The 54,730-nt window shown below is 55.3% G+C and carries 58 protein-coding genes and 3 tRNA genes (1 of these 61 only partly in view); 23 read left to right on the top strand and 38 right to left on the bottom strand.

The annotated features are described in order from the left end of the window. Together AGR13A_RS09860 and AGR13A_RS09855 are read left to right on the top strand one after the other, a co-directional pair. On the top strand, window positions 1-319 hold the end of the coding sequence (locus AGR13A_RS09860) for an ABC transporter ATP-binding protein (protein ID WP_035223975.1). 710 nt of this gene lie to the left of the window's left edge; 319 of the gene's 1,029 nt are visible here — the last part of the coding sequence; its start codon lies beyond the left edge, outside the window; it ends in the stop codon at window positions 317-319. 298 nt (window positions 320-617) lie between these two features. Then, the gene (locus tag AGR13A_RS09855; protein ID WP_035223977.1) at window positions 618-1,727 is read left to right on the top strand and encodes an endonuclease/exonuclease/phosphatase family protein; all 1,110 of its coding nucleotides are present in this window, start codon (window positions 618-620) and stop codon (window positions 1,725-1,727) included. 16 nt (window positions 1,728-1,743) lie between these two features. Here AGR13A_RS09855 and AGR13A_RS09850 read toward each other — a convergent pair whose 3' ends face one another. After that, window positions 1,744-3,483 carry a GGDEF domain-containing protein gene (locus tag AGR13A_RS09850; RefSeq protein WP_080835058.1) on the bottom strand — a complete coding sequence of 580 codons (1,740 nt, stop codon included), beginning with the start codon at window positions 3,481-3,483 and terminating at the stop codon, window positions 1,744-1,746. A gap of 212 nt (window positions 3,484-3,695) precedes the next feature. Between AGR13A_RS09850 and AGR13A_RS09845 the strand changes: the two genes are divergently transcribed. Then, a tRNA-Thr gene (locus AGR13A_RS09845) sits at window positions 3,696-3,771 on the top strand. A 58-nt stretch (window positions 3,772-3,829) separates the two neighbouring features. On the opposite strand, the gene AGR13A_RS09840 is transcribed toward AGR13A_RS09845, so the two are convergent. Further along, a complete protein-coding gene (locus AGR13A_RS09840) occupies window positions 3,830-4,183 on the bottom strand; it encodes a nuclear transport factor 2 family protein (protein ID WP_035223983.1) in 354 nt (117 codons plus the stop codon). 393 nt (window positions 4,184-4,576) lie between these two features. Here AGR13A_RS09840 and AGR13A_RS09835 point away from each other — a divergent pair, with 393 nt between their 5' ends. Continuing rightward, window positions 4,577-5,179, top strand: a complete 603-nt coding sequence (locus AGR13A_RS09835; protein ID WP_035223985.1) for a J domain-containing protein — start codon at window positions 4,577-4,579, stop codon at window positions 5,177-5,179. Window positions 5,180-5,209: 30 nt separating this feature from the next. Here the strand turns inward: AGR13A_RS09835 and AGR13A_RS09830 are convergent, their stop codons facing one another. Together AGR13A_RS09830 and AGR13A_RS09825 are read right to left on the bottom strand one after the other, a co-directional pair. Next, window positions 5,210-5,821, bottom strand: coding sequence for a DUF922 domain-containing Zn-dependent protease (locus AGR13A_RS09830; protein WP_035223987.1), 612 nt, complete (start codon window positions 5,819-5,821; stop codon window positions 5,210-5,212). A 160-nt stretch (window positions 5,822-5,981) separates the two neighbouring features. Further along, complete coding sequence (locus AGR13A_RS09825; RefSeq protein ID WP_035223988.1) at window positions 5,982-6,437, bottom strand: PRC-barrel domain-containing protein; 456 nt, start codon at window positions 6,435-6,437, stop codon at window positions 5,982-5,984. A 141-nt stretch (window positions 6,438-6,578) separates the two neighbouring features. Here AGR13A_RS09825 and AGR13A_RS09820 point away from each other — a divergent pair, with 141 nt between their 5' ends. Then, the gene (locus AGR13A_RS09820) at window positions 6,579-7,013 is read left to right on the top strand and encodes a DUF1801 domain-containing protein (RefSeq protein ID WP_035224302.1); all 435 of its coding nucleotides are present in this window, start codon (window positions 6,579-6,581) and stop codon (window positions 7,011-7,013) included. A gap of 14 nt (window positions 7,014-7,027) precedes the next feature. On the opposite strand, the gene AGR13A_RS09815 is transcribed toward AGR13A_RS09820, so the two are convergent. Together AGR13A_RS09815 and uvrB are read right to left on the bottom strand one after the other, a co-directional pair. Next, window positions 7,028-7,996: an alpha/beta hydrolase gene (locus AGR13A_RS09815; RefSeq protein ID WP_035223991.1), complete on the bottom strand. Its 969-nt coding sequence runs from the start codon at window positions 7,994-7,996 to the stop codon at window positions 7,028-7,030. 77 nt (window positions 7,997-8,073) lie between these two features. Further along, window positions 8,074-11,040: an excinuclease ABC subunit UvrB gene (gene uvrB, locus AGR13A_RS09810; RefSeq protein ID WP_080835055.1), complete on the bottom strand. Its 2,967-nt coding sequence runs from the start codon at window positions 11,038-11,040 to the stop codon at window positions 8,074-8,076. A 256-nt stretch (window positions 11,041-11,296) separates the two neighbouring features. Here uvrB and AGR13A_RS09805 point away from each other — a divergent pair, with 256 nt between their 5' ends. Both AGR13A_RS09805 and AGR13A_RS09800 read left to right on the top strand, forming a co-directional pair. Next, complete coding sequence (locus tag AGR13A_RS09805; protein WP_035223996.1) at window positions 11,297-11,650, top strand: DMT family protein; 354 nt, start codon at window positions 11,297-11,299, stop codon at window positions 11,648-11,650. 90 nt (window positions 11,651-11,740) lie between these two features. Beyond that, window positions 11,741-12,163 carry a GNAT family N-acetyltransferase gene (locus tag AGR13A_RS09800; protein ID WP_080835053.1) on the top strand — a complete coding sequence of 141 codons (423 nt, stop codon included), beginning with the start codon at window positions 11,741-11,743 and terminating at the stop codon, window positions 12,161-12,163. A 36-nt stretch (window positions 12,164-12,199) separates the two neighbouring features. Here AGR13A_RS09800 and AGR13A_RS09795 read toward each other — a convergent pair whose 3' ends face one another. Further along, window positions 12,200-12,583, bottom strand: a complete 384-nt coding sequence (locus AGR13A_RS09795) for a winged helix-turn-helix transcriptional regulator (protein WP_035224000.1) — start codon at window positions 12,581-12,583, stop codon at window positions 12,200-12,202. Between the two features lie 154 nt (window positions 12,584-12,737). Between AGR13A_RS09795 and AGR13A_RS09790 the strand changes: the two genes are divergently transcribed. Together AGR13A_RS09790 and AGR13A_RS09785 are read left to right on the top strand one after the other, a co-directional pair. Beyond that, the gene (locus AGR13A_RS09790) at window positions 12,738-13,349 is read left to right on the top strand and encodes an NAD(P)-dependent oxidoreductase (protein WP_080835048.1); all 612 of its coding nucleotides are present in this window, start codon (window positions 12,738-12,740) and stop codon (window positions 13,347-13,349) included. A 12-nt stretch (window positions 13,350-13,361) separates the two neighbouring features. After that, complete coding sequence (locus AGR13A_RS09785; RefSeq protein ID WP_003495107.1) at window positions 13,362-13,838, top strand: nuclear transport factor 2 family protein; 477 nt, start codon at window positions 13,362-13,364, stop codon at window positions 13,836-13,838. A gap of 66 nt (window positions 13,839-13,904) precedes the next feature. On the opposite strand, the gene AGR13A_RS09780 is transcribed toward AGR13A_RS09785, so the two are convergent. The 5 genes from AGR13A_RS09780 to rlmB form a co-directional block, all read right to left on the bottom strand. Beyond that, window positions 13,905-15,269, bottom strand: coding sequence for a PepSY-associated TM helix domain-containing protein (locus AGR13A_RS09780; protein ID WP_080835045.1), 1,365 nt, complete (start codon window positions 15,267-15,269; stop codon window positions 13,905-13,907). Window positions 15,270-15,315: 46 nt separating this feature from the next. After that, window positions 15,316-15,729, bottom strand: coding sequence for a DUF2946 family protein (locus AGR13A_RS09775; RefSeq protein WP_080835043.1), 414 nt, complete (start codon window positions 15,727-15,729; stop codon window positions 15,316-15,318). A gap of 69 nt (window positions 15,730-15,798) precedes the next feature. Beyond that, window positions 15,799-16,392 (bottom strand): hypothetical protein, encoded by a 594-nt coding sequence (locus AGR13A_RS09770; protein ID WP_035224010.1) that lies wholly within the window; start codon window positions 16,390-16,392, stop codon window positions 15,799-15,801. 6 nt (window positions 16,393-16,398) lie between these two features. After that, the gene (locus AGR13A_RS09765) at window positions 16,399-16,791 is read right to left on the bottom strand and encodes an acyl-CoA thioesterase (RefSeq protein ID WP_003495115.1); all 393 of its coding nucleotides are present in this window, start codon (window positions 16,789-16,791) and stop codon (window positions 16,399-16,401) included. A 76-nt stretch (window positions 16,792-16,867) separates the two neighbouring features. Beyond that, on the bottom strand, window positions 16,868-17,755 hold the full coding sequence (gene rlmB / locus AGR13A_RS09760) for a 23S rRNA (guanosine(2251)-2'-O)-methyltransferase RlmB (protein WP_080835040.1): 888 nt from the start codon (window positions 17,753-17,755) through the stop codon (window positions 16,868-16,870). A 209-nt stretch (window positions 17,756-17,964) separates the two neighbouring features. Here rlmB and AGR13A_RS09755 point away from each other — a divergent pair. The 3 genes from AGR13A_RS09755 (at window position 17,965) to AGR13A_RS09745 (ending at window position 19,520) form a co-directional block, all read left to right on the top strand. Then, window positions 17,965-18,049 (top strand) — tRNA-Tyr (locus AGR13A_RS09755). Window positions 18,050-18,074: 25 nt separating this feature from the next. Next, window positions 18,075-18,148, top strand: a tRNA-Gly gene (locus tag AGR13A_RS09750). 163 nt (window positions 18,149-18,311) lie between these two features. Continuing rightward, window positions 18,312-19,520 carry a tyrosine-type recombinase/integrase gene (locus AGR13A_RS09745; RefSeq protein ID WP_080835037.1) on the top strand — a complete coding sequence of 403 codons (1,209 nt, stop codon included), beginning with the start codon at window positions 18,312-18,314 and terminating at the stop codon, window positions 19,518-19,520. Here AGR13A_RS09745 and AGR13A_RS09740 read toward each other — a convergent pair. From AGR13A_RS09740 to AGR13A_RS09720, 5 genes are all read right to left on the bottom strand, one after another. Further along, window positions 19,507-20,481, bottom strand: a complete 975-nt coding sequence (locus AGR13A_RS09740; protein ID WP_080835034.1) for a hypothetical protein — start codon at window positions 20,479-20,481, stop codon at window positions 19,507-19,509. The genes AGR13A_RS09745 and AGR13A_RS09740 overlap by 14 nt on opposite strands. Beyond that, complete coding sequence (locus AGR13A_RS09735) at window positions 20,478-22,385, bottom strand: ORC-CDC6 family AAA ATPase (protein WP_080835031.1); 1,908 nt, start codon at window positions 22,383-22,385, stop codon at window positions 20,478-20,480. The genes AGR13A_RS09740 and AGR13A_RS09735 overlap by 4 nt, the downstream gene beginning before the upstream one ends. Continuing rightward, window positions 22,385-23,596: a metallophosphoesterase family protein gene (locus AGR13A_RS09730; RefSeq protein ID WP_167377459.1), complete on the bottom strand. Its 1,212-nt coding sequence runs from the start codon at window positions 23,594-23,596 to the stop codon at window positions 22,385-22,387. Before AGR13A_RS09730 ends, AGR13A_RS09735 begins: the two co-directional genes overlap by 1 nt. After that, on the bottom strand, window positions 23,596-24,429 hold the full coding sequence (locus tag AGR13A_RS09725; protein WP_167377458.1) for a DNA adenine methylase: 834 nt from the start codon (window positions 24,427-24,429) through the stop codon (window positions 23,596-23,598). Before AGR13A_RS09725 ends, AGR13A_RS09730 begins: the two co-directional genes overlap by 1 nt. Window positions 24,430-24,546: 117 nt before the next feature. Beyond that, entirely contained in the window at window positions 24,547-25,098 is a 552-nt protein-coding gene (locus AGR13A_RS09720; RefSeq protein WP_080835025.1) for a recombinase family protein, read from the bottom strand. Window positions 25,099-25,799: 701 nt separating this feature from the next. On the opposite strand from AGR13A_RS09720, the gene AGR13A_RS24920 reads away from it, so the two are divergent. Beyond that, window positions 25,800-25,976, top strand: coding sequence for a hypothetical protein (locus tag AGR13A_RS24920; protein ID WP_167377457.1), 177 nt, complete (start codon window positions 25,800-25,802; stop codon window positions 25,974-25,976). 742 nt (window positions 25,977-26,718) lie between these two features. Here the strand turns inward: AGR13A_RS24920 and AGR13A_RS09715 are convergent. The 4 genes from AGR13A_RS09715 to AGR13A_RS09700 all read right to left on the bottom strand — a co-directional run bounded on the left by AGR13A_RS09715 (window position 26,719) and on the right by AGR13A_RS09700 (window position 31,010). Then, the gene (locus AGR13A_RS09715; protein ID WP_139786045.1) at window positions 26,719-28,254 is read right to left on the bottom strand and encodes a P-loop ATPase, Sll1717 family; all 1,536 of its coding nucleotides are present in this window, start codon (window positions 28,252-28,254) and stop codon (window positions 26,719-26,721) included. Between the two features lie 380 nt (window positions 28,255-28,634). Further along, window positions 28,635-30,068, bottom strand: coding sequence for a hypothetical protein (locus tag AGR13A_RS09710; protein ID WP_080835019.1), 1,434 nt, complete (start codon window positions 30,066-30,068; stop codon window positions 28,635-28,637). Continuing rightward, entirely contained in the window at window positions 30,065-30,610 is a 546-nt protein-coding gene (locus AGR13A_RS09705) for a DUF805 domain-containing protein (protein ID WP_080835016.1), read from the bottom strand. The genes AGR13A_RS09710 and AGR13A_RS09705 overlap by 4 nt, the downstream gene beginning before the upstream one ends. Before the next feature lie 49 nt (window positions 30,611-30,659). Further along, window positions 30,660-31,010 carry a hypothetical protein gene (locus AGR13A_RS09700; RefSeq protein ID WP_080835013.1) on the bottom strand — a complete coding sequence of 117 codons (351 nt, stop codon included), beginning with the start codon at window positions 31,008-31,010 and terminating at the stop codon, window positions 30,660-30,662. Between the two features lie 105 nt (window positions 31,011-31,115). Between AGR13A_RS09700 and AGR13A_RS09695 the strand changes: the two genes are divergently transcribed. Then, complete coding sequence (locus AGR13A_RS09695; protein ID WP_080835010.1) at window positions 31,116-31,376, top strand: helix-turn-helix domain-containing protein; 261 nt, start codon at window positions 31,116-31,118, stop codon at window positions 31,374-31,376. A gap of 56 nt (window positions 31,377-31,432) precedes the next feature. Here AGR13A_RS09695 and AGR13A_RS09690 read toward each other — a convergent pair whose 3' ends face one another. Both AGR13A_RS09690 and AGR13A_RS09685 read right to left on the bottom strand, forming a co-directional pair. Then, entirely contained in the window at window positions 31,433-31,798 is a 366-nt protein-coding gene (locus AGR13A_RS09690) for a DUF3768 domain-containing protein (protein WP_080835007.1), read from the bottom strand. Between the two features lie 5 nt (window positions 31,799-31,803). Next, window positions 31,804-32,400, bottom strand: coding sequence for a hypothetical protein (locus AGR13A_RS09685; protein ID WP_080835005.1), 597 nt, complete (start codon window positions 32,398-32,400; stop codon window positions 31,804-31,806). 341 nt (window positions 32,401-32,741) lie between these two features. On the opposite strand from AGR13A_RS09685, the gene AGR13A_RS09680 reads away from it, so the two are divergent. Further along, window positions 32,742-35,585 (top strand): UvrD-helicase domain-containing protein, encoded by a 2,844-nt coding sequence (locus AGR13A_RS09680; RefSeq protein WP_167377456.1) that lies wholly within the window; start codon window positions 32,742-32,744, stop codon window positions 35,583-35,585. 37 nt (window positions 35,586-35,622) lie between these two features. Here the strand turns inward: AGR13A_RS09680 and AGR13A_RS09675 are convergent, their stop codons facing one another. From AGR13A_RS09675 to AGR13A_RS09645, 6 genes are all read right to left on the bottom strand, one after another. Next, window positions 35,623-36,522 carry a hypothetical protein gene (locus AGR13A_RS09675; RefSeq protein WP_139786044.1) on the bottom strand — a complete coding sequence of 300 codons (900 nt, stop codon included), beginning with the start codon at window positions 36,520-36,522 and terminating at the stop codon, window positions 35,623-35,625. A 148-nt stretch (window positions 36,523-36,670) separates the two neighbouring features. After that, on the bottom strand, window positions 36,671-37,315 hold the full coding sequence (locus AGR13A_RS09670) for a hypothetical protein (protein ID WP_080834999.1): 645 nt from the start codon (window positions 37,313-37,315) through the stop codon (window positions 36,671-36,673). After that, a complete protein-coding gene (locus AGR13A_RS09665) occupies window positions 37,308-37,529 on the bottom strand; it encodes a helix-turn-helix transcriptional regulator (RefSeq protein ID WP_080836726.1) in 222 nt (73 codons plus the stop codon). The genes AGR13A_RS09670 and AGR13A_RS09665 overlap by 8 nt, the downstream gene beginning before the upstream one ends. Window positions 37,530-37,609: 80 nt before the next feature. Continuing rightward, the gene (locus AGR13A_RS24600; RefSeq protein ID WP_139786043.1) at window positions 37,610-38,461 is read right to left on the bottom strand and encodes a hypothetical protein; all 852 of its coding nucleotides are present in this window, start codon (window positions 38,459-38,461) and stop codon (window positions 37,610-37,612) included. Window positions 38,462-38,746: 285 nt separating this feature from the next. Then, on the bottom strand, window positions 38,747-39,277 hold the full coding sequence (locus AGR13A_RS09655; RefSeq protein WP_139786042.1) for a hypothetical protein: 531 nt from the start codon (window positions 39,275-39,277) through the stop codon (window positions 38,747-38,749). Window positions 39,278-40,137: 860 nt separating this feature from the next. Further along, the gene (locus AGR13A_RS09645) at window positions 40,138-40,506 is read right to left on the bottom strand and encodes a hypothetical protein (RefSeq protein ID WP_080834989.1); all 369 of its coding nucleotides are present in this window, start codon (window positions 40,504-40,506) and stop codon (window positions 40,138-40,140) included. A 930-nt stretch (window positions 40,507-41,436) separates the two neighbouring features. Here AGR13A_RS09645 and AGR13A_RS09635 point away from each other — a divergent pair. From AGR13A_RS09635 to AGR13A_RS09625, 4 genes are all read left to right on the top strand, one after another. Next, a complete protein-coding gene (locus tag AGR13A_RS09635; protein ID WP_080834983.1) occupies window positions 41,437-42,432 on the top strand; it encodes a dihydrodipicolinate synthase family protein in 996 nt (331 codons plus the stop codon). Window positions 42,433-42,476: 44 nt separating this feature from the next. Continuing rightward, window positions 42,477-42,671, top strand: coding sequence for a hypothetical protein (locus AGR13A_RS24595; RefSeq protein WP_139786041.1), 195 nt, complete (start codon window positions 42,477-42,479; stop codon window positions 42,669-42,671). Between the two features lie 59 nt (window positions 42,672-42,730). Beyond that, window positions 42,731-42,985 carry a hypothetical protein gene (locus AGR13A_RS09630; RefSeq protein ID WP_080834980.1) on the top strand — a complete coding sequence of 85 codons (255 nt, stop codon included), beginning with the start codon at window positions 42,731-42,733 and terminating at the stop codon, window positions 42,983-42,985. A 198-nt stretch (window positions 42,986-43,183) separates the two neighbouring features. Then, window positions 43,184-43,549 (top strand): hypothetical protein, encoded by a 366-nt coding sequence (locus AGR13A_RS09625; RefSeq protein WP_080834977.1) that lies wholly within the window; start codon window positions 43,184-43,186, stop codon window positions 43,547-43,549. A 103-nt stretch (window positions 43,550-43,652) separates the two neighbouring features. Here the strand turns inward: AGR13A_RS09625 and AGR13A_RS09620 are convergent, their stop codons facing one another. The 7 genes from AGR13A_RS09620 to AGR13A_RS09590 all read right to left on the bottom strand — a co-directional run bounded on the left by AGR13A_RS09620 (window position 43,653) and on the right by AGR13A_RS09590 (window position 49,292). Then, window positions 43,653-44,363, bottom strand: a complete 711-nt coding sequence (locus AGR13A_RS09620; protein ID WP_035224025.1) for an anti-sigma factor — start codon at window positions 44,361-44,363, stop codon at window positions 43,653-43,655. Beyond that, window positions 44,360-44,902, bottom strand: coding sequence for a sigma-70 family RNA polymerase sigma factor (locus AGR13A_RS09615; protein WP_035224306.1), 543 nt, complete (start codon window positions 44,900-44,902; stop codon window positions 44,360-44,362). Before AGR13A_RS09615 ends, AGR13A_RS09620 begins: the two co-directional genes overlap by 4 nt. A gap of 131 nt (window positions 44,903-45,033) precedes the next feature. Continuing rightward, window positions 45,034-45,465, bottom strand: a complete 432-nt coding sequence (locus AGR13A_RS09610; RefSeq protein WP_080834975.1) for a DUF2177 family protein — start codon at window positions 45,463-45,465, stop codon at window positions 45,034-45,036. A 12-nt stretch (window positions 45,466-45,477) separates the two neighbouring features. Continuing rightward, window positions 45,478-45,855 carry a DUF2147 domain-containing protein gene (locus AGR13A_RS09605; RefSeq protein WP_035224029.1) on the bottom strand — a complete coding sequence of 126 codons (378 nt, stop codon included), beginning with the start codon at window positions 45,853-45,855 and terminating at the stop codon, window positions 45,478-45,480. 29 nt (window positions 45,856-45,884) lie between these two features. Further along, entirely contained in the window at window positions 45,885-47,117 is a 1,233-nt protein-coding gene (locus AGR13A_RS09600) for a class I SAM-dependent methyltransferase (RefSeq protein WP_080834972.1), read from the bottom strand. Continuing rightward, window positions 47,104-47,922: a DUF1365 domain-containing protein gene (locus tag AGR13A_RS09595; protein WP_080834968.1), complete on the bottom strand. Its 819-nt coding sequence runs from the start codon at window positions 47,920-47,922 to the stop codon at window positions 47,104-47,106. Before AGR13A_RS09595 ends, AGR13A_RS09600 begins: the two co-directional genes overlap by 14 nt. Continuing rightward, on the bottom strand, window positions 47,919-49,292 hold the full coding sequence (locus AGR13A_RS09590; protein ID WP_080834965.1) for an NAD(P)/FAD-dependent oxidoreductase: 1,374 nt from the start codon (window positions 49,290-49,292) through the stop codon (window positions 47,919-47,921). Before AGR13A_RS09590 ends, AGR13A_RS09595 begins: the two co-directional genes overlap by 4 nt. A gap of 193 nt (window positions 49,293-49,485) precedes the next feature. Between AGR13A_RS09590 and AGR13A_RS09585 the strand changes: the two genes are divergently transcribed. Both AGR13A_RS09585 and AGR13A_RS09580 read left to right on the top strand, forming a co-directional pair. Beyond that, a complete protein-coding gene (locus AGR13A_RS09585; protein WP_080836723.1) occupies window positions 49,486-50,274 on the top strand; it encodes a DUF1295 domain-containing protein in 789 nt (262 codons plus the stop codon). Beyond that, window positions 50,271-51,296 (top strand): SAM-dependent methyltransferase, encoded by a 1,026-nt coding sequence (locus AGR13A_RS09580; protein ID WP_080834962.1) that lies wholly within the window; start codon window positions 50,271-50,273, stop codon window positions 51,294-51,296. Before AGR13A_RS09585 ends, AGR13A_RS09580 begins: the two co-directional genes overlap by 4 nt. 66 nt (window positions 51,297-51,362) lie before the next feature. Here the strand turns inward: AGR13A_RS09580 and AGR13A_RS09575 are convergent, their stop codons facing one another. Further along, on the bottom strand, window positions 51,363-51,677 hold the full coding sequence (locus tag AGR13A_RS09575; RefSeq protein WP_080834959.1) for a BA14K family protein: 315 nt from the start codon (window positions 51,675-51,677) through the stop codon (window positions 51,363-51,365). Window positions 51,678-51,952: 275 nt separating this feature from the next. Here AGR13A_RS09575 and AGR13A_RS09570 point away from each other — a divergent pair, with 275 nt between their 5' ends. Beyond that, on the top strand, window positions 51,953-52,402 hold the full coding sequence (locus AGR13A_RS09570) for a hypothetical protein (protein ID WP_035224042.1): 450 nt from the start codon (window positions 51,953-51,955) through the stop codon (window positions 52,400-52,402). Between the two features lie 476 nt (window positions 52,403-52,878). Beyond that, the gene (locus tag AGR13A_RS09565; RefSeq protein WP_080834956.1) at window positions 52,879-53,247 is read left to right on the top strand and encodes an MliC family protein; all 369 of its coding nucleotides are present in this window, start codon (window positions 52,879-52,881) and stop codon (window positions 53,245-53,247) included. A gap of 448 nt (window positions 53,248-53,695) precedes the next feature. Here the strand turns inward: AGR13A_RS09565 and AGR13A_RS09555 are convergent, their stop codons facing one another. Further along, window positions 53,696-54,328 carry a TerC family protein gene (locus AGR13A_RS09555; RefSeq protein ID WP_035224045.1) on the bottom strand — a complete coding sequence of 211 codons (633 nt, stop codon included), beginning with the start codon at window positions 54,326-54,328 and terminating at the stop codon, window positions 53,696-53,698. Window positions 54,329-54,730 lie beyond the last annotated feature (402 nt).

Raw genomic sequence — 54,730 nt, 5'->3', positions numbered from 1 at the left:
CTCGCTGGTGGGGCAGGGGGCGATCTTGACCTTGCCGGTGCCGGAAGTGGCCGCGCGCGACCTTGATTGGGAGGGACTTCGGGCGGCTATGGAGAGCGGAACCGGATCACCACAGGCGGATATTCTTGTGCGGCCGCAGGATGTGGTTCCGGATGCGGACGGCATTCCCTGCACTGTGACGTCGGTTCTTTATGAGGGCGAGCGTTATGCCCTGCGTCTCGACCTGCCGGATGGGCAGGCGCTGAGGGCCTATTCGCGCGAAGCGGTTGACGTCGGAGACCGTCTGCCGGTGGCCATTCGCGCGGCGTGGCGGCTTTAGAGGTGGTGTCACGGGCGACCTGTCGATGCAATAATACGGCAGATCGCGCTTCTCCCATTTTATGGGGTTCCCCGTCATTCCGGCCTTGAGCCGGAATCCAGCCGACGCGCGTCTGCGCGGCGAGAGAGTCCTTTCAGCCCAAGGACTTGGGCTGGCTGGATACCGGCTCAGGGCCGGTATGACGGAGAGAAATTCAGCAATGGGAAAGAGGTAGGCAGCGCCGCACTCGTGCGAGAACACTCCACTGGCGAAACGGGTCTGGAATCGCTAATCTCGGTATTCAAAACAGGGATCATTCATGTCGCTTCGGCTTGCCACCTTCAATATCGAAAATCTCCTCACCCGTTTCGATTTCACCGGCTTTCGCAACCAGACGCGGCGCGACAGGGCGATCCAGCTTTTCGATATCAGAGACGAGGCGACCTATCAGGCGCTGGAAAGCGCGCGGATGGTGTCTTCCACCGACGATACGCGCCAGCTTTCGGCGCTCGCCATCGCCGATGCGGATGCCGATATTCTCTGCCTGCAGGAGGTCGACAACATGGCCGCGCTGCAGGCCTTCGAATATGGCTATCTCTATCGCATGGTCGGCAATGGCTACCTGCAGAAATATCTGGTCGAGGGCAATGACAGCCGCGGCATCGATGTCGCCGTTGTCATGCGCGAGGAGACGCGGGACGGCGACAGGATCGAGGTGGTCGACATCAAGAGCCATGCGGCGCTGACCTATCGCAATCTCGATCTCTTCAATCCTGCGCTTGCGGCCACAAACCAGATCGACGACAAGATCTTCAAACGGGATTGCCTGGAAATCGATCTGAGGATCGGTGGCAAGCCGCTGACGCTTTACGTCACGCATTTCAAATCCATGACCAATTCCCGCGATCCGGTCGATGCCCGGCTCGCCACCATGCCGATCCGTGAGGCGGAAGCCATGGCGGTTCGTCGCATCATTGAAAACCGCTGGGGCGCCGGCAATACCCGCAACAAGAATTTCGCCATCTGCGGCGACATGAACGATTATCAGGAGCGCGTCGTGATTTCCGGCGACAGGCGCAATGGCTACAGCTTCAACCCCGTCGAAGAGGCGAGGAGCGCGCTCGATATCTTCACGGCTGACGGGTTTGTCACCAATCCGATGTCGCGCCGCGACGTGATGGATCGCTGGACGCTTTATCATTCTCGCGGGCCGCAGGAACAACACCTGTGCCAGCTCGATTATATCTGGCTTTCCCCGCATCTTGCACAGATCAACGCCACAAGGGTTCCCGAAATCATCCGCGCCGGCCAGCCTTATCGCACCGCGTTTCCGCCGGGGCAGGAGGTGGAGCGTTATCCGCGCACCGGCTGGGACCGCCCCAAGGCCTCGGACCATTGCCCGGTGGTGATGACACTGGATTTGATCTAGCCTGAGGCTCGGCCGGCTAGCCGTTGGCGACCTTCGGAAAATACGTGGCCCAGACCCTGTTTCGGCCGGCGCGCTTGGCTTCGTAAAGCCGGTCGTCGGCAATGGCGATCAGCTCGTCCCAGCTGTTGATCGTGCGTGCTTCCTGCCAGACAACGCCGAAACTTGCCGTGAGCGACAATCCGCTTTGTTCATCGACAATCTGGGCTTCGATCAGCCGGCGAAGCCGGTCGGCGGTGGCTGTCGCCGTGGCATGGCTGACATCCTGCAGGACGACAACAAACTCCTCGCCACCATACCTCGCCAGAATATCGTGCTTGCGCAACGCGCCCCTTAGCAACCCCGCCGTCTTTTGCAGCGCGAGGTCGCCCATGGCATGGCCATATCTGTCGTTGATGGATTTGAAATGATCGATGTCAACAATCATCACGCCAAGAGCCTGAAACTGGTCCTCGCCGGTCAGCATCGCGCGAACGGCTTTTTCCAATGCGCGGCGGTTGAATACGCCGGTCAGGGCATCGGTTTCGGAAAGCGTGCGCAACTGTTCGGCCAGCGCCCGCTGCTGGTTCTCCATTTCCCCCTTCTGGCGTAGCTGCTCGCGCAGGAAATCGAGTTCCTGGAACATCTTCTTCACTTCCGGGGCAACCCTGTCCTGATAGCTCGCTTCGGAGAGATCGCCATCGGCAATCGCGGCAATCTGCGCCCGGACGGATTGCATTGGCTGGAACAGCGCTGTCCTGTAGACCGATGCGAGCCGTAGCAGGACCAAAACCGCGATGCAGGCGATGAACAGCGACACCCCGCCATAGATCAGCGCCTCCTGCTTCTTCTTTTCGATTCTGGCCCGGGTTTCAGCGAGAATAAGGTCACGCAGCGTATCCGATGACCGCATGCCGAGAATGTAATTTTCCGAGAATCCGCGAACGCTTGGACGGGCGGATGGCATGACGATCGCGATCGTGTTCTGCGCGTAGCGAAGGGCCTGGCCGAAGTAGTATGTTTCAAAATCGCGAAATGCCTTGTCTAGGCGCGGTGTCGACAGATAAGCGGCTGTATAGTTCCACAGCGATGATTTCAGCAGCATGAGGCTCTGCATCTCGGTGTCGAATTTTGCGCGATAGCTTAATTTGTCCTGCGAGTTTGCCTGCAGGCTCATGACCACGTAAGAGCCAAGGCGGCCGATCCTGTCCCGCATCACGCCGGCCGTGCCGGTCATTGCGATGTCGATCGCTACATCAGGCGTCTTCATGATGATGGCGCGCGCGGCCCTGCCGCGAAGCAGGTTGACGCTATCCGCCGCCTTGAACATCAATTGAATGGCATTGGACATGGCGCTGTAGCTGCGTGCATCGGGTGCAAGTGCGGCTACCTGATCCACCGCTTCTCGCGATTGCGCCAATTTTCTGCGGGTTTCGGCAAGCGCTTTCGCCAGTTCGGGCTGAGCCCTCATTTCCTCGGCGAAGGCAGCTTCGAGCTGAGACAGCCTGTCGTCCGTCGCTTTGCGCGCAGCAGCAAGCCCTTGCACCAGCTTTGCATCCGCAGAAGATGCTCCCATCAGATTGTTGGCAGGTCCGCGTTCGGCCGATACCAGCCAGGCGGAATGGAGAGCGGTTTCGAAGCGGCTCAGTTGCTCGGCATTGTTGCGATAACGCAGATAGTTGGAGACGCTCGGCAGCGCGGCAAGTGTGGCCAGCAGGATGGAACTCACGGCGATGATGATCGTGCCTGTCAGCTGTATTTTCTGTATGCTAGCGCGCATCGGATGCGTTATTCCCGCTGGGATGGTTATGGGTTATCGCTATTCTAGTCGCAGCACGTAAATACTTCGCTTATTTCGCAGGCCTTTCGCTGCGATTGCGGTCATGCCAGCCGTCCCGCGGGCCTTGTGTGGAAAACATGTCCACCGATGGCATGCGGACAATTTTCGCTTTACACGAAGTCAGAATCTGATAGTTGGCAAGGCACTGGATTGCCCTTGTAGCTCAGTTGGTAGAGCACCTGATTTGTAATCAGGGGGTCGCGGGTTCGAACCCTGCCGGGGGCACCAGTATTTTCAACGGCTTGGCCTTCCCCCATCAGTATTCTGTAACCGTCTGCCTCAACGCCTAGGGCTTGATGTGGTAAAGTTTGTGCACGATCGACCAGTTGCCGTCGCGTTCCAGCAAAGACAGATATTCGTAGAAATCCATGCCGTCGAAACGCGTCTCCAGCTTCACCGAGGCGCTGTCGCCTTCCTTGTCGATGCCGAGGATTTCGAAGGTGGGGTCGTGGTCCGGCAGGCCGCGGTCGCTTTTTCGCATCTGGTCGACGAAATCCTCGAGCGACAGCCATTCGGTCTCGCCCTCGAAAGTGCCGACGATATTGGCGCGCGGATCGAAAACATCACGCATCAGGCCTTCATCCGCATAGGCCATGGCATGCACATAGTCCGTGACGGTCTGGGTAATGGTTTGCGGCATCGGATCATTCCTCCCTTCAGATCCAAAAGTTAAGCTTACACCCGTTGGTGACGTTCCACCATAACCCCCTGAAAACACGCCGGTTACGCCCCGTGCGATGCATGTCGCGATGAGTTGCGACATGCAGCACGCGATGCGGATCATGTTTCGTCGTCGCTTTCCACAATTTTGTCTCGCCCGTGATTATAGTCGCCTTGGGTCCGACAAATTTCGGTATCAAGGGCTTTTCCGCCGGTCGTGACGGCGCATGCCGCAAGGCTTTTGTGTGGCTGTTGTGGGTTTAAGCGCCGGGGCGGGGTGCCGTGAGGGTGGATTTGGCTTATGATCCGCCCGTGCGCCGTACGGGGATGGTGTAAGGCACGCGGGTAACAGTTTGCGTTTGAAGGTGTTTTTGTGATCGATCCTTATGTTTTGCTTGGCGTGGAACGCGATGCCGACGAGGCGGCGATCAAGTCGGCCTATCGGAAGGTTGCCAAGGCCGCCCATCCCGACAGCGGCGGCGATGGCGAGCAGTTCGCCCGCCTGCAGACGGCTTACGAGCTTTTGAAGGATCCGGTGCGGCGCAAGGTGTTCGACGATACCGGTTATGATCCTCAGCTGGCCGATGCCAAGGATCTCAAGGGTCTGCTGATGCTCGAAACGCTGGTCAATGAATTCATTCTGGACGAGCGCGAGCCCGGCAGCTTCGACCCCGTGGCCGCCATGCGTCGCAAGCTGACCGACGATATTCTGAAAAGCCGCTTCCATATTCTTGAGCTGGAACGCCACCGTACCCGGGTCCGCAAACATATGGACCGGCTGGGCAGGAAGCCGGAGACCGATGTGCTCAGCTCCATGCTGCGCGCCCGCAGCCAGTCCATCGCCGAAGCCATCCGCAATGCGGAAGCACAGATCGAGGCGATCGAGCAGGCCTACACGATGCTGGAAGGCTATTCCTACGAGCTGGAGAGTATAACACTCGCCGAACCATTGCTGAAAGGCGAGGCGGCGGAGTAGCTTTCGCGCTGCAATCGCTTCGCTGCTCTGTCAGGGACCGTTGACCAGCGCGAGAATGAGCTGGTGCACCCGGCCACCCGGGGAAAGCTCGTCCCGGTCGAAATCGCGTCCACGCTGGCGCTGTTCGTTGGAAAGCTCGCCCAGCCGCTGCTGCAGGACAACGCGGACCTTCTGGCAGTTCGGATCGTTTTCCGCCCTGAGGCCAGTGCTGAAGGCCTCGATCTTCCTCACCATGTCGAGAATGTGTTCGCCATGCACACGTTCATGGGTTTCCACGCCGGAAATGAAGGTTTTCCAGCTGGCGGCCACAGCTTGCGGTAACTTGGCCGGCGCTTTCGGCCAGGTATAGATGATGGTGAGATTGGGCCGGGCCGTCGCCAGCACGCAGGCGCCATCCGGCTGCGGGCGATAATCCCGACGCCATGTCAGCTTGAAGGTGGTGTGGGCAATGGCCTGCACGCCTGCGGTCGGGCCGCGCTCGCCGATGGACTGGTAAAGTGCTCCGCCGGTATCGCCGCTGATCGCATAGGTTTTTATCTGCTCGGCGGGTTTCCAGTCGGCCGCCTGTGCCGACAACGGAAGGGCGCTCAGCAATATCGTGGTCGTGAGGATGGCGAAGGAAGAGAGATTTTTGGCGGGCACGCATCGATCCTTGGTGTCTTTCGCGCCGAAGATAGGCGAGAGGCGGGCGGCAAGGCAAGCGCCGTGCGCGCAGGATTGACGGTTGCGCCGCTGAAACTCCACTCAAGAAAAACCCCCGCGATGACGGATCGCGGGGGTCAAGCTTGCGACTGCAGGGGAATCAGTCGTCCAGCTTGTCGTAGTCGAGCTTGGGCGCGTTTTGCAGCGCTTCCTTTGTGGTGTCGACATAGGCCTTCCAGGTGCCGTTGTCGTTATGAACCGCGACCGAAGCCGGATCGAGCACCACATAGCTCTTGTCGATGCCGAGGAAACCGCCAACGCTGGCGACTAGGCCGATCACAGACTTGCCATCGCCGATGACGACGTCTTCGATTTCACCGATATTTTCGTTCTGGGCGTTATAGATATCCAGGCCGTCGAGCTGGGAGGCGGTGAGGTCGGTCTTCTGGACATTGACGAACTTCAGCGGGCCGGTGGCCTTGGTGCCCATGGTGATGCCGGGACCGGACAAGGTTGCGTCAGCGCCGACAGCAGGAGCCGTGGTGGCCGTCTGGGCAAAAGCCACGGAAGAGGAGAGCGCTGCTGCGGCAGCGAGAGCGATGACCTTGATTTTCATGATGTTTCTTCCCTTTGTATGCTGAACCTTGCGTTCGGTGAAGAAACGGCGAAGCGCGAATTTGGTTCCGCATGGGATGAAATGAAAATTTGGTCTATGCTGGCGCCGGGAGCGCAGGTGCGGCGAAATCTGGAGGACGTCATGGTCAAAAACACGGTGGAAAAAGATGCGGAGGAGACCGCGCCGTCGGTTCTCATCGACCGGAAAATCGCGGAGCTCGGGGACTGGCGGGGCGCGACGCTTGCACGCATCCGCGCACTGATTTTGAAGGCCGATCCGGATGTGACGGAAGAGGTGAAATGGCGCGGTGTGCCGGTCTGGGAGCATGCGGGCATCATTTCCACCGGCGAGACCTACAAGAACGCCGTGAAGATGACATTCGCGAAGGGGGCCTCGCTGGCGGATCCTGCCGGCCTGTTCAATTCGAGCCTTGAGGGCAATACACGGCGGGCGATCGACTTTCACGAGGGAGATGAGATTGACGAGGATGCACTGATTGGGCTGATCCGGGCAGCCGTGGCATTGAACCTGGCGGGGAAAGCCGGGAAGAAACGGGCCGGTAGTCGCGCTGGATAGCGCCATCGGGCGGGTCAATCCTTCGCGACGTCGGTTGTCTTGTCCCACTCGCTATCGATGAACTTCAGTGCATCAATGATCGAGACCTTCCAGACGGACCAGACATGATCGCCATCGGTGATCCGCAATTCGGATTTGCGCTTGTCGGCCTGAAGCGTTTCGTGCAGGGCGATGGCGCCGCGCCACAGGAAGAAGCCGTCATCGTCGCCGACCGTCAGATAGGTGGCAGGCAAATCCTGGCTTTCGGCGACGTGTTGTGCGACGAGCGTGAAGACGTTTTTTTCATTAAACAGTCTTGCGTCGAAAGGGGTGCCGAAGGCGCCTGAGAAATGATCGCCGGTGGATGGCAGCACGATGCCGCTGGTGACGGTGGTGCGGTCGACCCGGTGGAAAAAGGCGCTGTCCTGAATGAGCTTTAATTCGGCAGGCGTCTTGTCGAGATCGGAGGCGGGAACGTTCTGCCAGATTGCGCCGGACAGGCTGGCGACCGCGCCATACAGGTCCTCGTGGCCATAGGCCAGATGCAGGGCGCCAAAACCGCCCATGGAGAGGCCGGCAATGGCGCGGCCCTCGCGATCCTTCCGCACCGGCAGCGTTTTCTCGATCTGGTGGCGCAGATCGCCGGTCAGGGCGGTCTCGTAGTCGCCGGGGCCGCCAACAGCGGCGGAATCCACATACCAGCTGTTTTTAACGCCCGGCATGACGACCACCAGCGGGCGAATGGTGCCGGCGGCGATCAGCGTGTCCAGCGTCTTTCCGATATTGCCGAGATCCCGCCAGCTGTTCTGGTCGCCATCATGGCCGTGCAGGAGATAAAGGACTGGCCAGCCGTTTTCGGGCGGCGCGCTATCCGGTCGATAAATGTTAACGGGCAAGGGAGCGTTGAGGGCGGCACTGTGGAACGTGGCGTCCTCGATCTCTCCGGCAAAGGCGGTGCTGCAGGAAAGGAAGAGGCATAGGGTCGCCAGATTTTTTCGATCCATGCCATGTCTCCCTGCTGGTCATTTTATAAATGCCAAGGACGGTCGCAGCGATGGTGAGCTGCGGCGGCACCCAGCCTTCACCGCCCCGGCCGGCCCGTCTTGCCCTTGGTCCGGCTCTTGCGCTTCTGTTCGCCGGCATCCTCATACGAACCCGCGCCGATCTTGCCACGCACCAGCGGCCGCGGGTCATCCGTGGCCCGTTCGGGCTGACCTTCGAGAAGCGGTGAGAACCGTTTGCCGGGTTCGGTTTCGGGCTTGTCGGGCACCGCGCCGCGCACGGGTTTTTCGGTCCTGCCCACCGTCATCTCGTCCAGTGTGTTCCTGCGGAACAGCGGTTTCCCCCCGTCAGAGCCGGGGCCCATTTCATCCAGCGAGGGTTTGGCGAAGAGGGATTTGCCGCTTTCGTTCTCTGCGGCACCCGCCTCTGTCCTGCCGGACGTTTCACCCTCAGGTGGGGAGATCGACAAGTGGCTGCGTCTGTTGTTTTTTCCGCCGCCTTCAACGGCGCGGGCCTCCTCCTTGGCCATGGGATCGTCCATGGTCGCCAGTTCGGCGGCCTTGAGGCGCTTGATTTCGTCGCGCAGGCGCGCGGCCTTTTCGAAGTCGAGATCGGCTGCGGCATCGCGCATGGATTTTTCCAGCGCGTTGAGATGGGCCTGCAGATTGTTGCCGACCAGATGGCCGCCATCGGCGAAGCCCTTGCCGGAAGTGCCAGAAATATCGGCCCTTACGTGATCGCGCTCATAAACAGAATCAAGAATATCCGAGATTTTCGCCTTGACCGATTCCGGCGTGATGCCGTGTTCGGCATTATAGGCCATCTGCTTTTCGCGGCGGCGGGAGGTTTCCTCCATCGCCCGTTTCATCGAGCCGGTGATATTGTCGGCATAAAGGATGACCTTGCCGTCGACGTTACGCGCGGCGCGGCCGATGGTCTGAATCAGCGAGGTTTCCGAGCGCAGGAAGCCTTCCTTGTCGGCATCGAGGATGGCGACGAAACCACATTCGGGGATATCGAGGCCTTCGCGCAGCAGGTTGATGCCGACGAGGACGTCGAAAGCGCCGAGGCGCAGGTCGCGGATGATCTCGATGCGCTCCAGCGTGTCGATATCCGAGTGCATGTAACGGACGCGAATGCCCTGTTCATGCAGATATTCGGTGAGGTCCTCGGCCATGCGTTTGGTCAGCACGGTGCAGAGCGTGCGGTAACCCTTGGCGGCGGTCTCGCGGATTTCACCGAGTACGTCGTCGACCTGGCTGCGGGCGGAACGCACTTCCACCGGCGGATCGATGAGGCCGGTCGGGCGGATGACCTGTTCGGCGAAGACGCCGCCCGATTGCTCCATTTCCCATGAGCCGGGGGTGGCGGAAACCGCGACGGTGAGCGGGCGCATCGCATCCCATTCCTCGAAGCGCAGCGGCCGGTTGTCCATGCAGGAAGGCAGGCGGAAGCCATATTCGGCCAGCGTCGCCTTGCGCCTGAAGTCGCCGCGATACATGCCGCCGATCTGGCTGACGGAGACGTGGCTTTCGTCGATGAACAGCAGGGCGTTGTCGGGGATATATTCGAACAAAGTCGGCGGCGGCTCGCCCGGATTACGGCCGGTGAGGTAACGCGAATAGTTCTCGATGCCGGCGCAGGAGCCGGTCGCTTCCAGCATCTCGATATCGTAGCGGGTACGCTGCTCCAGCCGCTGGGCTTCCAGCAGGCGTCCTGCTTTTTCAAGTTCGGCGAGGCGGACCTTCAACTCTTCCTTGATCGACTTGATCGCGCCGTTCAGCGTCGGGCGCGGGGTGACATAGTGTGAATTGGCGTAAATCTTGACCGATTGCAGGTCGCCGGTCTTCTGGCCCGTCAGCGGGTCGAATTCGGTGATGGAATCGATCTCGTCGCCGAACATCGAGATGCGCCAGGCCGCATCCTCAAGGTGGGCGGGGAAGATTTCGATGGTATCGCCGCGCACCCGGAACGAACCGCGCTGGAAATCCATGTCGCGGCGTTTGTATTGCTGGGCCACGAGGTCGGCCAGAAGCTGGCGCTGGTCCAGCCGGTCGCCCACCTGCATCTGAAAGGTCATGGCCGTATAGGTTTCCACCGAGCCGATACCGTAGATGCACGACACCGAGGCGACGATGATGCAGTCGTCGCGCTCCAGCAGCGAGCGGGTGGCGGAGTGGCGCATCCGGTCGATCTGTTCGTTGATCGAGGATTCCTTCTCGATGAAGGTGTCGGAGCGCGGCACATAGGCTTCCGGCTGGTAATAATCGTAATAGGAGACGAAATATTCCACCGCATTGTCGGGGAAGAAGTTCTTGAACTCCGAATAGAGCTGCGCGGCCAGCGTCTTGTTGGGGGCGAGGATGACGGCCGGGCGCTGTGTGGCCTCGATCACCTTGGCCATGGTGAAGGTCTTGCCCGAGCCGGTGACACCGAGCAGGACCTGACTGCGCTCGCCGGAATTGATGCCTTCCACGAGGTCGTTGATGGCCGTCGGCTGGTCGCCGGCCGGCTTGTAGTCCGAGGCCATGCGGATAGCGACCCCGCCTTCCGATTTCGGCGGCCGGGCCGGGCGGTGCGGCGTCCAGAGCTTGCCGTCCTTGAACAGCGGATTGCCGCTCTCGATCAGTTTCGACAGCGCATCCACCGTGGCGGTGACGGCGCCAGGCGCGAGATTGGCGGCTTCCTCCAGCGATACGTCCATGCCGGCAACCGGATTGAGACCGGCGGCGGCGCGGGTTTTCGGATCGCTCGACGCGCCGATGGAAACACCGCGCGCGGTTTTTGATGCGGTGGTGTTCTTCGCTGTCCTGGAGGCTGCCTTTTCCGCTTCCTTGCGGGCCTCGATCTCGATCTTCTTGCGGTGCTTGCCCGCTTTCGAGGCGATTTCGCGCTGGGTTTCCACCGAACCCGCCTCTGCCTCCGCCTCAAGCTGCTTCACCCAGTCGGCGACGCTGCCGCTGAGCGGCGCGCCTTCAAACGACGATTGCGGGGCTTCCTCGAAGCCGGAGTTCGAGGGCGAGGGATTTTTCGGTGATCTGGCCATGGGCGAAATATGGAGGGAGTCACGCGCAAAGGGAAGGGGAGGCCGTGAAAAAATGAGTACAAAAAGGAAACGAAGCCTGCGGAACAAAATCAGGGCGGATGCGTTGCGTAGCGGCTGAATACAGCTTTACCGAAACGTATCGAAAATCGATTCCGGTTTTCGCGCCGATGCGCTAGAGCAAATCCATATGGGCAGAATGATGGTTGCGTTTTCAAACTGCCTTTCATGACCTCCCTCCCTATTTTCAGGAACCATCATGCCGTTCTCGATCAGCCCCGCCCACATCTGGCCTGTCCTGATGCTCATCGCCTCCAATGTTTTCATGACTTTCGCCTGGTATGGGCATCTCAAGCACAAGGGCAGCGCGCTCTTCCTGGCGATTGTCGCCAGCTGGGGTATCGCCTTCTTTGAATATATGCTCGCCGTGCCCGCCAACCGCATCGGCTCTGAGGTCTATTCGACCGCGCAGCTCAAGACCATTCAGGAGGTCATCACGCTTGCGGTCTTCGCGCTGTTCTCGATCTTCTGGCTGAAGGAAAGCATCACCATCAACCATGTGATCGGTTTCGCACTGATCGCCTTCGGCGCTTCTTTCATCTTCCGGTCTTGAATGGGCAACTGCCACCCGTCTGCCAGCCGCAACAACCGAGGTTATGTGTCGATGAAAATACGATCTGCAAAACTTGATGACGCGGCTGGAATGGCGGCGGTTCAGAACGAGATATTCGCCGCCGGTCTCCGAAAAGCGCCAACGGATATTGATACGGTGCTGGCAAATTACATTCAGCACACGGACCGCATCGAATGTTCGATCGCCGAGGATGAAAACGGTCGCATTCTCGGGTTTCAGTCGCTGCGTTACGCGCAGGCCGACAACCCTTACGACGTTGCGGAAGGCTGGGGCATTATCGGCACCCATGTCAGCCCGCATGCGGCGCGAAGAGGCGTGGGATCCGCTCTTTTTGCGGCGACGCGAGAGGCGGCGGAGGCTTGCGGCCTGAAAAATATCGACGCCAGCATCGGCGCGGACAATCTGCTCGGGCAGAATTATTATGACGCGATGGGTTTCACCACCTATCGCCAGCCGGAAGGGCTGGTCTGCAAGGTTTACCGGCTCGCTTAGTCATCGTTTGCGAGCCGACGTCCTGCCAGCCGGCGCTCAGCTGCGATTGTCGTTTTCGGAATATTGCTGACGCGCCCTGCAGATGCGGACGTGGTTTTCATCGGCCCATTGCACCAGCAACTGCATCGGCACCAGGAATGAACGGCCGAGATTGGTAAGTTCATATTCCACGCGCGGCGGCACTTCGGCATAAAGCGTGCGGCGGATGAAGCCGTCTTCTTCCAGCCGCTTCAGGGTGCGCGACAACATCTGCTTGGAAATATCGTCGATCCTGCGGTTCAGCTCGTTGAAGCGCAGCACGCCGCCCTGCAGCGCTTCCAGAACCAAAAGGCTCCATTGATCGCCGATCCGGTCCAGCACGTCGCGGATGGGGCAGGGCTGATCGAAGGCAAAAACTTCTTTCGTCTGCGTATCCGCCATGTCCTTGCCCCTTGCCCTTTTTACCCTTGCAGGTCATCGCCATGTGACCAGATCAGCCGCCGCTGACTTCTTGCGGCTATGGCTGCGATACCATAGCTCTTGTTCGCGGTCTATAATCTAGACCGGTAACGATAGTGACAAGAGGAAAGAAGCCATGGCTAAAATCGCGCTCATCGGCGCTTCCGGCAATGCCGGGTCCCGTATTCTGAAGGAACTTTCCGACCGGGGACATCAGGTGACGGCAATCGCCCGCAATCCCGAAAAGATCGCCAGCCTGCCGAATGTGGTGGCAAAGAAGGGCGATGTTTTCGATCAGGCAGGGCTTTCGGAACTGCTGAAGGGTCACGATGCCGTGATCAGCTCGGTGCATTTCACCGCCAGCGATCCGGCAACACTGATCGAGGCCGTGCGCGCTTCCGGCGTTCAGCGCTATCTCGTCGTCGGCGGGGCTGGCAGTCTCGAAATCGTACCGGGTCAGCGTGTGGTCGACCTGCCGGATTTCCCGGCCGCCTACAAGGCCGAGGCCACCAAGGGTGCGGAGTTTCTGGATATTCTGAAGCAGGAAAAGCAGCTCGACTGGACCTTCCTGTCGCCGTCAGCCGAATTCGTGCCGGGTGAGAGAACCGGCAAATTCCGTCTCGGCAAGGATAGCCTCCTCAGCAATGACGAAGGCAGCCGTATTTCCTTCGAAGACTATGCCATCGCGCTCGTCGATGAAATCGAGAAGCCGCAGCATTCCCGCCAGCGTTTCACCATCGGTTATTGAGAGGTATCACCCATGAATTTCGTAACACGCCGTCTTGCCATCGCCGCTTTCGCCCTCGTGCCCGCCTTGATGGCTGCGCCCGTTCTGGCGCAAACCGCAACGCGGGATTTCGCGCAGGAAGAAGCCAATCGCAAACTGGTGATCGAGTTCTACGATACGGTCTTCAACAAGCATGAGGTAGACAAGGGTGCCGCTGTCCTCGTCGACAGCTACAAGCAGCACAACCCGATGGTGCCGGACGGCAAGGCGCCGTTCGTCAATTATTTTACCGGCTTCTTCAAGGAGAATCCGCAGTCGAAAGCGCGGATCGTTCGCAGCGCAACGGATGGCGATCTGGTCTATCTGCACATCCATTCGACGGAAAATGAAAGTGATCGCGGCAGGGCCATCGTCGATATTTTCCGGGTCACCGACGGCAAGATCACCGAGCACTGGGACGTGATCCAGGAGGTTCCGGAAAAGGCGGCGAACAACAATACCATGTTCTGAGGCGGCTTCCGCCCTCTGGCCAAAAGCATGGAACCGGCCGGGATTGCTCCCGGCCGGTTTGTCTTTTCAGAGCGCGCGCCGCCTCTGGCGGGCCTGAAAGGCCATATCCAGCGCCAGCATTGCCAGCAGGCTCGCGCCCACCAGCGGGAACAGGATGCCGCCGATGGCGAGCAGAGCGATCAGGCCACGCAGGACGCGTTTTTCCTGGGGCAAAGGCGGCACGCCGAGTGAACCTTTCGGGCGACGCTTCCACCACATGATGCCAGCGGATACGGCAAGCAGGACGATGCCGATACAGGCCATCACGAGTACGATCTGATTGGCGAGGCCATATTGCTGGCCCAGATGCACATTGATGCCCCATTCCAGCGCCTTGCCGAGCGGGCCGTAATCGGCATAACTCATGTCGATCAGGGGTTCGCCGCTATATTGATCGAGATGGACGACGCGCTGTTGCGCCAGATCGTCCGGATAAATCGAGCTGCTATAGACCCCTGTCGGTTTTCCCGGAAGCGCCACCGCATAACCGGGGGCAAGGCCAAGTCCGTCGAAACGGGCGATTGCCTCATCTATTCCGATCGGTCGACTTTCGGCAGCGGCCGTCGATTCCGGAATTTTTGCCTGTTCCAGCGACCAGCTCGTTTTTGCCACGTGATCGAGATGGTCGCCCGACATGGGAACATCGGTGCGCACCCCCGCCGGATAGCCGAAATTGCTGCCATTTGCCCATTCATTCACCTTCGCACCCCACACGCCCGACCAGGGCATGCCGGTAACGGCGAGGAAGACGATGAAAAAGCCGACGAAGATACCGGTGACGGCATGGGTATCGCGCCAGAACACCCGTTTTTTCGGTGTGCCGCGCACCGTGACGACACCGCCCGTCTGCTTGCGCGGCCACCAGAGATAGATGCCGGTAGCGACGAGGAGGATGGACCAGCCGGCGGCGATCTCGATGAGATAACGGGTGTAGGTGCCGAAATATTTCAGGCTGTGCAGGTAACGGATCGTCCACATGACGGTGCCGCGATCCGGCAGGGAGCCAGTTACCTGCACCGTATAGGGGTTGACGTAAACGGCGCGTTTCCCATCCGCCGTATTGACGGTGACTTCCGTTGAAGCGCCCGGATCGGCAGGTGTCGTATATTTGACCGCCGTACCGGGAACGGCTGCGAGGGCTGCCGCCACGATCTCGGAAGGCAGTGCTTTGGGGGCGTCCTGCACCACCTCTATGCGCTTCAGATCCGAATGAATGAGATTGTCGATTTCGTCGCGAAACAGATAGAGCGCGCCGGTGACGGCGAGCGATATCATGAAAGGCAGGACGAAGAGGCCGGCATAGAAGTGCCAGCGCCATACGGCGCGATAAAGATTGACGGACGAGGAATGCGCAGGCGCGCGCTCGCCCTCGAAAGAGGTCGTAACGGACATGAATGTCTCCGCAAGAAGATTGATTTTCCGGCGAGCCGGGAAGGTCTTAGTTTTGCGGAGCGGAAGGCGGCGCGCGCGGGCGCGATTCCCGATTGGGTGGTGATGGCGGCAAGGCCGCGTCGAAGTTCACAAAAGCGACTTCGTCCGTCGGCGTGATTCTGTCCGCACGTTCGACAGGCGTGACTGGAAGAGTGGCGATCGTGGCCGATGCCAGACGGCAGAGCGTGCCGCAGCAGTCCGCGGCAATCTTGCTCGCAGGATTTGGGGCCGGGTCCTGCTTGCCGCCGCCCTCAGGCATATGGCTGGAACAGATGATCTCATCCGCGGCAAGCGCGGCCATCGCCATATTGCCGCTGGTCAGGCCATTGGCGAGACCCTGCAAAAGGAAAAGCAAAACCGCCAGCATGGCGATGGCGCCAGCCGAACTCCTGTCCTGCATGATCCTGCGAATGAATCCCATGGAATCGAAATGTCATATTTGCGGCGAATTGTCACCGCGACACAATGACGGGCGTGGGGAAGTCTTTCTTCAGGCCAGCAGGTCGTAGGTGCGGAAAATCCAGGCGATCTGATAGATCAGCGCGAAAACCACAAGAAACCGGTGAAAGCGGCGATTGTCGATGAAGACCGCCAGCGTGAACAGAATGACGTAAATGGCTGTGCGGATGAGATATTCCGCGCCGAGGGAGGAGAGGTAATCCTGTCCCTTCAGCAGCGTGTCGCCGACATCGGTAATAAAAAGTGCTGCCAGAAAGGCGAAGAACCAGCTTTTGCGCGAAAAGAAATAATCCTCATATCCCTTATATTCCTTCATCTCCGTCGGAAACAGCAGCACGCAGAGGAAATAGAACAGCGAGCAGAACAGGATGAGGAAGAGGAAAGCGCCGAAGCCCAGCACGTGGCCGGTAGCGGAAAGCCGATGTTCCCACCACCAGAAATGCACCAGCATCAGGAATAGAAACGCCACCCAGCCGATATGCAATGGGTAGATGCGCTCCTTCTTGGGATGCTGGACGAAACCGGCGAGACCGGTCAGCAGGCGGGCGAGGCTGAGGCCGACCACCATGCCCATGACGGCACGGATGTGCGAATAGGCTTCCGCGGCGTTGACGGCGGCCTCCATGGTGCCTTACTCTGCCGCAGGAATGGGCGTCGGCTGCCCGTGTTCGTCCATCGCCACCATGATGAAGGTGCCGGCGGTGACCTTTTCCAGCTTGTCATAACGCGACCGCTGGGCCCAGGCTTCCACGGTCAACGTGATGGAGGTGCGGCCGACACGGGCGATATCGGTATAGATGGAGAGCGTGTCGCCAATCTTCACCGGCAGTTCGAAGGCCATTTCCTTGACCGCCGCCGTAACGACGCGACAGCGCGAACGCTCCGCCGCGCGGATGCCGCTCGCCAAGTCCATCTGGGACATGACCCAGCCACCGAAAATATCACCGGCCGGATTGGCGTCTGCCGGCATGGCGAGCGTTCTGAGCGTCAGCTCGCCGGTCGGTTTGATGGGCAGGTCGGTCATGTCTCAATTTGCTCCTTGCGAATGTCAGAGGCGCAGCATGCGTTGCGCTTTGCGATTTCGCAAGGAAGGGAAAGCCTCAGGACGAGGCTTTGCCCAGAAATTGCTGCGTTGCGTAAAGGGCGATGGCCGCCGCATTCGATACGTTGAGCGATTTGATCTCGCCGGGCATATCGAGACGGGCGAGCGCGGAGACGGTTTCGCGTGTTTTCTGGCGCAGTCCCTTGCCTTCGGCTCCCAGCACCAGCGCGATCTTTTTGCCGCTGAAGGTCTGCTCGATGGGGGCGGGGCCCTCCGAATCCAGGCCGACGGAGAAGAAACCGAGCTTGTGCAATTCGCCCAGCGCATCGGCGAGATTGGTGACCTGGATATAGGGGATGAGTTCCAGCGCGCCGGAGGCGGATTTCGCCAGCACGCCTGACTCGGTCGGGCTGTGGCGCATGGTGGTGATGACGGCGCCGGCATTAAAAGCGACTGCCGAGCGCATGATGGCGCCGACATTATGCGGATCGGTCACCTGATCGAGCACGAGGATGAGCGGGCTGTCCTGCAAGGCGTTGAGCTTCTTGACCGGCAGCGGCTTGGTTTCCAGCATCACGCCCTGATGAATCGCTTCGGGGCCGAGTACCTTGTCGATATCCTGCGGCGAAACTATCTCGACCGGGAAGGGCTGGGCATCCGCTTCGCCGATATCCAGGCGCGCAAGGGCGTTCTGGGTGACGGACAGCTTGATCAGCTGCCGCTCGGGATTGGCAAGCGCTGCGCGCACGGTATGCAGGCCGTAAAGATGGACCTGATCGGGTGCCAGCTGCGGCGGCTTCCAGTCATCCGCACCGCGGTTCCTGCGCTTCGGCTGCTGCGGGGTTGGAATTTCGCCCCGCTCGCGTTTGGCATCGCGTACGGCACGGCGCAAGGTGGCGTAATGCGTGTCGCGGGTGGATTTGTTGTTGGGATCGTCTTTGCTCATGGCGCCTTATATCTCCGGGAAGAGGCGTATACCAGCCCCCGCGATAATCCACAGGGCGGTAAAGATGTTTGAATTTTTCCCGAAAATTCGTGAAAGGGCGTGTTGACAGAAACGAACGAGGCCGTCATATACGCGCCACAGACGACGCAACGGCGCTTCGCCGCAGCGAAATCTGAAAGAGCTTGGTCGCTCGATCCTAGCAGAAAGCTGGAGGGATGCCCGAGTGGTTAAAGGGGACGGACTGTAAATCCGTTGGCTACGCCTACGTTGGTTCAAATCCAACTCCCTCCACCATTCTGCACGGATCGAAATCACCACCGCGGGTATAGCTCAATGGTAGAGCAGCAGCCTTCCAAGCTGAATACGCGGGTTCGATTCCCGCTACCCGCTCCAGTGACCTTTCCAACAAGATTATTCACGTCCAACAAGCGCTGATTTTTCAGCGTTTTTGCCTCGCGCGCGCGTAAGGTTGTGCAACGGTATGCAGTGACATCCAGCAATTTTGTCGGTAAAAATCACGGTATTCATCAACGTGGCGGGAAGCCGATACCGTAAAATGGCACTGACAGACATTCAGGTTAAGAACGCTAAAGCCGACAGCAAACCGCGCAAGCTGTCTGATGAGAAGGGGCTTTACCTCTACATATCGGTTGCTGGCGGCAAGTCTTGGCGGTTCGACTATGACTTTTTCGGGAAGCGAAAAACGCTGACGATTGGGACGTACCCGATGGTGGGGTTGGCGGACGCCCGACGACTGCGTGATGAGGCCAAGAAAAAACTCTCTGAGGGCTTGGACCCGTCACTGGCGAAGAAACGCGAACATCTTGCTGCCAAAGCCACCGCCGGAAACACGTTCGGCGTCGTTGCGGACGAATTTATCGAAAAGCTGAAACGCGATAAGCGCGCAGAGCCCACCATCACGAAGAACAAGTGGATGTTGAAGGACCTCGCCGAGAAGCTTGGACCTTATCCGGTCACCCAAATCACGGCGCGTGATGTCCTTGCGGTGTTGACCAGCATTGAAAAGAGCGGCCGTGTGGAGAGCGCACTGGCTACTCGCGCTGCCATCGGTCGCGTGTTTCGCTACGCCATCGCGACAGCGAGGGCCGAGAATGACCCGACGTCGGCACTACGTGGGGCTCTCCAACGCCATGTGCCGGTCAACCACGCTGCGTTGACGACTAGGGCTGAGATGGGTGGCCTCATGCGGGCGATTTACGGTTACGAGGGCTGGCCTTCTTTGGTTGCCGCATTGAAAATCCAAGCCTTGTGTTTTGCCCGTCCCGGTGAGACGCGATCGATGGAATGGACCGAGCTCGATTTTGATAAGTTAGTTTGGACCATACCCGCACAGAAAACCAAAATGCGCAGAGAGCATCATGTGCCGCTTTCGACACAAGCAGTAGAAGTTCTCACGGAGATGAAGGAGCTGTTTGGCGATAAGCCCTATGTCTTCCCGTCAATGATGTCCGGCAAGAAGATTCTTTCCGAAAATTCCATGAATTCAGCTCTACGGCGCATGGGGGTAACAGAGACTGAGCATACCGCACACGGGTTTCGCTCGTCAGCAAGTAGCCTCCTGAACGAGTCTGGCGAGTTTAAGTCCGATGCCATTGAAGCCCAGCTAGCGCATCTTGACGGATCCAAGGTTCGCAGGGTTTACAACCGCGCTGTCTATTGGGATGAGCGCGTGCGGATAATGCAATGGTGGGCTGATGTGCTAGACACAGAACGCTCAAAATCGACGGCGTCTACCCATTTGTAAGCGCTCTTGTCCATCGGCTTCGTTCAATACCGGAAAGCGTCACGCCGTAAGTTGTTCCAGAAGCCTTCAATGTACTTGATTGCCGGTCGTTGTTAACTGAGTACCGCAAAAAGGATACGTCCCCTGCGTTTTCCATCGCGACAAGCAGACATATAAAGCTGAATAATTTCGGACCAAATGGAACCAAAGCAATTGCCATTGAGTGTTTCAAGGCGAGAACGATCGAGGAGATATCTCGATACGCCTCATCCGCATTCGCGAGATAAAAATCGTTGAAATGTAAGTTCCGGATACCAAAATCAAAATCAAAATTTGCTTGTTTGACGGAAGGTAAAAAGCGATCATCATGGCCCGCTGGGAGATAAAGATATGAAACTGCGGGCTCAAGGCGTTCCAAAACATTCAAAGAAGCCCCGTACTCGTAGCCCAATCCCATGATAAGGCAGCACTCTCGGGAAAAGTCTCCAACTCTACCGTTCAATTCCGGCACGGCTGGGCCGAAATAATTAAGTGTAGGAAATGTAAAGTCGGGTTCGGAAAATTCGTTCGGTGTATAAAGAACATGCAAAATATCGTCGACATTCATCATCTCGAAGATGGTTAGGAACAGACTTGCCAAAAGAGATCTGTCCATACAGGAAATATCAACAACTATTGTCCTAGGTAGTGCCCTATTCTCAAAAGCGATCAGAAGAGATTTTCTCATCGCTTCGATGTTTGTTCCGATAGAGGTGTGACCGTTATTTTTAAATTTCTGGAGGTTATCTTTGAATTCCCCGAGATCTGTGCTGTCCTCATAAATAAACGCTCCGCAAAAAGCGGATTCGTTACATAAAATATCAGAAAAATACGATGAGCGCTGCTCATAGCCAACTGTGTAAATAAAGATGGAGCACCGGCTTAGAACTGCCGCTGCGCTTTCTGATAGTGATGTTAGGCTAAACCGCGATTGATAACTCATGGCTGGAATAGATCTCCCATCTTCACCGGACCATGCTGCAAGAGTTCTGTGTCTTTTAGAATATTCCTCAGTGATAAAGCGCCCCCAAATACAAGAGCAAGTTGGTATCTTGGTGCTAAAAGGTAAGACAGTCTTAGTCTGGATCCGTAAATCGCACCGAAGTCGTACAATTTAGTAGCGTCACTGACCATCACAAACGCCCCTTGGTTCATTGCAGCGCCGATTGCAGCGGCTATGTCGTCATTTATAACTCTCGGAACCGTGATCGTGCTCGCGTACTCGGTCGGATAATCCGGGCCTAAAGCCCTCCTAGCAAAGTAATTTCCAATTTCGTCAATGATTTTGACGACTGAAAGTGCGCCGTATGCACTCTTGCGACGTCCGACCGGAATTGCTGAAAGTAATGACAGGTATTTGGCAATTGTCTGCGACACGATTTCCGCTTGTGCAGGGAAAGAGGCTTGCTTCTGACCATTGTCAGCGTATGCCTTAATTAGAGGTCTCAATATACCAATCGCGTTTCTTGGGTTTCCTTCACAAAGCGTAAATATTGACTCAGCGCCGAGATACAGGTCGGATATCCGTTTGGGAGAAGTTCTTCTGAAAACGGTGTCGCCACTATTTCCACGAGCGTACTCTTGGTGACTCCCTCGCTCGAGGCGCAACGCTGCTGGCCAAATATGTTTGCGAATAATTGCACGGCGGTTTTCGGGGAGGTCTGAATAGGCATCCAGATTGATGTTTCGCTCGCGTAAGAATTCCGCAAATTTTGGATCGATTTCCTTTAATCTGCTGAAGCGCTTATAGTGCACGCCCGTTGGTGACATGTAGCGTTCAGAACCAGATTCTGCCGCTTGAAGTTCATCGCTGAAAGACAGTGGAGATGAGCCGAGTACATCTTCAAAGGTCGCTGTAGCCACGTTTAATTCAGCAGTAATCGCAGAAAATATCTGTTTAGAAAATTCGATTGCAGACGGCTTGTCTGGGAAACCAAGGTTTACGACGCGATAGTCGTTATCGGGCATTGGCCCTTTAGTGTCGCTGGCAGCGCCAACAGTTGCTGAAAACGGGCTCGTCGCAAGTTTCAATATGAGGCGATGATCGGTAGATCTCAAAAAGCTGAAAAAATAAGTCTGAAGAAAATCTGGTAAAATTTCCATTTCATCGACGCAGAGGCACCACTTCGCCGTCGACCGAGTCACGTCCTCAACGGCGTCGATGAATGCATATATCGAGGTAATAGGATCCTTACTAAATTCGGACGCAGACAGTAATAATTGCTTATATTCAAGCGATGTGCTGAAATCTGATATTGTTCTTTTGTTTTGGATAAATCTGTCGATCAACTGATTTATCTTAATCACTGCTAGATGTATGGCCGCGCGGAGTTCAGAGAAAGTAAGAGCCTCTTTTTCCAAACCCCATGCGGTGGATAGAAATTTGCTGATGGCATACTCTTGATCAGACGTCAGCTCGATGTGGAGCTTGCTAATTCTTGAATTCTCCGCGACGTCCGCGTCACGTGCTTGACGGACGGTATCTATTAACGCGGCTTTGATGCGTAAGCTCACTAAGGTCTTAGACAACGACTCGAGAAAAGCATCGAGGCGACCACCGCCCAAGCTTCTAACGAAAAGATCGAATTGCTTGTCTGCCCCCAGAAACACGGTTCGGTAGTCAACTCTGTCCACAAGCTCTTTCGCGGCGGAGGCACTCCAGGCGCTGAGACCTCTTATTGTCAGCATTTTGAGGAGAGTTGTTTTGCCGCTACCTCTGGGGCCTACCATCAAAGTGTTTGTTGGTAGGCTAAGAATATCAAACTCATCTTTTCGTAGAATAAAGGTCTTCGCAACTTGGTCTGCGCTAAGCCAACGCGCATTATTGCTGTCAAATAAAGCGCTCATTATGAACTCTTTCTCAGAGTGGATTTCTCTATATCCGCGTCGTCCGTCAGGGCGACCACAATGCCGCTTTTTTCGACGCGCTCAAGCACTCGCCGTCGTGCTGACGGGAGAACAAACTTAAGCTGTGGAACTCTGTCCAAAACCTGCTTAAGCGTGAGAAATTTCTCACTAGAGCCGTTGATCTCCGTGACGACTTTGGTCGCGAGGGTTTGGTTGTTTTCCCTACAGCCAAAACCCGATCCATAAGGAATATTGTAATTTGCGGGTGACCTGCTCCAGCCCTCGTGAGGTACCCAGTGCCAAGCTTTGATTGTGCCACAGGGTGACCAGTCACCAGTTTCAGTTGCGTCGTCGCATATTTCAATAAAGTAAAATTGGTTTGGCGCCCGTGCGGCGAAGGTTGCTTCTATCCTTGCGGCAAACGAACCCGCGGAAAATACGATGGCCGCCTCCGAGCCGCCAGAGGCATACTCAACCTCAGGATAGTGCTGATGCCCATGAATGACGAGCCATGGGGTGTCCGAATTGTCTTCCAGTTGCCTAAGGAGATGTGCAGCACCAATCATGTCGCTATCGTCGCGCTCATAAATGTCATTCTTACGAACATGATGATGTGTGAGCAGTACATTATGTTTAAAACTTTTATTTTTTATAGAGTTCACGATAGAGGAAACTGTTGACTTGCTTACCCGGCCACGTTTGTATTCGGAAATGTGGGTAGAGGTGTCCCTCTCATCAGACGCTATCCCATGAAAAGCGGCACTATTTAGATTGACTATACGCAGGTCGCCAAACTCGTAAATCACAAAATTTCTTGCCCAATAACGGTCAACTTCTATTTCGGTCCCACCAGGAAATGCAGGTTGGAGACTTTGTAGCACGCCTTTGGGGTCAAACTCCGTAAAAACAAGCCTGGAATCTACATCATGATTTCCGGCAGTGCCGATCAATTGTGATGCACCGAGTACTGTTTTCAGTTCCTCCATCTGTGCCCAAGCGTTACTTTGTGCAACCGGGTCCGCTTTATCTGCCAGATCTCCGGGGCAAATGATGAGATCTGGCGTTATTCCTTCTTTTTGAAGGGTTCCTACTATGCCACTAAACATGCTCGCAAGTGCGTGACTCGAGTCTACTTTCAGATGTGATGGAGGCGATCCACTTGGTGTCCCACGGTACGCATGAAGGTCGCTCAATATGAGAAGCTTACGCATTAGGTGTTGCTCACGAGGATTTCGTCGACGGTTTTCCGGGCGGAGGCAAAGCCACTGACGTTTCTGCGGACTGTAAGTAGCTCCCGCCTCCATGATGTTTCAAGGTGGACTAAGGCGGGGAGAGATGAGTCGTATGTCAAAACGAATTTGCCGCCTCTGCGATCAAGTTTCCGCAGTTGCTTCATCAGGCGCTCTAAGTCTGTCAAGCCGAACAGCGTAGAGCCGTATTCTGTAAAAATAGTGCCATCTCGGTTCGCGTATGGAGGATCAACGAAGAGGAAGGTTTTCTCGCTGATATAGTCATCAATGATAGCTTCAAAATCGCCTGTGCGTAACGTTGCCCCTTGAAGTTTGAGGCTGTGTTGTAATATCCGATCTTTGCTGATGTGTTTTGCGTTCTTTACACCAGAAAATGGGACGTTGAATTCCCCTTTAAGATTGGTTCTATATAGACCATTGAAGCAATATTGATTGAGAAACAAAAAATAAGCGCCTTGATCAATTTTTTCTGAGCATTTGTTGTATAAATTTCTTACTTCGTAGTAGTTTTCTTTAGAAAATTGTATTTTTGAATATCTATCGTGTAGTTCTGAAGGGTTTTGTTTTATTTGCTCGTAAAAGTTTATAAGTCTAGGATTTGCATCGGATAGTATAGAGCGCGTAGGATTTACTGCTGTGAAAAGGGCAGCAGATCCACAAAATGGTTCGACGTATTCGTAGTGATTGCCAGGATAAAATGCAGCAATAGAAGTTATAGAGGCCCGTTTGCTTCCAGCCCATCTTATTAGGGGTGATATGGGCGGAGATAGTGAATGCAATACGAGAGCTTTCAATCTGTGGTCGTGACTGACTGTCTTATAATTCGCTATAATTCGCAATCGACATAAATCACTATGCACATTTAGATTTCACTTAACTGGCCGCCACCTGCCAACATACGATTAGCGGGCTTATGGATCTTGTATTTTTAAAATTCGATATACCTGCATACGCGAGCAGCGCATTGATCTCGCGATCTCTGTGGGTGACGCGCCTCGCGCTCTCAAGAGGCGGACTTGATTACTATCAATGCGTTTTTTCCCGCCCTGATAAAGACCCTTAACTTTCGCTTTTTCAATGCCCTCCCGCTGACGCTCCTTGATGAATCGTCGTTCCATCTGCGCGACCATGCCAAGTACGGTGAGAATGATATGTCCCATCTCCCCGCGAGTTGACACATGCGGATCGAGGACGGTCACGAACGCAGCGCGCTGCTGGCACTCGTGGACGATATTTAACACGTCTCGTGTATCTCGCCCCAATCGATCAAGCCGGGTGACGACCAACTCGTCACCTTGGCGAAGAAACTCGATCACGGTCGCTAATTCTGTGCGCCCCTCGCGACTTGCGCCAGATACTTTCTCGCACCTTACGATTTGACAACCTTCGACTCTAAGCCGCTCCCGCTGGATTTCAAGATCCTGATCAAGAGTACTAACGCGTGCGTAACCAATTCGGGCCATGTGTCACCTCAAGCTTTAGGCTTGAAGCTACCCTGTCACAAATAGCCGCTGTCAACCCAGATGTTACGCACCGGGCCGTAACCTTTTATATTCACGTCAAGGTATACCCTGATGTGACCCGTTTCCCGATATCTTGCGAGCTTTTGGCTCGTTCAACATACGGTATTTCGCGTTCCGATTCCCGTTATTGCGACAGCGTGAGCGATTGTCCAAAAAGGTGTTGGTAGGCTTATGCTTGCTGGAGGTCTGGCTTTGGAAGAGAACCTGACTATAGGTTCGGAGCGGCTACGCCGGCCAAGCTTGAGACTGAGTTACTTTGTTTAAACCAGGCCTGCCGACCTCAAGATTGTCGACCTAATGGAGAGGGACGCAAATAGTCAGGCCAAAAGATCCGAATCGTGTATCGCACGACAAACAATATGCAGTATTAACAATAGCTTGCCGTAGGTGATTGCCAAAGTATGTTTCCGAGCTGGCTTACTTGCTATGGGGGAAGGATGCAGGGTTATCGGCGTTCGGTTGCATGTGTTGTAAAATAATCATAATAAACAATATCTTAGGTTGTTTATATTGGTTAAGTGGCCACTGAAACATTAGTAGAACAAATCAAATCGATCCTGCTGGACTTGCGTCCAACTCCAGTTTTGGCAATATGCGCAGCAGCAGCAGCACCATTTGTTTTTTTAAGCAGAGGTGCGCGCATGGCAGACGACAATAACTCCCTAAAAATCGAGTTTCGCGGATTTAAGGCTCATGCAGTGGGCCGCTTCACTGTCTCCCTCGTGGTCGCGGCAATATCGTTGGGGCTTTCAATGGCGATCGTCTGGGGCATTGACCAGTTTGAGGGCGCCCCGCAAATGGAGACGACATCGAAATAAGCCCCGCAAAGTGGAATCTTATGGCGGGCAGTACGATTGAAGAATCGTGGAGCCCTGCTACGCACCTTGTTCCTTGAATAGGTAAGAGAAGCCCTTGCAGCACTAGGTCGTATCCGTTCAATTGCGAGGCTTACGGCCTTGCGCCTTCCTTCCTGCCGTTCATATTCATTGTAAATTGCCATACGTCTCGGACAACCTAATGCATCGGAAATGGCGAGGCATTTGCTGGCGTAATGAACAATTGGCGCCCAAGAGGGTGCCGTCCTTTCGCTTGAGTGTCCGGTGCTGAAAGACGTCGAGATTTGCGGACGCGAAATTGCCAAAACAAACAATGGTGGCAAAGATATACCCCTGCGGACATCCGCCTAGTCCGTGATTATGTTCGGGGAGAAGTTTGAAGCGGGAATGAAAGCTAGTTCTCCTTGCCAGTTTATGGCTTAGATGCGCACTAACGGACGCCCCATTCTGAAATAGCTTGAGCCGGGGTGTTAAATCCCCTCGCGAAAATTTTTTGTTTCGATCAGCGTTGTGGCGATGGTGCAATCACTCCTAAATCGCAGGGGAAGCCACTCGCTCGAGAGCCACATTCAGGCGCCAATTGAAGTCAAGGAGACGCGCGCGACTAAACGCGTTCCTTGATTCTATTGCCCCTGCGCTGCAACCACTAGACTGCCTCGAAGCGGCCCGTGTATTTTGAAAGAGGATGTATAAAAGCTCGTCGCCTTTGCAGCCCCCAAAAAAATTATCCCCCTCCAACTAGGCTGAGATGCTTCCAGAGGGACTTGTGGAACGACATCCGTTCGGAATCGTTGAGCGTAGTATTTCCACGGAAAATCCAACGGTGCCTGATACGACGCCTACCTTTGCTGTCAGTTGCAAGAAAATCATTTCCCACAACTCCAATACGATAAAGATCCGAGAGAATTTTTCCAACATCGTGCTTGGCGATCAACTCATTGATTGACCTGTCATCCCTATGCCTTGAATAAATTCTATCCTCGAGGTCACGCTTGAAAAAATGCGTACGAAAACCCAGGAATAGCTTCTGAAGGGCTGCTATATCATCGGTGGAATAGACCGCCAGAAGCTCCTCGGTCACCTCTAACCAAGTTTGCTTAGAGTATTCCGTCGCTGTTCTATCAAAGTGTTCAGTGGTAAATGATTGATCAGTGTCGCGAAAATCTCTTGCTACCCTAAGAAGTCTTACGATATCTCTTGGTCTATAATACGAAGAGTTAAGTATAAATTTATAAAAAATCTGATTGTTTATTTTACTAGGAAATACGGCCTTCCAGACATCTTCTTCATCTAACTTTGCTGATACAGAGATTTTTTTTCTAATCATGTTCATTAATGGGTTATCAATCGCATCTTTGCTTTCTGACCAATCTAATTTTAAGCCATAATCGTCGATATCCCGCCCTATCTCGTGGCCGAGCTCTAGGACGGAATGCAAAACCTCTGATCTAAGTGTGGACAATAAATATATTTGACGTCTCTTTTCCGCAGAATCTGAATTTATGCTCGAAATTGCAAATATCAGATCACGGATAATTCGTCTGTCACGATCGAACTGATCAGGCGTTTCGTGAAATAGCTCAAGCTCATCAAAGAAAATGTAAACAGGTTGTAAAATTTCGATCTGGCTTAGTAATGCAGAACAAGTGCGGTTAAGGTCCGCTAAGGACGCTCGCGCACCATTTCCTTCAGCTTGGACATCAAGGCCAACTTCGGCTCCTATGCCGAATACCTCGCCTGACAGCTTTACGTTGCCTCCCTTTATTGATGAAAACAAAGACGCAATTGATGAAAAAACGGCTCCCTTGCCTACGCCTGTTACAGTGTAGAGATGCTTCGCGGCTTTTGAGTTGTTTTCAGTATTCTTCAAAAGCATAGCAATGCGTTGATATATCAACCATTTCCAAGCCTCTTTGAAATCTTGAACAATTAGGCTCTGGCTTTCACTGGCAATAATTTGATATCCAGCACCGCGAGATAAATTCTGACGGTCCTCTTCAGAAATATGAGATTTGAATAGAACAATTTCGGAAGGCCATGTGTTTTTCTTAGCGCGGTCGTGCAGATATCGAAGCAATGCCGTTTTCCCCGTGCCTTTCAGACCGAAGATAAAGTATTTGGCTCCGCGAAAAAAATCCATCACGTCTACATGTCGAGGAATCGAGTAAGATTCGAAGAAAAGCCCCTCATCAAATCTCATCTGCTTTAAAATTTCATTTTTGGCATCTACATCACCAAAATTAATATCCTTTAGTCTCAAGCTGTAGCCCCCCAATCCCGGAATTAAATATCGCGTCTAAAACATGTTCAACTGAACAATGTGCAACATCTTTTCTGTCGTGCGGGATATCCCACAGTCCTCACGTTCGACGCTCACATTCTGCCAGCAAAGCAGCATCCGGTTGTAATTAAATAAGTGAGATTACTATTGGATGAATATCTGGATGGCCGAAGTGTCGCTCAATCCCGATTTATCCCGTAGTCGGCGGCACTCGAGTGGTGGCCACCGAAAAGAATAGCTCCTTATTAACTTTTTTCCTGGAAAATTTGCGGCAGCCGGCTTCCAACCGTCTTCAAAGCAAAAGTCGATATTACGCTCGTGGCCGCAAGCAGTCGTCGCCAGGGAAGCTCAATGTGCGCTCATTTTGTACCGGTACAAACGCGGACGCTTTTGCTTTTCCAGCACTTTCCATCACGCTTCATTTCCCCCAGTCGCGTGTGAGCGTGCATTGATCCCGGCGTGTCATTCCACCAGCCGTCGGCGACGTTGTCGTCGATCTCGATGATGGCAAAGTAGCCGTTTGCCTCCATTACGAAGCTGCCAGTCTCGCTGCTGTACGGCCCCCAGTAACAGGCACCATCTATCGCTTTGATCCCACCGACCTCCAGAACGCAGCCTTTCCCGTTCGGAGGTGTTTGCGTCGCCGCAGGATGGTTGCTCGCCTTTTCCGTCTTTGGAGCCGCTTTGTTGAAGCACATTTGAAACTGTGAGAAGGGCGTTGCAGCGCTGGCGAGGCTGATGGTTATCGTCTTACCGTCGAGATCGGCAATCGTCAGTTCCCTGCCGTTTTTACCTTCATCAAGAATTTCCGGCGAAAGCTCGTAGAAGCTGTGCCAGCCGAAATAATTATCGAGATGGCCGTTGGACATGTGAGGTGCCTTATCATCGATTTTCCAAGATGCGCTGACAGAACGGTGAAAGTTTCCGTTGTCCACGAACGCCACGAAATCCTTGCCCGGTGCACCCATGAAGCCAACCGTTACGTCGCCCTGCTTCGCTTCCACAAAACACGTATCGCCCCAATCCTCCTCGCGTTGTTCAAAGGTCCACGGTGATGTTGAGGCGGCGTTGGCTGCGGCTGACTTCGGTGGCGGGTTTTGAAGCATTACACTGCGGTTTGCAGGCGCTTGCGCGGCTGTTCCGGCACCTTCGCCTGACGGTTGGGCAAATGGCGACGTGGACGAAGCCTGAGGGGCCTTGAACAATGATGGGCCAAGCCCGGTTAAAGTGGATATGCAAGTATCGAAGCCAGTCCCCAGCGCTATTGCCTCTGTATAGCTCATCACCGGCACGAGCCATGGCGGCTCATTTCCTTGGAAGGTGACTGCTAATGGCGCTGGCTTGTTTGTCGAGATTGCGGTGCCCAGAATGGTCGTAACCTTGAAGCCACCGCCATCTTCAGCAAAGTCCTCAGGGATTTCCCCGTAGAGTTCATCGCCGTTGACCACCTTCGAAACGAACTGAATGTTACCCGCCCATTCGGTTCCGATGCTCACATTGGTTGTCTGGCCGGCCGGAAGGCTCCAATTTTGCTTGGTGACGCGCAGTCTAGGAACGATTTTGTCGATGCCGATGAGTGTGTATTCGATGGCGACCGACTTTCCCGACCATGCCGTGCTGCGGAAACCGCAAAATGCTTCATCACCGAAAGGGTCTGGTGTCTTCAACACGACCTGCCAGCTGTTGCCCTTGTGGTAGGAGTGTTCTCCGGAGATGGCAGGTGTTGAGATTGAACCCGCAACAGCAGCGCTGAGGCTAAGCACGGCAAGAAGTATTCTAGCATTCTTGGTCATGATGGTCTTTCCACGGGGTAGGCGGCGGTTCGGCGTTCTTCAGAAAACTGGTCGCTGCCGATGACCCCTGCTTTCATCGTTTGAAATTCTTCCTCGGTGATCGCGCCTGAAGACCGCAGCGCCGCAAGCTTTTCGATGCGTTGAATCTGCTGGTCTGAGCCAGAAGGGGGTAAAAGTGGGGCAGGGCGCTGCTCGCTGCTCTCGGGAAAGTCAGTCGCGGCATGCTTTGATGGGGTGCTGCCGATCGCGATGAATGCAACGATCCCGATCAGCGGGATAAGGCAGGACAGCACAAGCCAGCCGCTTTTCCCAAGGTCGTGCAGGCGCCTGACGATGACAGCAAGCGACGGGACATAATGGCTCATGATGATCAATGCGGAAACGACAGGCTGCGGCTCGCGTGGCCCGGCAATGGCCACGTCGATGATCAGCCCGCCGATGGCTAAGCCCAGCAACACAAGGTGGTAGTACCAAAATTCCTTTCGTGTGGATCGGCCTGAAAACGTGGCGTAGCGGCGCATGGCGTCGAGGTAGGCGCTCATGAATACTCCCCAGTGTATGGCTGTTGTCGTGATTTAGGCCGTAACGCTTTCACGCCGCTGGCTGGCTTTTCTTTCGCTTGGCCGAGCGCCACGTGAAGAATCCCATGACAGCAAGCACGAGAGCAATCACTCCCCAAACCGACATATCGCCGAAGGTACCTTGCGAAGACGCGATAAAGGCCATCAGCGCTGACACGAAGAAGATGATGGCACCCACCAGCGGCAGGCCGAAGGAGAACGCGCCACCGATCACCAGCAGCACGCCTGTCAGCATACCGACTGCCCCGGCGCTGCCGGTTGCTTGATCGTTCAGCAGACCGCTTCCCGCCGTGACCGCGCAGGATTGCAGCAGCACCAATAAGCCGAGAAAGAGTCCGATAATTCCAACTGCGATTTTCATAGTACCCCCAATTTGATGCCCAGTAGGCAACCGTAAGTCGTTAACAGGAAATATGTCGTATATATTCGATGGATTAATGCCCGGCAAGATGGTCGCCATGCCGGCATGGAACATCGTGAACGCATTGGTTGGAATCTCAGGAAGGTCAGGACCGCTAAGCGCGTTACGCAAGAGAATCTTGCTGTTGACGCTGGGGTGGACCGAACCACCATCAGCGGTATCGAAAGAGGCGATTTTAATGCCTCGGTCGATTTGCTCGCACGGCTTTCCGACGCGCTCGCCATCGATATTTCGCTGTTCTTCGAAATTCCTGCTGAGGCCACACCGCCCGAGCCGTTGAAGGCGGGTCGCAAGCGGGGACGCTGATCGCCAGCATCCGAGCCGAAAACGGTGCGTGCCGATGAAAAGATTGCTCACACGCCTCAATACTCATCTGCCCGCATCACAGTAAGCACCCGGCAGGTCACGTCATCATCCGTTGGATCGGATGAACCGAATTGCAGGTCGAGGTCGTAGTAGTCGATCTTCCAGAAGAACACCGCGTCTTCTACCGTGACCGCGCCAAAATCATGCTCGCCGTACGGGTCGTTATCCGTCGAGAAATCATCGAAAGCTTTCACCCCCGAAATGACCGCTCGCTGATGATCGTCAGTGAGGTTTGTGATCCCCGGCGTCAGCAGCACCCGCCCGCCGGAGAGGCTTTTTCGAAAGGCATCGTTTTTGTCGCGGATGGATGCGGCCCGTCCGGCCGCATCCTCGCTGATGTTCTGTTGCAGAGCGCAGCTCATAGCGATCACTTCTCGACATAGGCAGGGTGAATAAGGGCGACCTGATCGACACGACGGCTAAAGGGCAGCATGTCGAGATAATCACGCCATTTGAGGCGAACCCCTGTATCGCCCTCGATCTTGATGACTGTGGCCTCAAACCAGCCTTCTAGCGGACCTTCGGTCGCCAGTACGAGGCTGCCCACGGTCAACTGGTCCCAGCTCTCCGGCATGTTCTTCGGCGGAACAGGGTATTCGGCCTCGGCAGCGGGCTTTTCGGGCACTACGCGCGGCTTCTCCAGCCGTTCGCGCGCTTCGTTGGACAGGTGCGCGGCAATCGCCTGATAGAGGTCTTGCTTCACGAACGGCACGAAAGCCTTGCCGCTGTCGAACAGCTTGCCCTGCGGCAACCGGCCCAGGAAAGCCCTGAGTTCGTCGCCCTCCACTTTGAGCGCTGCCATGCTCATCAGTTCAGCAGCCTTTTCGGCAGCGCGTGTATCGGTCGCAGGAAAGAACGAAGCGTGTGGCCTGCCATTGTCGTCGCGGCCAAGGATGATGACAGGGCACGGCAGGGTAATGCTGGGGGTAGGGGTGGTCGCAGGTGTGGCGATTGAAAGGTTCATGGTTGCAGCTCTCCAAAACAACAAGAGGGGCCAAATGGCCCCTCACACCGGCACAGCACCGGCTGTGTAATGGTATATCATTACAACTAAAGATTGTCAAATTTTCCGAATGATGCGCTTTTTGAGAGTGGCAACCTAAAATTTACAACAGCTGATATACGAGTCCTTTCAGCGGAATTCATTTTCTAACTATTGCCGCGTTCAGAGCGAGAAGTAAGGCTCCACCATTGGCCCGATTGCAGCAACGTCCCTTACTCGGGATCTTTACAAATCCCTTTGGCAAAAACATCGGGGGCTTGGAGCTGAACAAGCAGGATCTATCGCTCTTCAGGCGCGGTCAAATGTCGTCAGTGTCCCTGCAAACAATCACATCACCACCAGTCGTTCACAAGAATTGGCTCGGAGCTAGTTTAAGCATCTCTATATCTGGCTCAGAAGATGCTGTTCTCAAGGGTGCTAGGCATTTCGAAGCTCTGGCCTTTGCGGAAGAGGTTAGAAAGACTTGGGTTGCGATCAATCTTGATCTACTCAAGGCGGAAGAAGCGCGCATTGCCCGAATTCATGACGCCATTGTCGGCTTGTCCCAGCCAACTTATTATCCCGCTGCATGCATTCTCTCTCCCCTTCTGGATGAAGCAAAGGCGCTTGATGCGAACATTTTGTCGAAGCTCCAGCCCGAGGCAATAGGCCCGGTAGCGGCTGCTCGGGTCGAGCTTGTAAGACGGTTTGCCGCAAACCCCGCGGCGTTACGGAAGGCCGCAGCCGAAACCTTTGTCGCGTCCAGTCTTGAGCACTGGAAAGAATTTTTCGACTCTATCGAGAGCAAACCGTTGACGCCTGAGCAGCGCCTGTCTGTTATCGTTGATGAAGATGCGACTTTGGTCCTTGCAGGGGCCGGCTCCGGCAAAACCAGCGTCATCACCGCCAAGGCGGCATATCTCGTGAAAGCAGATATACGACGGTCGGACGAAATCCTGCTCCTGGCATTTGCCAAGGATGCGGCGGCGGAAATGTCGAAACGCGTAAGCGAGAGGTCCGGCGTGCCAATCAAGGCACAGACGTTTCACGCTCTTGCGTATGGAATTATCGGCAAGGTGGAGGGATCAAAACCCGCCCTAGCCCCTCAAGCCAGCGACGATTTACTTTTCGTCAATGTCATCAAGCAGATCCTCATGGAACTGTTTTTCAAGCTGACAGAGGTCGCAAAGGCCGTCATTCAATGGTTCTCCCATTTCTTGGTCGAGCCCAAGACGGAATGGGATTTCAAGACGAAGCATGACTTCTACAAGCACATCGAGCAGCAGGACCTTCGAACACTCCAAGGCGAAACTGTCAAAAGTTATGAGGAATTGCAGATCGCCAATTGGCTCTACGAAAATGGGGTAGAGTACGAATATGAGCCCAATTACGAGCACAAGGTTCCCACTGGAGGTCGCCGAGATTATTGTCCGGATTTTCGATTGACGGAAAGCGGCGTTTACATCGAGCATTTCGGTGTTAGACGCCAGAGAATGCCTGATGGCAACGACCGGCTTTTCACCGCTCCCTTTATCGATTGCGACGAATATCTCCGTGGAATGATGTGGAAACGGCAGGTCCATGCCGAAAATCAAACGACGCTCATAGAAACCTACAGTTATGAACGGCAGGAAGGCACGCTGTTAACCGGGCTTGCAGCAAAGCTATTGCCGCACGTAACCCTGCAACCCAGACCACCTGAAACGATATTTGATCGCGTCGTCCAGTTGAGGCAAGTCGATAGCTTTTCCCAGCTTCTCACCACCTTTCTGCGAAAGTTCAAGGGCGGAGGGTATAGTGTAACGGATTGCGAAGCCAAGTCCGTTCGGATGAAGTTTGCCCCTCGAGCAAAAGCTTTTCTTGCGGTCTTTGAACCGGTTTTTCAGGAGTACCAGAGGCGACTTGATGGGCGTATCGACTTCGAGGACATGGTCCTGCGCGCGGCACGCTATGTTGAGACAGGCCGATACGTCAGTCCTTTTCGTCATATCCTCGTAGATGAATTTCAGGATATCTCACAAGGTCGCGCAAGATTGGTGACGGCTTTGAAAGCTCAGCATCCAGACGCGCGTATTTTCGCGGTCGGTGACGACTGGCAATCGATCTTCCGCTTCGCGGGCTCTGATATTCATCTCATGCGGCATTTCGGCCATGAGTTCGGCGGAGAATTCGACGGTGAGACTGGCGTGCATAGGACCGTTGATCTTGGTCGCACCTTTCGCTCCGTTGACCAGATCGCGTTGGCGGCAAAAACGTTTGTATTGAAGAATCCTGCGCAGATATCAAAAAACATCATACCGGCGGGTAAGGCGACAGAACCTGCCATTAGGATCGTGATGACGCAGAAGAACGGAGAGGACAAAGCGCTTAGCGACTTGCTTTCCGACATATCTGGAAAGGCTTCCTTTGAAGCTCAGACCAGTGTCTTGCTGCTGGGTCGATATCGTTCGATCAAGCCAGATATCGCCACCCTGCAACGTCAGTTTCCAAAGCTGGGCATCAGCTTTAAAACGATACACGCGTCGAAAGGTCTTGAGGCTGACCATGTAATTCTGTTGAAAGCAGATAGGGGTCGAATGGGTTTCCCATCGGAAATGGTCGATGATCCTCTGCTCAGCTTGGTTTCCCCCGAGCAGGAGCCATTCGAGTATGCGGAGGAGCGACGGGTAATGTACGTCGCAATGACGCGCGCCCGCCACACGTTGACGATCCTTGCATCCGAGGCAAAACCATCCTCATTCGTCATGGAGCTTATGCAAGAGTCGGCATATGCCTCCACCGTAGTTTCGGGCGAAGAAGCCGTTGTGTATGACTGCCGAGAGTGTGGGGGCCGTTTAATATCGTCTCAGAGTCAGGCTGGCCGCACTTTCTATAGCTGCGAGCATACCATTCATTGTGAAAACCGGCTTCCTGCCTGCTCCGCTTGCGGCAGCGCGATCCCCGAAAGGAGTAATGGATCAGCTGTAGCGCATTGCCGTTGCGGCCAAGTCTACCCCGCATGCCATGAATGCCAAAGCGGATGGATGGTTGAGCGGAGTGGCAAATATGGAAAATTTCTCAGTTGCGTTCGCTACCCCGCATGTGATGGAAAAGCGCGACTGACGTCTGCAGCAGAACCGGGTGAGAGGGGAGCCCAACCGTCTAGAACCCGCCGCCCACGCCGATAGCCCGACCATTTCCATTGCCTCAAGGCGATGGCAAAGCCTACAGGTTGAGCAAGAGCCGTTTTCGCTTTGCGTGTTCATCCACAAGCGCTTGCCGTGCAGCCTTTAGTGAATGCTTGCGTATAGCTTTCCCTGCACCACCAGCGACGGTGATCGATTTAATGGACTTGTCCGACAATGCTGACAGTACCGCCAAAAGCTTCCCTGTCCTGATTTCACGCTTGTTCTGCTTGATGCCGCTTATAGTAGTTTGCCTAGATCGTGCAGGGGCCTGCGAGTCTTCGGCTACGGGGCTAGCGTTGTAAGTCCGATACTCGCTTCGAGGGCTCTTGAACATATAGGCAACCTCGGCCTCAATCTCTGCATGCTGCGCTTTCCGGTAGTGAAAAGCCGACCCATCTGGGCGAAACGCAACCTCGATTTGGTTCACCGTGTCTTTCAGCTTTTTCATCGCGGGCGCGCCATTGTTCCAGACGATCACATGGGCATGCCACGATATCCAATCCTCGCGGGGCGCGACAAACGCCGCCTCGGGATAATAGGCGGGTTCGATCACCCCCACGTAGTCGCATCCCTTTAAAAGTGACGCGATCCACTTGCGATGAGCGACCAGATCATATCCATTTTGCTCCCTTACCTTCACCGCATGCAGTTCGGAGATCAGCGTTACGAAGAAAACGGAGTGCGTTCCGTTTTCCGCAAAATGAATTTTCAGGTCGCGTTCAAGGCATGTTGCAACTTGAATTCTCGAAAACAGGTTTGCAGCATTCAGGTCTCGTGAAGCCCGCAATTCCAAGGCCTTGCATACATCATTGCTGATATCTGGTTTCCGAGACACCAGATATCGCTTTATCCTTCCGTCCAGATCGAGTTGTGAGACCTCTAGGGCCTTCAGGCTCCGTATCGGCGCTCGGCCGTATTTCCCTTCTATGCGATACATCATTCACCTCTGACAGCAGGCAAACCTCAACCGTTCAGGTGATTGGGGGTTCACCTGCTGTGTAATTTGAATTTCGGGTTATCATTTATGTTCGGGGGGTGGGGGTGTACTACACACACACATTGCCCACCCCATCCGGTACTCGCGATCACTTACCTGCGGGTTTTGCAGTTACAGGTTTCACGAGTTCAAGCTTCGTGAGAGATTTTTTGCTGAGCGATTTAATTTGCAGTGACATCCTGCGCGACCCAACGCCGCTGATCTTGAATTTGCCCTTCAACTCGTAGTCTCCAATGTTTTCCATTAGAAGCCGCGAGGCGTCCGACGGAAGCAGTTTGATGGAGCGAGCCTCTGCAGCACGACGCTTCGCGCGACTTTCTGACGCCTTCAACCGCTTCGCGTCCTGCACATTTTTGACGTGGGCTTCGATTTCAGCTTTTTTCGTGCCTTTCTCCCATGCAGCACTGAGGAGATCCTGGAGTTTTCTAACCCGGTTGCCATTTGCCTTATCTTTGAAACCGACGGCAAACCTGATGGCAAAATGCAACGCCTTTTTACGGGATTCCGCCCTCGGTTGAGGCTTCGACGAAGCTGCCACCCAATCGACATGTTCACAAAATGTCTGCCAGTCATCTACGTCATCACGCAAATACAGCGCGATCCAATACAGCTTCACTGCGATGTCAAACGTCGCTGCCTCATCGAGACTGGCAAGCCCGGTTATCTTTGTGCGGAGTTTGAGAAGCTTTTCGACGGGTGTCTTTTTCGTTACCTTTGTGGCAGTCTTAGACATCGAAGTTCTCCTGACCCTCGAACCGGCGGATTAGATCTTCTATGTCCTGCGATTTCCATGCGGTTGAACGCGGTCCGCCCAATTTAACCGGTTGCGGAAATTCACCCGTGCGCACCTTGTTCCACCAGCTAGATTTGCTAATTGGGATGGGCCCGCCCGGGGCTAAAATCTCGTTGAGGCGATAGAAGCGGCGGGATTTTAAAAACTCGTTCATTTTAATAACCTCCATTTCAATGTTATGGCGGCCAAATAAGTGAACTTGAATTTCGAGGGTGTCGTCCCACAACTGTGAAATTATTTATGTCCCGAAGTTTTTTTATGGTTGGCAAGCCACCGCTGACCTTTCCTTCTGAGCGTCTTCTCTACGGGACCATCTTCCGCTTTCTCAGCGTAAAAATCGCGTGCGGCCGCCATGACCTCTCTGAGTTCAGGCTGGACGTTAACATCGGAAAAGACTTTATCCAAAGCGGCGTCGAGTTCCGATTGCGAGTAGGTTTCTGTCCGTCCCCTTGGTTTTTTACTAGCATATTGCTGCGAATAAGGAAAATGGCGATCAATTTCAAGTTGATCAAATGATACGTCATAACATCTGTACGTTCTGTACGTTATGTCTCGCCAATATTTGCTTTCTTTTATCGATTTATGGCTGTTAATTAATGTAGATGAGAAAAATATACTAGAAATTTTTTCGTTTATTCTAAAATTTATCGCCTGTTCTCCCGGGCGGAGAGTAATATTCGAATTTTCTAGGTCCGTGTCACGCTCCATGTCTAAGAAACTGAAGATGGATTCTATTCCATCATGTACCGCGTGCACGCTATGTTTTTTTTCGCGTAAATGAAAAGCGAGGGTATAGGCGAGAGTTTCCCGTTGCCTGTAATGCTCATCTTTATGAATAATTGGTGGTCTACTCTTGTTGAACTCGTAGCATTCAGAGGAAATCAATCTTTCTGAGCGTCGAGCAAAAATCGTCAGTTCCCGAGTTTCGATTTTCTCGAACAGACTACTCAACCCATTTTTTTTATAGACTTCTTTTGCGCGTTGTAGAGCAATTCGCAGAGGCACTAATGATTTCGTTTCTGTACCCACCGCTAAAGGTTGAACGAGGTCATCAACTCGTGGATATAAGTGGTCTAATTTATTCAACGTGCTTTCCATGATTGAGGCTTTGCGCCCGAAGACGGGAGACATCCTTTGTATCTAACTGCATTCGTAAGTTGTTTCATCCTTTTGGGAGTTGCGAGTGTCTAATAATATCATTTATGGACAGCCACATCCACTCCCGTAAGCGGTATAAGTAACGGTATAATGCTTCGCCTATATAAATAGGTGTATGATATTTAAGTGAAAAATAGACGTATTCGATTCCCGCTACCCGCTCCATATTTTCAACAACTTACATCAATGCCGTGTCACTCGTGTCAGAACGTGTCAGGTTCTGTTTTGCTCTCTGGCTTCGGCTATCTTCCTGCTCGTTTCCAAACCATCGCCACGGCTGTAGCGCCTAGTCGTCTTTGTCGTCGTGTGCGTTGCCAAATCTCTTGCGGCTTCCAGCGATCCTGTCGCTTCGACTGTTTCTGAAACAGTACCGGCGTGAGAGTCCATCGACCACACGTTTGATGGAACGCCGGCAGCATTTCTCACCTTCTTAAATTTCTCGGTGTATCGATTATCCCAGTAGGGCTTTCCGTAGTCTTCATCTATCACGAGGCGGCCGGCGTGTGCTCTGCGATGCTTATCGCCGCCGGTACATTCGTCTATTGCACGCTCAGTAACCGCCAAGACTGCATTGAATGCACGTTTAGCCTGTTTTCCGATAAGACTGTTTCGCGCCAAGAGATGGATTGGCGGTAAGCACGAGGCGCGGAAGATCGGCAAAGAATGGAAAGCTCCATCGCCGCCATCCGGAATGACATAGTGCCCCGATCTGAGCAGGAGCGCATGTGGGAGATCATTTCGCATCGGCTTGACCGTTTGGAACGCCCCCAACCTTGACAGTATCCTCGTGCGGGTAGTGCGCCCAGAAAGCGCCAAGTCGATGGTTCGCCCTTCGATCTGCAGCACCTGGCGGCGTGCTTTTAGTTGCCCGGCTGGACGTGTTTCCCCGTCCTGTAAATGACCTGCCCGTTGACGACGGCTCGCTCGTACCCTCTGCCACCGCCTTGATCGATCCATTCTCTGCTGTTTCCGGAAGGATCTCTTTGCGGTCCCCTCTCCGGTCGAACATAATCATGGCGGTCACGGTCACGACGCACATAGTCGCGACGATTGTAATTGCGCCGGTCGTAGTCGCGGTAGTATCGTTCACGCTCATTGGAACGATACTGAACGCTCGACGCGTAGTAACCGCCCGATTGATATCCGCTGTCATCCACGCATCCAGAGAGGATACCGACGGACAACATACCAATTGCTACGCTTAATAGTCTCATGATTTCGACTCCCGATGAGTGACTTAACGTCGACAAAGCGTCGCAGTTCCATGGACAATGACGTTTGCGATCTTAACCAGGGGTGAATGCTCAATTGTGGCTTGCGACGGTCGAGGACATTTCCAGTGCGCACGACGATTATAGGACGAGTTGCCTCGGTAGCGATGGTGGCAATATTTGGTAACGGGGATTCGCCCTAACGGCCAATGCTTCGGCCTCGCGCTTCTGTCGAGCGACGCGAGTTATCATCTGGGCGGCTCCTTGTACGGACAATGCACCCAGCAATGCCAGGATGACTTGTCGGCCTTCGATCGAGAATACCCGAAGCCGCCCCATTCCTTACACCCCGGATGCTCGCACCAATGGTTCTCGTGGATGCCGTCACCGGCCTTATTGGTCTGGTCGCTCATTGTCCGGATCCCATTTATTGTTGATCTTCACACGGCATTTCGCCCGTATCGGGGAAGGCATCAGCGCGAAGAAGTATTCTTCCGCTCGTTGAACGGCAAGCCGGGCGGTCTTCTCCATTCCCTGGTCAAGGCGCCCGTCGCTCAGACGATTAAATGGAACGGCATCGCATCCAGACCACACCCACATGCCCTTACTCTGGCCGGCCATTTCTCTTCTGATCGCGGCGGCCTGTATACCCTCTATCTTGGCGGTATACATTTGCACGATGCCGCCGGTAGTTGGGCAAACCAGATCGGGCCACATCAATTTCCATTCAAGCTTAGGCTGGTATTTCTCATCTTCGCGCACGGGCTTTCCCTCCTGTGACAGAGTTTCGTTTTCCCTTGATGTTGTGATGCGCGCCGCCCTGCGCTGAACCTGATTATGGGATAGGTGGGGAGGGAGTCAACACCGTGAACAAAACGTGTCCTCTATTCATGTTCGGAGAGGAACGTAAAAAATACATAGTGACACGGCACCATTGACATCATTGAACAATATGGAAGCCTTCCAAGCTGAATACGCGGGTTCGATTTCCGCTACCCGCTCCACTTTTTCCCGAACAATCATTCACGTCCAGCATACGCTTATTTTGCCGCGTTTTTCCGCGCGCGCTCCGTGTAATCGCATGCGGTGACATCAAGCAGTGTTGGCCGTAAAAATCACTGTATTCTCCAGCGTTGATGGAAACCGCGCCAGTGCGCGGCATTGGAGACACCCGGACGGAATGTCCGCCGGTGTTCTTATGGTTTCTTTATTTCTTAGACGGCGCAGGCCAATCGAAATCCTATGATGATTGGCACTAGGGTGGAGCATGTTCAGATGAAGCAGCTCCAATGCACCAAGATTGTCCAGATACCGCAAGCCTCCAAAATCGTATCCTGAATGGTTCGAAAGTCCGTGAAGAGCACGTCTGGTCTTTCATGAAGGGTGCGCTGCCTGAACTCTGTTCTCGGGATAATTCCACCGGGAGGCGGTTTCGGGTTTTGCTTCAGGCCAACGCAATTTTCGATGCGCTGCTGCTCGCGATATCTGCTCAAAGCCCGCCCGTAAGTCTTGAGACATTGCGGCGTACCGATCGAGGCTGGTTTTGTTCCACCTCCGTCATGCTGGGAGGATCGCGGAGAAAGTCGACCGCCCTCCATGAGGATCTGGAAAGCGCTCTGTTCCTGGCGCTGATCACGCTCTCGAAGAGGCTGCAGAACCCAAGTACATCGCAAAAAAGGAAGGGTCATTGACATGACAGCGAAAAGGCTTTTGCCCGGCGGCGTGATGACGCCTCTCGTTACCCCATTCCTCAAAGGACAGGTAGACTACGCAGCCTTCGATCACATCGTGGAATGGCAGATAGAAGAAGGTGTTGAAGGGCTTGTGGTCAATTCCCTGATCGGGGAAGGACCAACGTTGTCAGCCGTGGAGCGCCGGAGCCTGATAAGCCGCGCCGTGCACATTTCCAGAGGACGCATTCCGATCATCGCGGCAACGGGCACCTGCAGCACGGACACCACATGCCAGAGAACCTCGGAAGCGGAACAACTCGGCGCGGATGCCGCTCTGATTGTGCAACCATACTACAACCGTCCCGGCCAGAAGGGGATCATACAGCATTTTGAAAGGGTCGCGATGGCAACGACGATACCGATTGTCATCCACAACGACCCCTACCATGCGGGTGTGGAAATCAAGTCGGAGACACTTCGTCTTCTGCTGCGAATACCCGCCGTCATTGGTGTTGTAGACGACGCCTGGGATTCGTCATCTGCGACCATCGGCAAGGATCGAAGCGTCGAAAACATTGCCCAGTTTATAGAAGATGAGAGCGCGTCCTTCGAAAGCATTGCACGTTGCGATGGTTCCATTTCGGCGGTGGCAAACATATGCCCGTCAGCCGTGGTCTTCATGCACCGCGCGATAAGACGCGGCGATCTGGAGCAGGCACGTCAGGTGCATCGGCAGTTGCAATTGCTATTAAAAGCATTTGCGCATGAGAGCCAGGCCGCTGTCCTCAAGTCCGCATTGTCTTGCTTGCGAGGCATCAACGATGGGGTGCGACTACCGCTGACCGGCGTTGATGGGGAGACGGCAGAAAACATTCTGCTGGCGCTTAAGTCGATGCGGAGAATCACGACGAGCGCCAATCAAAGCAACCTGATCTACGAAGCAAAGGTCGCCCGGGCTGATGGATGGGTGGCTGACAACTCCAACGACCAGCGCTCCGCCTTCTCTCGTCAATAACTGCTTTCCCGTCACAACCCTCAATCGCTTTTGGAGTTTTGGAAATGAACCAGCCCTTGGGTCTTTATTATCGATTACAGGCGGAACTTCGCAGGAGAGTGATGTCAGACAAAACCAATCCGCGGGTGCCGCCAATCCGACGCAGAGCGTCCACCGATGTCTCAATGTTTTTCCGCCTGCTGGCGGTTGTCGGCGGGCTGCTGCTGGCCGTGTCGCTGATCATGCAGTCGGTTCAGTAAGAAGCTGCAACCTTCTGCCAACCGGCATTGAAAAAACCTTTTCCCGACAGGACTCGATCATGCAACGAAAAATGAAAGTGTCTCAACCCAAGCGGCGCAACATCTTTCGATTCACCGTGGGTCAAAACAGGACAGGCTGCTGGCTCGTTTCCGACAAACTCGGTCTCATAGGGGGGCTTTTTATCGACAAAGAAGCCGCGCTGCGTTTTGCGAAGATGGAGGGCAATGCCAGTGCTGACGAGATTCAGTCTTTGACCGGAGAGGAGCGCCTCGAGGTTGGAGACGTCTTCAGTCGCAAAAAAACAACGCACTAATCGAGACCGTATCAAGTCGGATGGCGGTTAGAATCTGAGGTTACGATATGTCACCAAAAATACCGATCTCGATGCAGCAACGATCGATAGCACGCTTTCTGTGGGAATTTATTGTCTTGGGCGTAGTCGTATCTGGATCGATTTTTCTCGTCGTTGCGCCCGCAATTTACGCGGTTGTCCGTTAAGTGAAGGCTGAGCATGAGTACTGATCTATTTGCCTACAGCATAGAGACGCTTGAGGTTGATTGGGAGACGTTGACGCCGTGTAACGATTACAGGGCCAAATTGGCGACTGTCTTCTGCAAAGAGAATGAACGCTCCCTTCGGCGTTCCCGCCTTGCCGATCTCCAGGAATTTGAGGATTTTTATTGGGAAGCGCTCGATGCTGGACGTCGCGCCGGATCAGAGGGACGGTTTCTCGTCGAGCCCCATATCGGATTCCTCCCGGAGACACGCTGCATGTCCGTTTATCTGGTTTGGAAAGATGATGTCCACGGCATCACATACTTTGTCTCACCGGTGGAGATGCCATGGTTGCATCGCGGCAGCCGACATGGGGAATGAATGAGAGCCGCCGCTGAACGTTCTTTCTGCGGCGATTGGAGCCTGTGCATCTTTTCTTGTTTGCGCATGAAGTGGCAAACTCATGAATGGGCTTTCAATCGTCTCACAGGTGGCGTGCGGTGCCCACGGCGATGACGGGACCGGTCGCCTGACCGGTTGGTGAGCCGCCGAAAGGCTCGACGCTGATGGCGAAGGTCGTGCCTTCGCCGATATTGCCACGCATATCTGCGGGAATGATGAGATCGCCGTTTGCGCCGGGCTGGAATACGCCGAGCGAGCGTGTCTTGCCGCCATCCATTACGAGCCACAGTTCCAGCGACTTTTCATCGATCTTGCCGGTTGCGACGGGAACGATGCGCATCCGTCCCGATTCCGCATCGTAGGAGGCGAGGAGATTGACCTGGCTGTCCGTTGTCGCGAGTTCGGCGACGAGTGGGGTAGTCCCCTGCCATCTGTCCGGGAAGGCGGCGTAAACGACCGCGGCAACGGCGGTTGCGCTTGTGGCGACCGATATCCAGCGCCAGAAGGATGCCGAACTCCACAGGCTGCCATTGGCATGGATATCCCTGCGGCCGAACAGCCGTTCCTCTATGCGGGCAAGAACAGTTGCGCCCGGCATCTGTTCTTCATAATCGGCGTTGAAGTCGGAGAACTCCATCTCCCAGCGCTGGACGAGTTGCGCAAAGGCCTTGTCATCCTGCAGGCGGCGTTCAACCTCGCGCCGCTTTTCGATCGGCAACACGCCAAGCACATATTCGCCGGCGAGAACCTCGTCGCGCGAATGCATGCCATCGCTCTGTTCGCCCGTCGTCATCGCTGCATGCACTCTCTGAGTTTGAGAAGGCTGCGTCTCAGCCAGGTTCTGACCGTGTTGAGCGGTACCCGCAATTCCTCGGCGAGCTCGAGATAGCTCAAGCCCTCGACATAGGCGCGGCGTATCGCCTGTGCATGAACCGTTTCGAGTTCACGCATGCATTCATCGATCCTGCGACCCTCATCCGCCAGCACGATCTGCTGCTCCGGGTTACGGATGCTGTCGTCGGCAATGTCATAAGCCTCGTCAATGTCGTCGGTTGATGGTTTGCGCGCCCTGATCGTATCGATCGCATGGTTGCGGGCGATGGCGGCAAGCCATGTGGCCGGTTTGCCGGCGCTTGCGGCAAATGTGCGGGCGCGCTGCCAGACCTTGATATAGATTTCCTGCAATGCCTCTTCGGCTTCGGTCCTGTCACGCAGGATTTTCAGGCAGATTGCAAAAAGCTTCGGGCTCGTGGCCTGATAAAGCGAGACGAATGCCGAACGATCGCCCATGCCGACGCGGTTGATAAGGCTTGCGATCTCTGTGCCTTGCATTCGAACGTCCCTTGCTGCGCTTCCTTTATAGGGTTGTCTTTTGCGGGAAGGCAAGACAAGCGCAAAATGAAGTTCGCGTCGTCCATCCCATATGATGGCCGGGCGGAAAAAATCGGCAGGGGTCGCCGTGGTCATAATACACCTGCCGGATTTTCCAGCGGACCGACCAGCCGCACGGTGACGAGGTAAGCGATGATGGCGGCCGCTGCGGAAACGAAGGTTCCCCACAGGAGGTCTGCGATAGTCAATGTCGTGGACCAGTTTTTCAATGTCGCCTGATTGGTGAGATCATATGTGGCGTAGGCCATGAAACCGACGGCTGCACCATACAGCAGCGCCGTCGTCCATTGGCCCGAAATCAGGGCAGGCCGAACCGCAAGAAAGGTCAATCCAGCCGCGTAGATGAGATAAAAGATGACAGCCGGCGCAAGCCGGAAGTTTTCAGCCAGGAGATCGCCGATGGCCGGGCGATAGAGGCGCGAGGCCATGGTGCTCAGCCAGATGAAATCTATCACCAGAAAGGCGATGAGCGTGAAGAAATAGGCTGCGAGATAGGTCTTCATCGTCTTACCTTTCTATTCGATCCGGGTCCAGCTGATGCCCTTGCACAGGAGGCCTGCGACGATGCAGCCCTTGGTGGTCATGCTGTTGCCGTCAACCGTCACCGTTATCCTGTAGGACTTGTCGCGTTGCGGATCGAAGGCCGTGCCCGAATAGACGCCGTTTTCATCGGGCTTTATATCCATGACCAGCCGATCGCCGGTCTTTTCCTTCGGGGTGCCCGGCTTGATCCAGGTGTTGGTGGCGCAGATATTGTCGCCGCAGGGCGCGATCAGCACTTTGGCGTTGCCGTCGCCGCGCGCCCAGTTGCCGTCGATATCGGCGGCTTCGGCAGCGAAGACCGCCAGCGTCGGACACAGGGCGAATGCGATTGTCAATTTCTTGATTTTCATCGTCTTTCTCCGCAGTTATCGCCCCGCCTTTATTGGTGTTCAATCGTATAGAAGCCGACATTGATGGTTCCCTCGGTAAAGCCGGCTTCGCAGTAGCAGAGGTAATAGTCCCAGAGCCTTCTGAAGCGGTCGTCGAAACCGAGGAGCGAAATCGTCTGCCATCGCGCATGGAAACGCTGCCGCCATTCCGCCAGCGTGCGGGCATAGGACTGGCCGAAAAGCTCGGTGTCGGTGAGGCTCAGGCCGGCTTTGCCGATCGCTTTTTCAAGTGCTTCGTCAGAGGGCAGAAAGCCGCCTGGAAAGACGTATTTCTGGATGAAGTCCGCCTTGCGCCGATAATCGTCGAAGCGGGCAGGTTCGATGGAGATGATTTGCAGCACGGCGCGACCGCCGGGTTTCAGGCAGCGTTTCAGCGTCTCGAAATAGCTCGGCCAATAGGCCTCTCCGACCGCCTCGAACATTTCAACGGAAACGATGCGATCGAACTCGCCGTCGACATCACGATAGTCTTCCAGTTTCAGATCGATGCTTGCCGCCTTGTCCGCTTTTTCGGCTGCCGCTTTTGCCCAGTTCAATTGCGACGGCGAAAGGGTGATGCCGGTCACGTCGGCATTGGCCTTGGTAGCGAGGTGGATGGCGAGTGCGCCCCAGCCGCAGCCGATCTCCAATATGCTTTCACCGCCGTTCAATTGCAGTTTGTCTGCGATGCGGTCGAGTTTTTTTAGCTGGGCCGCCTCAAGTGTCGGTGTCGTGTCGTCGAAAATCGCCGACGAGTAGAGCATCGAAGGATCGAGCCATTGCCGGTAGAACTCGTTGCCGAGATCGTAGTGCGCCTCGATGTTGCGGCGGCTGCCGCGCCGGGTATTGGCGTTGAGCCTGTGACCAAGCCAGTTGAGAAGGCGCATCGGCGGGCTGCCGCGCATCGAAGCCGTGAAGGCCTCGCGGTTCTGGGCCGCGAAACGGATCAGCGTGGTAAGATCCGGCGTTGTCCAGTCGCCCTCGATGAAACCCTCGGCGAAACCGATATCGCCGTTGAGGATCAGCCGCCGCAGCGCGCGCCACCGATGGAGGATGAGGGTCGCCTCGCTGCCGTCTTTCTCGCCGCATTTTTCAACGATGCCGCCGCCGGGAAGAATGACGCGCAATCTTCCCCTTGAGACCTTGTTCAGCAGCCTGCTCATGAGCCAGCCGCCGGGTCCGGTGCTGCGGTTGGAAAGTGTGTTTTCCGTCGATATTTCCGTGAGATTGTCAAACGGGGTCATTTATCTTGGCCTCGATTTGTGACGATGAAGGATGGACGAAAGAGACGGGTGAAGAGGGCGGCAGCGGCCGCTTCCGGAACCGCACGCCCTTCAGCCATATTTTGAGCGCTTCCCAGTGAATGCCGCCGATCACCTTGAGCGTGAGGAAGGGGATGGCGAAGAATGCTTTCAGAAGGGCGGCGTCCGTCAACTCCACGCGACGCGCCAGATGCCGGGCGGTCAGAACCTGTCCTTCGCTGTCGAAGGTATCGATGACGATCTTCAGCCTGTCGCCGGGCGGCATAACCCGGAAAACGTAACGGAGGTCCATGTCCATGAAGGGTGAGACATAAAAGGCCTTGTCGCAGCGCTGGACGATTTCCGCTGCCCCGTCCGTCTCGACCGGGATCAGATAGGAGTGTCTTTCCCCGAAAGTGTTGTCGACTTCCCAGAAAATGGCCCTGAGCGAGGCGTCCCTGCCGTAGCAGAAGAACACGCTCAGCGGGTTGAAGGCCCAACCCAGCAGACGCGGCATGGTGAGAAGGCGTATCGGCCCGCCATCCACCGTCACGCCTGCCGCCAGCATCGCCTTTTCGATCTGCTGTCGCAGTCCGGCTCCGCTTTTGTCGCCGCGGTCTCTGCGATGGAAAGAAAACAGGTTGAACCGGTCGACGGAAAAAAGCCGCAGCTTGCCGTCGAGCGCATCGAGCTCGTCGAGGTCGAGAAGCAGGGAATAAATCCGGTAGGCCAGCCTGTGCGCTTTCGGCTTGAAGCGCGCATGGGTCACATGTCCGGGAAAGAGGGCGGAGGCGAGGGGAGGCGTCATGCTATCGCCTCTATGAGTTCGGAGTCGGTTGCAATCGCCGTCATATCCAGACGAATAATCCGGCCGCTGTCTTCGGCGACCTGCCATGGCCGCTTCACGCCACCAAGGTCTTCCGCGACCGCAAGGCCTGCCTGAAGGCCGTCCTCATGAAAACCCGAGCCGAAATAGGCGCCGCAGAACCATGTATTTCGCAGTCCCTGCAAGGCCCAGAGTTCCTGCCGCATCTGCTCGGTGCCGGCGTCGAAAACGGGGTGATGGTAGGTTTCCTCGGCGATGATCTTTGCGTGTTCCGGCTCCCGCACCGGATTGAGCGTGACGAAGGTGTCAGGGGTGTCGCCCAGAGGCTGAAGCCTGTTCATCCAGTAGGTGATGCTCGGCTGGCCGGTGCCAGTTCGGGTATCGGCCACATAATTCCAGCTCGACCAGGCAGCACGCCTGCGCGGCATGAAACTGCTGTCGCTGTGAAGCACAGCCCTGTTTTTCGTATAGGCGAATGCGCCGAGAATCCGCTTTTCGGCGCGTGTCGCGTCGCTCAGCATCGCCAGTGCCTGATCGGCATGTGTGGCGATCACCACGTCATCAAAACGCTCGAATCTACCGCTCTCCCCGGCGATCTCGATGTAACCCGGGATACGGCTGATCGTTTTCACCGGTGTCGCCAGCCGAATGCGGTCGGCGAAGGGGGCTGTGATGCGTTTCACATATTCCTGGGCGCCACCGACGACGGTGCGCCAGACGGGACGGTTGCGCAGCAGGAGCAGACCATGGTTGCTGCAGAATTTTATGAAATGTGCGGCCGGATAACGGCCCACCTCCATTGCCGGCGTGGACCAGATGGCCGCCGCCATGGGGTAGAGATGATCATCTCGAAACGCCGGCCCATAATGATTGCGCGACAGGTAATCATCGAGCGAGATATCGCCCATGACGGGCAGATCGCGCGGGGCGTTGCGATAAAAGCGCAAAAGATCTGACAGCATCGCCCAGAAGCGTGGCCTGATGGCGTTTCTCTTTTGCGCGAGCAGGCCAAAGCCGGTGCCGCCGGAATATTCGAAACCGCCCTCATCCAGCGAAACGGCGAAGGACATGTTGGATGCCGCAGTCGGCACATCAAGTGTTTTGAAAAGCGCTGTGAGATTGGGGTAGGTCACTTCATTATAGACGATGAAACCGGTGTCGACGGAAACAGGTCCCTTTTCGGTCGTGAAGGTCACCGTGTTGCTGTGCCCGCCGACGCGGCCTGCGGCCTCGAAAACCGTAACGTCATGCCGTTGCGACAGGAGCCAGGCGGCCGATAGACCGGAAATGCCTGTTCCGATCACGGCGATGTTTCGCCGGCTGTCTTTTCGCTTCGCTTCGGTGTCGAACATGTTTCCTCGCTATCGCATTCACAATTCAGCCTTGCGGACTGCGACAGATACGAGGGAGCGGATCGATAAGTTTCACACGCGCGACCATTTTTCGGAATTTTTTCCGTTGCCTGAAACTCTTTTGCCATCTCGACCGTAGTTGCCATCACGAAACGCGGTCTCAAGTTGTTCGAATATGGCGAGCGGAATGGTGATGATGTCTGTCGTGGTGGCCCTTGCTGCTCTGATGTCGCTGCTTATGGCGGCTGCCTGGGGATTGCAGCGTTTGACGGGATCGAGCGGCTGGATCGATACTGTCTGGTCGGCGAGCGTCGGGCTTGGTGGTGTTGTCGCTGTGGTATTTGCCGATGGAGACGATTGGCGCGGCGGCGCCGTGGTTTTTCTTGTCATCATCTGGTCGCTTCGGCTTGCCGGCCACATCGGCCTGCGCACAAGGGGTGCCGGAGAGGACCCGCGTTATGCTAAGCTCATCGAGCAGTGGGGCGACAAGGCCTCGATCCGGCTTTTCGGCTTTCTCCAGATCCAGGCCGTTGCCGCCTTCGTACTGGTTCTTGCCGTCTATCTTGCAGCCAGCAATCCTCAGGCCTTTCCACGCTTCACCGATGTGATTGCCCTGCTCGTCGCGGCCGGTGCCCTTGCCGGCGAAGCCGTCGCCGACAGGCAGCTTTCACGGTTCAGAAAAACGCCGGAGGCCAAAAGCGGCGTCTGCGAGACGGGTCTGTGGCGTTACTCCCGTCATCCCAACTATTTCTTCGAATGGCTTTTCTGGTGCGGCTTTCCATTGCTGGCCATCGATGCGCAACCCTGGTCGTGGGTGTCGCTGGCTGCGCCGGCCATGATGTACTGGCTGCTGGTCCATGTCTCCGGCATTCCGCCGCTTGAGGAACACATGCTGAAATCGCGCGGGGATAGATTCCGCGCCCTGCAAAACCGCGTCAATGCCTTTTTCCCGGGACCCCGCAAAAACGAGGATATGCCATGAACATGCTCGCATTCGCCATCAATGCCGCCGAGCGCGCGCCGCTGAGCGACAGCATCACCCTTGCCGGCATCGACCTGCTCTGCGCACGCACCAAGCGCAGGCTTGCCAGCCTGCCGGTGGATGCCGAGCCTGCATTCGCGGCAGACATGATGAAATTTCCCGTTGCCACCCATACGGCGGATGCGAACAGGCAGCATTACGAAGTGCCGGCGGAATTCTTCGCGATCGTTCTTGGCGCGCAGAGAAAATATTCCTGCTGCTTTTATCCCGATGTGCAGACAACGCTCGACGAGGCCGAAACCTTTGCTTTGGCGCAGACGGTGTCACATGCCGGATTGCAGGACGGCATGGATATTCTCGAACTCGGATGCGGCTGGGGCTCGCTCTCGCTTTATATGGCTGGCCGTTTTCCCAAGGCGCGGATTACGTCCGTTTCGAACTCCGCGTCGCAGCGCCAATATATAATCGAGCGCGCGAAAGAGCGTGGGCTTTCCAACCTGTCAGTCATAACAGCGGATATGAATGATTTTTCGACTGACGGCCATTTCGACCGCGTCGTATCGGTTGAAATGTTCGAGCATATGTCGAACTGGCGGACCTTGTTCGAGCGCGTCCGCTCCTGGCTGAAGCCGGAAGGCAAGTTCTTCCTTCACGTTTTCAATCACCGCGACCGATCCTATCGGTTCGACCATGCCAATCCGGCAGACTGGATCGCACAGCATTTTTTTACCGGCGGGATCATGCCCGCTTTCGATCTTCCGCATCGTTTTGGCGGGCTTTTCAGCGTGGAGCAGGATTGGCGCTGGTCAGGGTCTCATTATCGCCGGACAGCTCTCGACTGGCTCGCAAATTTCGATCGGGAGATAGATCGCGTCCGGCCGATCCTTCAGAGCGTCTATGGAGCAGATGCAAGATTATGGGAACGCCGCTGGCGACTGTTCTTTCTCGCTACGGCCGGGCTTTTCGGACATGACGATGGCGAGGTCTGGGGCGTGGGCCACTATCTCATGACGCCTGCCTAGCTTGCCAGGCGCGTTTGATACAATCGAGTCCGTGGTCTAGCCCCAACCGAAAAATCCGAGATTGTATCAGTAGGGTGAACGGCACTGCACCCGCGTGCCTGCCGACGCCATATAGGTGTTGTCAGTCGGATGGTAGGAGGTGTAACGCGCGGCACACCATTTGATGTGGCTGACTTCCCCTTCCGACAGGGCATATCCATTCGGTGCGCCTTCCTCACCCTTGCCCGCGGCAAAGGCCGATGCGGGGTAGGCGGGCTGCGTCTTTTCCTGAAGGTCTCCGGCCGGCTGTATGATGCTCAGTGCCTGAGCGGGAATGACAGAAGCGGCAGATAATGCGACGCCAAGAGCGAGCGCGGACATAGTCTTCGGCATCCTCAACATCGATAAATCCTCGTTAGTCGTTCGAGATGCTAACGAAAATTTAGGGAATTCGTTCCCGCTGGCTATTGACGCCACACGAACACGTGATTCTTTGAGGGGCTGACCTAAGGTTGAAGCGATGTCGGCACCACGCTTCCATGCCCGAGAAGACCGAAGGCTTCGCGAGCGATTCCGCGTTGCGTTAATTCGGTGTCTGGCCCCTACCGCACTGCTCGTTGACAACAGGAAAATCCGGTCGGATAGTCGCCCGGCAATCATGCAAACGGGAGTCTTCAATGATTAACAGGGTTGTCATTCTCTCATCCTTTGCGCTGCTGGCATCGGCGGCGTTTGTCTCCCCCGCAGCCGCACTCACCATGAAGGAGTGCAGCGTGAAATATCAGGCGGCGAAAGCGGATGGATCCGCCAAGGACGTCAAGTGGAACGACTATCGCGCCAAGTTCTGCGGCAGCGAAGCGGCCGCCGAAGATGCCGCCGACGATAAGCAGGTCGCGGCCACCACTGACAAAGAACCCGAAAAAGCGACGATCAAGGCCCCGAAGGGCGTCGCTTTTCCGAGTGCTGTCGATAAGAAATACTCAAGCGAGACCCCCGGAAAGGCCCGCCTGAAAACCTGCGTCGATTCCTATCACAAGAACAAGAATGACGGCACGCTCGGTGATCTGAAGTGGATCCAGAAGGGCGGCGGTTACTGGAGCCTGTGCAATACCGCACTGAAGAGCTGATCCGGCCTGGCGACGGCTGATCGTCGTCAGCTCGCCAGGGCGCGACGGCTTTGCAAACCCTGCCGGGAAAGGCGGGGTTTGCCGCAGGCAACCCCGTTTTCGGGCGGGTAAAATCTGCGAATGGTCTGCGATTCAGCATCTTGATAGAAAGAGTTGATCCTGCGGTTTGACCCGCATCCAGCAATTCAACGGTTGAGGCTGTCGCGCGATAGCCGGCCGGTAATGTGGGCGGATGACCAGACGATTTCGAAACTATCTCGCCGTGCTTGCCATATCATTGCTGATGTGGACGGTTATCCTTGGCGTCGTTTATTGGCTCTTTCGATAGGAATTGCCGTAGCGTTTCGACCGAAATCAACAATCAGCTGTTTCAGCGGCTGACATGCCCGTAAATTTCGCGCGTGCGGCGTTGGGCGGCCCCATTTTGGCTTTTCTGACATGTCCCTATGGCCAGGTCGAATCAGGAAAGGGCCATCATGAAAAAATCTCTCGCCTCCATGTGTTTCGCCGCCTTGTCTTTGGCGGCTGCTTCCAGCGCTTCGGCCGAAGACATGGTGATTCCGCTGCCGAACGATACGACGGTCGAAAAGGTCGAAACCGTTTATCAATGCGCCACCGACACAGTGGACGCGACCTATTTCAATGCCGGTGATATCAGCCTCGTAAGGCTGGGGCTGAAGGATGGTGTCATCGTTGCCGCGAACGTCATTTCAGGTTCGGGCGCCAAATATCAGGGTGGCACCCATGTCTGGTGGTCGAAAGGTGACGAGGCCGATCTCTACGATTTGATGGCGGATCCGGACATGAAACAGCCGGTTCATTGCGTGGAAGTGAAGAAAACCTGATCGCTGACGCCTGCCCTGAAAGGAGCGGCGGCAGGGCGGTTTTGAAAACCTTGCCATGCCGCCGGTCAGCGTTGAATTGGGCGTGCGGCGCGTTCAGCCAAGAACGAGCGACGCAAGAAGCGCCAGCAGGATGAGAGAGCTTGCGACAACGCCAAGCTTCACCCTTCGAAGACGGCGGGTACGACCGCCGGTCCAGTCATAAGCCATTGGCAGCTTTACCTTTCTTGTTATTATTATGACTTATTACTAGCTCCCTAGGCTTGCCTGTGGCTGACCTCAATTGCCAGAATGCATGGGCAAAAAATCGCGATTTCCCTGTCTTCTCCGAATGTTGCAGCGCCTGCGGCCGCTGATTCCCCGCCGCTGGAAAAGGGGTGCCGATGGCACAAAAACGGCCCGGGAAACCGTGTTTCCCGGGCCGTTTGCTTCTGCGTCGCTTTGGTCGGCTTCAGCCGAAATAAGGCTTGATGTAGGGCAGGACCTCAATCACGCCGTGGTAAAGCATGTTGAGCGCCACATAGATGATGACCATCAGGCCGAGATAGGAAATCCAGCGGTAGCGGTGCAGCAGCTTGGCAACGAAGTTGGCGGCCAGACCCATAAGGGCGATCGATACGACAAGGCCGATGATCAGCACGGTGACATGTTCCTGCGCGGCGCCGGCGACGGCGAGAACATTGTCCAGCGACATGGAAACGTCGGCGATGACGATCTGCGTTGCCGCCTGGAAAAAGGTCTTGTGACCCTTGGTCAGGTCGGCCTCGTCATCCGTCACCTCATCTTCGATGGAGCCGGCGGCTTCGCGCAGTTCGGACCACATCTTCCAGCAAACCCAGGCGAGCAGCAGGCCCCCGAAGAGTTGCAGGCCGACAATGGACAGAAGTTGTACGGTGACGGCGGCGAAGCCGATCCGCAGCACCGTGGCGGCGATGATGCCGACGAGGATTGCCTTGCGGCGAAGATGTGCGGGCAGGCCGGCTGCGGCAAGGCCGATGACAATGGCATTGTCGCCCGCCAGAACCAGATCGATCGCGATGACCTGCAAGAATGCCGTAAAACCGGCGGCTGTGAAGATTTCCATGGGATGTCCTGAAACGCATATGAAGGTCGCGCGGGAAAGCGACGGATCGAGATATGGCATGGGATGGCGCGCCCAGCGCCGCATTGCTATCGCCCGTCTCCCCCGGCGATGGACTGTCCTTAAGCCATCATGACGGCGCAGGTAAAGAAGTTGTGATGGAAATATCTTAATTAGTGATCGGCAATGGTGGGAATGCGCTCCCCTCGGCTTGCATCCACGTCATCCTCCCAAGGGTTTGAATGTCGCAAACAACACACCATATACGGGCCTCGGGGCACGCTTGAAGCGCGCGCGCAGGCGCTTTCACAATTAAGTCTTGCGCATTCGCTTACAAAGCCTTAAACGGCGACACCAAACCGGTACGCCGGGGAAACTACTTCACGTTCACAGGAAGCAATTCAC

The organism is Agrobacterium genomosp. 13 str. CFBP 6927 (assembly GCA_900012615.1).
In the GTDB taxonomy this organism is placed as follows: domain Bacteria; phylum Pseudomonadota; class Alphaproteobacteria; order Rhizobiales; family Rhizobiaceae; genus Agrobacterium.
Note: the sequence above shows the minus strand (reverse complement) of the source record. Positions and strands in the feature narration are given on the sequence as shown.

Excerpts from the sequence above, each read along its gene's own strand:
- AGR13A_RS09855 (WP_035223977.1), top strand. The coding sequence starts at position 618 with ATGTCGCTTCGGCTTGCCACCTTCAATATCGAAAATCTCCTCACCCGT.
- AGR13A_RS09850 (WP_080835058.1), bottom strand. The coding sequence starts at position 3,483 with ATGCGCGCTAGCATACAGAAAATACAGCTGACAGGCACGATCATCATC.
- AGR13A_RS09840 (WP_035223983.1), bottom strand. The coding sequence starts at position 4,183 with ATGCCGCAAACCATTACCCAGACCGTCACGGACTATGTGCATGCCATG.
- AGR13A_RS09825 (WP_035223988.1), bottom strand. The coding sequence starts at position 6,437 with ATGAAAATCAAGGTCATCGCTCTCGCTGCCGCAGCAGCGCTCTCCTCT.
- AGR13A_RS09820 (WP_035224302.1), top strand. The coding sequence starts at position 6,579 with ATGGTCAAAAACACGGTGGAAAAAGATGCGGAGGAGACCGCGCCGTCG.
- AGR13A_RS09815 (WP_035223991.1), bottom strand. The coding sequence starts at position 7,996 with ATGGATCGAAAAAATCTGGCGACCCTATGCCTCTTCCTTTCCTGCAGC.
- uvrB (WP_080835055.1), bottom strand. The coding sequence starts at position 11,040 with ATGGCCAGATCACCGAAAAATCCCTCGCCCTCGAACTCCGGCTTCGAG.
- AGR13A_RS09805 (WP_035223996.1), top strand. The coding sequence starts at position 11,297 with ATGCCGTTCTCGATCAGCCCCGCCCACATCTGGCCTGTCCTGATGCTC.
- AGR13A_RS09800 (WP_080835053.1), top strand. The coding sequence starts at position 11,741 with ATGGCGGCGGTTCAGAACGAGATATTCGCCGCCGGTCTCCGAAAAGCG.
- AGR13A_RS09795 (WP_035224000.1), bottom strand. The coding sequence starts at position 12,583 with ATGGCGGATACGCAGACGAAAGAAGTTTTTGCCTTCGATCAGCCCTGC.
- AGR13A_RS09790 (WP_080835048.1), top strand. The coding sequence starts at position 12,738 with ATGGCTAAAATCGCGCTCATCGGCGCTTCCGGCAATGCCGGGTCCCGT.
- AGR13A_RS09785 (WP_003495107.1), top strand. The coding sequence starts at position 13,362 with ATGAATTTCGTAACACGCCGTCTTGCCATCGCCGCTTTCGCCCTCGTG.
- AGR13A_RS09780 (WP_080835045.1), bottom strand. The coding sequence starts at position 15,269 with ATGTCCGTTACGACCTCTTTCGAGGGCGAGCGCGCGCCTGCGCATTCC.
- AGR13A_RS09775 (WP_080835043.1), bottom strand. The coding sequence starts at position 15,729 with ATGGGATTCATTCGCAGGATCATGCAGGACAGGAGTTCGGCTGGCGCC.
- AGR13A_RS09770 (WP_035224010.1), bottom strand. The coding sequence starts at position 16,392 with ATGGAGGCCGCCGTCAACGCCGCGGAAGCCTATTCGCACATCCGTGCC.
- AGR13A_RS09765 (WP_003495115.1), bottom strand. The coding sequence starts at position 16,791 with ATGACCGACCTGCCCATCAAACCGACCGGCGAGCTGACGCTCAGAACG.
- rlmB (WP_080835040.1), bottom strand. The coding sequence starts at position 17,755 with ATGAGCAAAGACGATCCCAACAACAAATCCACCCGCGACACGCATTAC.
- AGR13A_RS09745 (WP_080835037.1), top strand. The coding sequence starts at position 18,312 with ATGGCACTGACAGACATTCAGGTTAAGAACGCTAAAGCCGACAGCAAA.
- AGR13A_RS09740 (WP_080835034.1), bottom strand. The coding sequence starts at position 20,481 with ATGAGTTATCAATCGCGGTTTAGCCTAACATCACTATCAGAAAGCGCA.
- AGR13A_RS09735 (WP_080835031.1), bottom strand. The coding sequence starts at position 22,385 with ATGAGCGCTTTATTTGACAGCAATAATGCGCGTTGGCTTAGCGCAGAC.
- AGR13A_RS09730 (WP_167377459.1), bottom strand. The coding sequence starts at position 23,596 with ATGCGTAAGCTTCTCATATTGAGCGACCTTCATGCGTACCGTGGGACA.
- AGR13A_RS09720 (WP_080835025.1), bottom strand. The coding sequence starts at position 25,098 with ATGGCCCGAATTGGTTACGCACGCGTTAGTACTCTTGATCAGGATCTT.
- AGR13A_RS24920 (WP_167377457.1), top strand. The coding sequence starts at position 25,800 with ATGGCAGACGACAATAACTCCCTAAAAATCGAGTTTCGCGGATTTAAG.
- AGR13A_RS09710 (WP_080835019.1), bottom strand. The coding sequence starts at position 30,068 with ATGACCAAGAATGCTAGAATACTTCTTGCCGTGCTTAGCCTCAGCGCT.
- AGR13A_RS09705 (WP_080835016.1), bottom strand. The coding sequence starts at position 30,610 with ATGAGCGCCTACCTCGACGCCATGCGCCGCTACGCCACGTTTTCAGGC.
- AGR13A_RS09700 (WP_080835013.1), bottom strand. The coding sequence starts at position 31,010 with ATGAAAATCGCAGTTGGAATTATCGGACTCTTTCTCGGCTTATTGGTG.
- AGR13A_RS09695 (WP_080835010.1), top strand. The coding sequence starts at position 31,116 with ATGGAACATCGTGAACGCATTGGTTGGAATCTCAGGAAGGTCAGGACC.
- AGR13A_RS09690 (WP_080835007.1), bottom strand. The coding sequence starts at position 31,798 with ATGAGCTGCGCTCTGCAACAGAACATCAGCGAGGATGCGGCCGGACGG.
- AGR13A_RS09685 (WP_080835005.1), bottom strand. The coding sequence starts at position 32,400 with ATGAACCTTTCAATCGCCACACCTGCGACCACCCCTACCCCCAGCATT.
- AGR13A_RS09680 (WP_167377456.1), top strand. The coding sequence starts at position 32,742 with ATGTCGTCAGTGTCCCTGCAAACAATCACATCACCACCAGTCGTTCAC.
- AGR13A_RS09675 (WP_139786044.1), bottom strand. The coding sequence starts at position 36,522 with ATGTATCGCATAGAAGGGAAATACGGCCGAGCGCCGATACGGAGCCTG.
- AGR13A_RS09670 (WP_080834999.1), bottom strand. The coding sequence starts at position 37,315 with ATGTCTAAGACTGCCACAAAGGTAACGAAAAAGACACCCGTCGAAAAG.
- AGR13A_RS09665 (WP_080836726.1), bottom strand. The coding sequence starts at position 37,529 with ATGAACGAGTTTTTAAAATCCCGCCGCTTCTATCGCCTCAACGAGATT.
- AGR13A_RS09655 (WP_139786042.1), bottom strand. The coding sequence starts at position 39,277 with ATGCGAAATGATCTCCCACATGCGCTCCTGCTCAGATCGGGGCACTAT.
- AGR13A_RS09635 (WP_080834983.1), top strand. The coding sequence starts at position 41,437 with ATGACAGCGAAAAGGCTTTTGCCCGGCGGCGTGATGACGCCTCTCGTT.
- AGR13A_RS24595 (WP_139786041.1), top strand. The coding sequence starts at position 42,477 with ATGAACCAGCCCTTGGGTCTTTATTATCGATTACAGGCGGAACTTCGC.
- AGR13A_RS09630 (WP_080834980.1), top strand. The coding sequence starts at position 42,731 with ATGCAACGAAAAATGAAAGTGTCTCAACCCAAGCGGCGCAACATCTTT.
- AGR13A_RS09625 (WP_080834977.1), top strand. The coding sequence starts at position 43,184 with ATGAGTACTGATCTATTTGCCTACAGCATAGAGACGCTTGAGGTTGAT.
- AGR13A_RS09620 (WP_035224025.1), bottom strand. The coding sequence starts at position 44,363 with ATGACGACGGGCGAACAGAGCGATGGCATGCATTCGCGCGACGAGGTT.
- AGR13A_RS09615 (WP_035224306.1), bottom strand. The coding sequence starts at position 44,902 with ATGCAAGGCACAGAGATCGCAAGCCTTATCAACCGCGTCGGCATGGGC.
- AGR13A_RS09610 (WP_080834975.1), bottom strand. The coding sequence starts at position 45,465 with ATGAAGACCTATCTCGCAGCCTATTTCTTCACGCTCATCGCCTTTCTG.
- AGR13A_RS09605 (WP_035224029.1), bottom strand. The coding sequence starts at position 45,855 with ATGAAAATCAAGAAATTGACAATCGCATTCGCCCTGTGTCCGACGCTG.
- AGR13A_RS09600 (WP_080834972.1), bottom strand. The coding sequence starts at position 47,117 with ATGACCCCGTTTGACAATCTCACGGAAATATCGACGGAAAACACACTT.
- AGR13A_RS09595 (WP_080834968.1), bottom strand. The coding sequence starts at position 47,922 with ATGACGCCTCCCCTCGCCTCCGCCCTCTTTCCCGGACATGTGACCCAT.
- AGR13A_RS09590 (WP_080834965.1), bottom strand. The coding sequence starts at position 49,292 with ATGTTCGACACCGAAGCGAAGCGAAAAGACAGCCGGCGAAACATCGCC.
- AGR13A_RS09585 (WP_080836723.1), top strand. The coding sequence starts at position 49,486 with ATGATGTCTGTCGTGGTGGCCCTTGCTGCTCTGATGTCGCTGCTTATG.
- AGR13A_RS09580 (WP_080834962.1), top strand. The coding sequence starts at position 50,271 with ATGAACATGCTCGCATTCGCCATCAATGCCGCCGAGCGCGCGCCGCTG.
- AGR13A_RS09575 (WP_080834959.1), bottom strand. The coding sequence starts at position 51,677 with ATGTTGAGGATGCCGAAGACTATGTCCGCGCTCGCTCTTGGCGTCGCA.
- AGR13A_RS09570 (WP_035224042.1), top strand. The coding sequence starts at position 51,953 with ATGATTAACAGGGTTGTCATTCTCTCATCCTTTGCGCTGCTGGCATCG.
- AGR13A_RS09565 (WP_080834956.1), top strand. The coding sequence starts at position 52,879 with ATGAAAAAATCTCTCGCCTCCATGTGTTTCGCCGCCTTGTCTTTGGCG.
- AGR13A_RS09555 (WP_035224045.1), bottom strand. The coding sequence starts at position 54,328 with ATGGAAATCTTCACAGCCGCCGGTTTTACGGCATTCTTGCAGGTCATC.